Raw genomic sequence first — 56,494 nt, 5'->3', positions numbered from 1 at the left:
CCCCGGCGCACCTCCCGCGCCCCCGCCCGCGAGACGGCGGCCGCCTACGCGTTCCTCGCGCCGAACCTGCTGATGCTCGGACTGTTCGTGTTCGTCCCCCTGGGCGGCGCGTTCCTGATCGGCTTCCAGCGCACGAACGGCTTCGGCGACGGCGTCTTCGTCGGGCTCGACAACTACGCGCGGCTGCTCGGCGACGGCCTCTTCTGGCGCTCGACGCTGAACACGGCGCTGTTCACCCTGATCGTGACCCCGCTCTCGATGGCGCTGGGCCTCGGCGCGGCGGTGCTGATGAACTCGGTGCTGCCCGCGCGGCCGGTGTTCCGCAGCATCCTCATCCTGCCGATGGCGGTCTCCGGCGTGGCGACGGCGCTGATGGGCGTGCTGATCTTCGACGAGAACAGCGGCGTGCTCGACGGCATGCTCCAGACGATCGGCCTCCCCCGCATCGCCTGGCAGTCCGGCGGAGCGGCGGCCTTCGCCTCCGTGGTGCTCGTCACCCTGTGGTGGCGCACCGGCTTCAACATGCTGATCTACCTGGCGGGGCTGCAGGGGGTGAACCCGGCGCTCTACGAGGCGGCCCGGCTCGACGGAGCGAACGCGTGGCAGCAGTTCCGCCACGTGACGCTGCCGCTGGTCGGCCCGTCGTCGTTCTTCCTGCTCATCCTCAACGTCATCTACTCGTTCCAGGTGTTCGACATCGTCTTCGTGCTCACCGGCGGCGGACCGCAGAACGCGACCTCGGTGCTCGTGACCTACGCCTACGACACCGGATTCGTCACCCGCGACCAGGGCTACGCCGCGGCCATCGGCATCGTGCTGCTGATCCTGACCATGATCTTCACCGCCGTGCAGTGGCGCACCAACCGCTCGAGGGACCTCGTCGAATGATCCGCACGTCGCGCACCTCGCGCCTGCTCCGCCTCGCCCTCGCCCTCGGCGTCTCGGTGGTCATCGTCTTCCCGCTGTACTGGATGGTGGTCGTCGCGTTCTCCTCGCGGTCCGAGCTGCTCGGCGGCACCCTCCGCCTCTGGCCGCGCGAGCTGACACTGGTGAACTTCGAGCGCGTGTTCTCGTCGTTCCCCGTGGCGACCTGGTTCGGCAACTCCCTCGCGATCAGCCTGGTCACCGCTTTGATCACCGTGACGATCAACCTGCTCGGCGGCTACGCCTTCGCACAGCTGCGGTTCCGCGGATCCGGAGTGCTCTTCCTCCTGGCCCTGTCGACGCTCACCCTGCCCGTGCAGGTGATCATGGTGGCGCTGTTCCGGCTCGTCACCGACCTCGGCCTCTACGGGAGCTACTGGGCGGTGATCCTGCCGACGGCGGCCTCGGCGTTCGGGCTGTTCCTGGCGCGGCAGTTCATCCTCGCGATCCCGCGGGACCTGATCGAGGCGGCCCGGATCGACGGCGCCGGGCACTTCCGCGTGTTCACGGCCATCGTCCTCCCCCTCTCGAAGCCGCTCATCGCCGTGCTCTTCTTCATGTCGCTGCTCGGCTCCTGGAACGACTTCGCCTGGCCGCTCATCGCCCTGAAGGAGAACGCGCTGTTCACGCTCCCGATCGGGCTGCTCTTCCTCCAGGGGCAGTTCGGCAGCGACTACGGAGCGACCATGGCGTTCGCCCTGGTGAACGTCGTGCCGATGGTGGTGCTGTTCCTGGTGTTCCAGCGCTACTTCGTGCAGGGCTTCGCGCGCAGCGGCCTCCGCTGACCCCGCGGCGGGGGGTGCGGATCGGTGCGCTGAGCGGCCATTCGTCCCCCCGTCCGGGGCCGGGAGTGTCAATCCCCCCGTTCCGCCGACCCGGCCGGCGCCGCCCCGCGGTACCGTCGTCGCAGGCGCCCACCTCGTGCGCTCCGGAGCGCACCGTTCGAGCGGAAGGCGGGATCGCCATGAGTACCGTCGCCGCGAACGCCGCCCAGCAGAAGGTGGCCGGCCGCTACTACCTGATCGAGCGCATCGGCTCCGGCGGGATGGGCTCGGTCTACCGGGCCCGCGACGAGACCGTGCAGCGCGAGGTCGCCGTGAAGGTGTTCCGCGCGGAGGCCTCGAACCCCGAGGACGTGGCCCGCCAGGAGCGCGAGGTGCGGATGCTGAGCTCCTTCGCCCACCCCGGCATCGTCAATCTCTTCGACGCGGGGCTGCACAACTTCGGCGGCGAGGTCCGCCGCTACGTCGTGATGGAGCTCGTCGCCGACCCCACGATGGAGGCGCGGCTCGAGTCCGGCCCCCTCCCGGCGGCGGAGGTCGCGGCGATCGGCACGCAGCTCGCCGAGGCCCTGGCCTACCTGCACGAGCGCGGCGTCGTGCACCGCGACGTCAAGCCCGCGAACATCCTGGTCAGCGAGGTCGCCTCCAGCGGCTACGCCCGCACCGCCAAGCTCACCGACTTCGGCGTGGCCCACTTCATGGACGGCTCCCGCCTCACCAGCGACGGCGTCGTGATCGGCACCGCGAGCTTCGTCAGCCCGGAGCAGGTCGCGGGCGAGCCGATCAGCGGAGCGAGCGACGTCTTCTCCCTCGGCCTGGTCCTCCTCGAGGCGATCACCGGTCACCGCGAGTACTCGGGCACGGTCCTCGAGGCGGCGATCGCCCGCCTCCACCGCAGCCCCTCCGTGCCCGACACGCTGCCGGCGGAGTGGCGGGCGCTGCTGACCTCGATGACGCAGCGGGACCCGGAGAAGCGGCCGACCGCCGACGAGGTAGCGCACCGGCTCCGCGGCGGGATGACGACGGGCTCGGCTTCGGGCGCGCCGACCGCCTCGGACTCGCGCGCGGCACGGATCCGGCGCTCCGTGATCATCGGCTCGAGCGTGGTCGGCGTCGGCGCGATCGCGGCGCTGTCGTGGATGCTCGGAGCGCTCGCCGGTCGCTGACCGTTCGGGCGCGGGGCCCTAGGCCTCGCCGGGGAACGCGGGACGGAGCACGATCCTCGTCCAGGCGCCCACGTAGATCCGGTCGCCCTCCTCGACCTCGCGGCGCTGACCGGCGGCGATCGGCGACTGCGGGAGCGCAGCCCCGGCCGGGGCGAGGTACGTGCCGTTCGCCGACTGCAGATCCTCGACCCACCAGCGGTAGCCGTCGGTGCTCAGCTGGCAGTGGCGCCGCGAGACACCGGAGTCGGAGCCGCAGTCCACCTGCGGCGAGATGCCGCGGGAGACGGACGGGCGGCCGACGAGCAGGGTGCGCTCGCGGAGGACGACGGTCGCGGGCGGGCCGGGCGAGGGCATGGGGTCGTCGGCGCGCTGCTCGGCGTACCACTCCGGGTCGACCCAGAGCTCGGCGATCCACGGGCGGTCCGGGTCCGCGGAGGCGGCGGCGGGGTGGGCGGAGCCGGTGGCCGGCGCGGACGCGGACTCCTCCTCTGATGCTGAGGCCCCGGGTGCCGCGTCGGGGGCTGCGGCCTCGGGTGCAGGGGCCTCCGGGATCACCTCGGTCGGCGGAGCGGCGGGCGGCGCGGTCGCGACGGGGGTGTCGAAGCCGGCCTCCTGCTCCGGAACCAGCTCGGTGGGAGCCGCGGGATCGGCCTGCGGCGCGGGCGCCTCGCCCAGGTGCTGGGCCGGGTCCCCCGACGGCGTCGCGGAGCCGCCGACCTCGCCCGGAGCGCGGACGGCGCCGGAGGAGGTGAACGGATCGGCCTCGGGGAGGGAGCCGGTCGTGAAGTCGTAGCCGCAGTTCTCGCAGAACAGGGCGCCGGGCTCGTTCGGGAACGAGCAGTGCGGGCAGACCGAGGGGCCGGTCGGGATCGCGGTGGTCGGCGCGGCGGGGGCGGGCGACGGGGCCGCAGCGGCACCGATGGGCGCTCCGCAGACGTCGCAGTAGTCGCCGGACTGCGAGGTGTGCCCCTCGGGGCAGCGGAAGCTCACTTGCGCACCCGCGTGGTCTTGGTCGACGCGGTGTCCAGCGCCATCTCGTCGAGGCGGTCCACGCCGCGCTTGAGCCGCACGGTGCCCTCGTTCGGGTTGTCGATCTCGACGACCTTCCGCAGCTTCGCGGTCGCCTCGTCGTTCCCGGTGACGGAGGCGAGCTGCACCGCGCGCCCGAGCTTGACCGTGGCGGTCGCCTCGTCGCCCCGCGCCTTGGCTGCGAGCCCGTCCTGGATCGCCGAGGCGAGCTCGGTCTGGCCGGTGTAGTGGGCGACGGCGGGGTCGATGCGGGCGGTCAGGGCGGAGTCGTCCGTCCAGCGCGCCTTCACCAGGGCGGAGGCGACCACCTCGTCGCGCACGCTGAGCTGCACCCGCGCGGCGAGCTGCTCCGAGCCGACCGGCTTCGACGCGACCCGCACCGCCACGTGGTACTCCCGCGACTCGTCGCCCCAGGCGCCGGTCGGGTAGGCGCCGGTGAGCGGGTTCACGGCGTTCCGCCGGGAGCTGAGGTCCTCGAGGTTCGGCGCGACCTGGCGGACGAAGAGCAGCTGCGCGCCCTGCGGAGTCCAGACGCGGAGCTCGCCGTTGGCGACTCCCCGGCCCATCGACGCCCGCATCAGCGACTCGAAGTCGGCGGCCATGTCGGCCGGGTTCGCGATCAGGCCCACGGTGCCCAGCAGGGCGCTCGCGATGGTGCGCGCCTCCTCGACGATCCAGCGGGAGCCGACGCCGCGCACGTCGCACTGGAAGTCGCCCGACGCCGCGCGGATCGCCGCGTCCAGCTGCATCCGCGACTCGTGCTCGTTCTTGCCGTCGGTGAGGAGGATCGCGTGCCTCTGCGTCGCCTCCGGCACGGTCGCGAACAGCTGGCGGGCGAGGGTCAGCCAGGTGCCCATCGCGGTGCCGCCGTCGGCCTGGAGGTAGCCGATCGCCTCCTTCGCCGCGGCTCGCGCCCCCGGCTCCATCCGCACCATCGAGACGGTGGCGTTGGGGTACGGGAAGGCGCGGTCGGCGCGCTCGGACCCGGCCACGACGGCGAAGAAGGTGCCGTCCAGGATCTGGTCGACGGCCACGGCGGCGGCGCGCTTGGCGGCCGTCATGTTCTCGCCGGTCATCGATCCGGAGCAGTCCACGATGATGATCTCGGCCGCGGCCCCGTCGGACCCGGCGACCCCCGTGCGGGACGCGGTCACCGTGACGATGGCGTGCACGTCGGTGGCGCCGTCCGAGAGGAACTCGTTCTGGAAAACACTCGCGCTGAACTCCGCCATTCCGGCAGTTTACGGGGACGCCCGGCCCGAGCGGCCCTCCATCGCCGAGGATCGGCCGGGCATCGCGGCCCGACGCCTGCACGACAGCTGTCGGGGCGGGCGGAGGCGGGTCGAGCGCCGCCGGAGCGCCCCCGTCAAGCCCGCCGCGACCGGACGCCGCCGGTGCCAGGGTGGAGCCGTGCCTCCCTGGACCCTCGCCCTCGCCAGCGGCGCCATCGGCGGCGCCACCCTCCTGATCGGCGCCGCGCTCGCCTGGTTCGTGCGCGTGCCCCCGAAGCTCACCGCCGCGATCTCGGCGTTCGGAGCAGGGGTGCTGATCTCGGCGCTCGCCTACGAACTCGTGCAGGAAGCGGCGGACGACGGAGGACTGCTCCCGACGATCCTCGGCACGCTCGCGGGAGCCGTCGTCTTCGTCGGCGCGGACGCGCTGCTCACCCGCGCCGGCGCGGGGAACCGCAAGAGCGCGAAGGGCTCGGGCGGAGGAGGAGGCGCGGCCATCGCGGCCGGCGCCCTGATCGACGGGGTCCCCGAATCGATCGTGCTCGGCCTCTCGGTCGCCCAGGGCGGAGCGGGAGCGGCGATCAGCGTGCCCATCGTCGCCGCGGTCGCGATCTCGAACCTCCCCGAGGGCCTGTCCTCGACGGTCGGCATGAAAGCCGACGGCCGCTCCGCCCGCTACGTCTTCACCGTCTGGGGCGGGATCGCCGCGATCTCGGCCGCCGCAGCGCTGGTCGGCTTCCTGGTCTTCGCCACCGCACCGGGCGCGGTCGTGGCCTTCGTGACGACCGTCGCCGCCGGCGCGATCCTCGCCATGATCTCGAACACGATGATCCCCGAGGCGTTCGACCGCGACGACGTGCTCACCGGGCTGTACGCGGTCCTCGGGTTCGTGACGGCGTTCGCCTTGCACAGTGCTGGTTAGGACGCCGCTCCCCGCGCGGCGTCCCGCAGTCGGCTCGAGCGCGGGGCCGGGTCCCGAGGAGCGGGTCGCGTACGGCGACGCGGATCCGCTGGAACGCGGATCCCCGGATACGCCTCGCGAGGACGCCGCTGGTTAGGACGCCGCTCCCCGCGCGGCGTCCCGCAGTCGGCTCCAGCGCGGGGCCAGGTCCCGAGGAGCGGGATGCGCACGGCGACGCGGATCCGCTGGAACGCGGATCCCCGGATACGCCTCGCGAGGACGCCGCTGGTTAGGACGCCGCTCCCCGCGCGGCGTCCCGCAGTCGGCTCCAGCGCGGGGCCGGATCCCGAGGAGCGGGATGTGCACGGCGACGGGGATCCGCTGGAACGCGGATCCCCGGATACGCCTCGCGAGGGCGCCGCTGCCTTCGCGGCGTCCCGCAGTCGGCTCCAGCGCGGGGCCGGGTCCCGAGGAGCGGGACGCGCACGGCGACGCGGATCCGCTGGAACGCGGATCCCCGGATACGCCTCGCGACGGCGCCGCTGCCTTCGCGGCGTCCCGCAGTCGGCTCCAGCGCGCGGCCGGGTCCCGAGGAGCGGGACGCGCACGGCGACGCGGATCCGCTGCACCGCGGACACCCGGATACGCCTCGCGAGGACGCCGCCGCCTGCGGAACGGAGTGCGGTCAGCCGCTGAAGGCGGTGAGGGCGTCGTCGAGGATGCCGAGGCCGCGGGCGACCTCGGCGGGGGTGATGACGGCCGGCGGGACCACGTGGATCCGGTTGTCGGCGGTGAAGGGCAGGAGACCGCGGGACAGCAGGTCGGTCTTGAGGCGGGCGACGGAGGCCGCCGGCAGCGGGGTGCGCGCGGCCCGGTCGGTGACCAGCTCCAGGGCCCAGAACACTCCGGAGCCCCGGACCTCGCCGATCAGGTCGTGCTTCGCCTCGAGCGCCGCCAGGCCGGGGGCCAGGTGCTCCGAGCCGATGGTGCGCGCGTTGTCGACGATCCCCTCCTCCTCCATCGCCTCGAGCGTCGCGACGACGCTGGCCGCGGCGAGCGGGTGGCCCGAGTAGGTGAGGCCGCCGGGGAAGACGCGCTCGTCGAAGTGGTGGGCGATCGGATCCGAGATGACGACACCGCCGATCGGGACGTAGCCGGAGTTGACGCCCTTCGCGAAGGTGATCAGGTCGGGGCGCACGTCGAAGGCGTCGAAGGCGAACCACTCCCCCGTGCGCCCGAAGCCCGCCATGACCTCGTCGAGGATCAGCTGGATGCCGTACCGGTCGGCGATCTCGCGCACACCCGCGAGGTAGCCGGGCGGCGGGGTGAGCACGCCGGCGGTGCCGGGGATGGTCTCGAGGAGGAACGCGGCGATCGACTCCGGCCCCTCCGCCTGCACGACGCGCTCGAGGTGGTGGAGGGCGCGCTCGCACTCCTGCTCGAGGGTCTCGGCCCAGAACTCGCTGCGGTACAGGTAGGGCCCGAAGGCGTGCACGTGCCCGCGGGAGTACTCGTTCGGGATGCGGCGCCAGTCGCCGGTCGAGACGATCGCCGCTCCCGTGTTGCCGTGGTACGAGCGGTACAGCGAGACGACCTTGTCGCGGCCGGTGAACAGCCGCGCCATGCGGATCGCGTTCTCGTTCGCGTCCGCGCCGCCGTTGGTGAAGAAGACCTTCTCCATGCCCTCGGGCGCCCGCTCGGTGATCAGGCGGGCCGCCTCGGCGCGGGTCTCGTTCGCGTAGGCCGGGCCGACGGTGGTGAGGACGCCCGCCTGCTCCTGGATCGCGGCGACGACCTTCGGGTGCTGGTAGCCGATGGTGACGTTCACGAGCTGGCTCGAGAAGTCGAGGTAGCGGGTGCCGTCGACGTCCCAGACCTCGGCGCCGAGACCGCCCGCGATCGGCAGCGGATTCAGCGCGCCCTGCGCCGACCAGGAGTGGAACACGCGGGACCGGTCGGCGGCGGTGACCGAGGCGTTGTCGCGGACGGTGGGGGCGGTCGAGGACGTCATGCTCCCCATCGTGCCGCGCGCGCCTCAGAAGTGGGCGTGCGGATCCGTCGATCCGCGGACCCTACGATGGACGGAACGTCGAAGGGAGCTGCGCATGCCCGCGACCGTCCGCGATCTTCTGGCCGAACCGGCCTTCCGCCTCCGCGTGCTCGCCGGCGTCCACGACGAGGCCGACCTCGACGCCCCTCTGGTGTGGGCGCACTCCTCGGACCTCGTCGATCCGACGCCCTGGCTCGAGTCGGGGCAGCTGCTGCTGACCGACGGCGTCCACTTCACCGGGCACGACAGCGCCGAGTTCTCGGAGGAGTACGTCGCCCGGCTGCGCGGCCGCGGCATCCGCGCGCTCGGCTTCGCCACCCGCATCGTGCACGACGAGGTGCCCGCCGCTCTCGTCACGGCGTGCGAGCGTCAGGGCCTGCCGCTGCTGGAGGTGGCGGACCTGACTCCGTTCATGGGGATCATCCGCTTCGTCGCCGACGTGATCTCGCGGGAGCAGCGCGAGCGGCTGGAGTGGTCGCTCGAGGCGCAGCGGCGGGTCGCCCGCGCGGCGCTGCGGCCGGACGGGCTCGCGGCGATCCTCACCGAGCTGGAGCGGCAGCTGGACTGCTGGGTCGCCCTCTACGACGCGGCCGGGCAGAGGGTGCACCTGCCCACCCGGCTCGACGTGCCGGCGGAGGAGGCGGTCGCCGCGGCCGCGAGGCACGCGCTGACCCGCGGCAGCCGAGCGGGACTCCGGCTCGACGACGGCGGCGGAGTGACGCTGCAGACGATCGGGCGCCGCGACCACCTGCGCGGGGTGCTCGCCGTGGGCACGGGCACGCCGCTGGACCCGGCGGGCAGCGACCTGGTCGCGAGCGTCATCGCCCTGGCGAGCATCGCGCTGGAGCAGCGGCGCGCGCTGGACTCCTCCCGTCGGCAGCTGCGCTCCGGACTGCTCGAGCTGCTGGCCGCGGGAGCCTTCGACGTCGCCGAGAGCACCGCACGGCGCCTGGGGAGCCCGCTGCCCGCCGAGCCCGTGCGGGTGGTCGTGCTGAGCGCGCCCGTGCACGGCGACTCGCTCCTCGACGAGCTGGAGGTCGTGGCGGAGGAGGACGGCGCATGCCTGTTCTTCGCCGAGAGGGACGGCTCGCTCGTCGCCGTGGCCGCCGCCGACGGACTCGAGCCGCTGACCGCCGTGCTGGAGCGGCACGGCGCGAGCGCCGGCGCCTCCGCCCCGATCGGCTGGTCGGACCTGGACCGGGGCCTCGAGGAGGCGCGGCGCGCCGCCGAGCGGACGGGAGACGGGACGGTGGTCCGCTTCGAGGACGTCGCAGCAGAGGGGCTGATCGGGCTCCTCGCCGCCGCCGGAGCCGCACCGCTCGCCCGCCGGATGCTCGCACCGCTGCTGACCCCGGAGGGAGCCGTGCTGCTCGAGAGCGCCCGCGTCTGGCTCCGCCGCAACGGCGCCTGGGAGCCCGCCGCCCGCGACCTCGGCGTGCACCGTCACACCCTCCGCAACCGCATCACCGCCGTCGAGCGCGCCCTCGGCCTCGACCTCGACGACGTCTCCGCCCGCACCGAGCTCTGGACGGCGCTGCGGCTGCACTCATAGCCGATCTCCTCCTGCGTCGTCGATCGGCCGCGGTCGGCCGGGGAGGAGGGTCGCGCTGGGAAGAGCGGGTCGCGTACCGCGCACGACGATCCGCTCCCACGCGGATCGACGGTTGCGCGGTGCTCAAGAGCCTCTCTCCTCCTACGTCGTCGATCGGCCGCGGTCGGCCTCAGAACGCGGGAACGATGGGAAGAGCGGGTCGCGTACCGCGCACGACGATCCGCTCCCACGCGGATCGCCGGTTGCGCTCAGCCGTGCTCAGGAGTCTCTCCGGTCGACCGAGCGCTTCCCGCCGGCGCGGAGCGCAACCGGCGATCCGTGTTCCAGCGGATCGACGTGCGCGGAACGTTCGACGCCCTCGAGAACGGAACCACCCTCCCACGCCGACTGCGGGCGATCGACGACGAAGGAGGAGAGAGGCTCACCAGCGCCGCGACTGCGGGCGATCGACGACGCCAGGAGGAGAGAGCCTCACGAGCACCGCGGAGCGCAACCGGCGATCCGCGTTCCAGCGGATCGACGTGCGCGGAACGCAGGACGCTCTGCGAGACGCGACCACCCTCCCAGGCCGACTGCGGGCGATCGACGACGAAGGAGGAGAGAGCCTATGAATTCTGCGGGAACCCGAGGTTGATGCCGCCGTGGGAGGGGTCGAGCCAGCGGCTGGTGATGGCCTTCTGCTGGGTGAAGAAGCGGACGCCTTCTGCTCCATGGGCCTTGGTGTCGCCGAAGAGGGACGCCTTCCATCCGCCGAAGGAGAACGTGGCGACGGGGACGGGGATGGGGACGTTGATGCCGATCATGCCGACCTCGACCTCGTTCTGGAAGCGGCGGGCCGCTCCTCCGTCGTTGGTGAAGATGGCCGTGCCGTTGCCGAACGCGCCGTTGTTGATCAGTGCGACGCCCTCCTCGTAGGAGGCGACGCGGACGATGGAGAGCACCGGTCCGAAGATCTCCTCCGCGTACGCGCGGGAGGTCGTGGGGACCTTGTCGAGCAGGGTCGGGCCGAGCCAGAACCCGTTCGCGTCGCCGTCCACCTCGATCCCGCGCCCGTCGATGACGACCTCCGCGCCGTCCTCCTCCGCGATCGCGATGTAGGAGGCGACCTTGTCACGGTGCGCCTCGGTGATGAGCGGGCCCATGTCGCAGCCGCGGCGTCCGTCGCCGGTGCGCAGGGTCGCGGCCCGCTCCTGGATCCTGGTGATGAGCTCGTCGGCGACGGGCTCGACCGCGACGACGACCGAGATCGCCATGCACCGCTCGCCCGCCGAGCCGAAGCCGGCGTTGATGGCGGAATCGGCGACGAGGTCCAGGTCCGCGTCGGGGAGCACCAGCATGTGGTTCTTCGCCCCACCCAACGCCTGCACCCGCTTGCCGTGCTTCGTGCCCGTCTCGTAGACGTACTGCGCGATCGGGGTCGAGCCGACGAACGAGATCGAGCGGACGTCGGGGTGCTCGAGCAGCCCGTCGACGGCCTGCTTGTCGCCGTTGAGCACCGTGTAGACGCCGTCGGGGAGGCCGGCCTCCTTCCAGAGGGCGCCGAGCCAGATCGCCGGGGACGGGTCCTTCTCGGAGGGCTTCACCACGACGGTGTTGCCGGCGGCGATGGCGATGGGGAAGAACCACATCGGCACCATCGCCGGGAAGTTGAAGGGAGAGATGATCCCGACCACGCCGAGCGGCTGCTTGGTCGAGTAGACGTCGACGCCCGTGGAGACCTGCTCCGAGTACTCGCCCTTGAGGTGGTGCGCGAGGCCCGTCGCGAACTCCACGACCTCCTGGCCTCGGGTGATCTCGCCGAGCGCGTCCGAGACGACCTTGCCGTGCTCCGACGTGATCAGCTCGGCGAGCTCCTGCTTCTTCGCCTCGAGGAGCTCGCGGAAGCGAAAGACGATCTGCTGCCGCTTCGCGAGCGACGTGTCGCGCCAAGCGGGGAAGGCGGCCTTCGCGGAGGCGACGGCGGCGTCCACCTCGGCGGAGTCGGCGAGCGCGACCTCCTTGGTCGCGACTCCCAGCGCCGGGTCGTAGACGGGAGCGGTGCGGCCGGACGAGGAGTCGGAGGGAGCCCCGTCGATCCAGTGGCCGACGACGGACAGGGCGGTGGCGGGCTCGGCGATGCTCATGGCGACGACTGTAGGGGCGTGACCACGGCCGCGGGGGTGCCGATCCGTCCAGCGGTGGAGGGGTGGTCTGGACGGATCGGCGCGCTCAGTCGGTGGGACGGGAGGCGTCGGGCGAGGGCGTCGCCGAATCGGGGCTCGAGGCGGCGGGGTCGGCCGCGCTCGGGTCCGCAGCATCGGGTTCGGCCGCGCTCGGGCCCGCAGCGCCGAGGTCGGCGGCGCCGGCGCCGGCAGCGTCCGGCTCCGCGGCGTCCGGCTCCGCACCGTCGGGATCGGCACCGGAGTCGGCGGCATCCTGCTCGGCTGTACCGGTCTCCTCACCGTTCACCTCGGCAGCGGACGCTTCAGCCGCAGTCTCCGCCGCACCCGCCGGGTCGAACCGCGCCAGCGCGGCCGTGATGTTGTCGTGCCCGCCGCGCTCGTTCGCCCAGGCGACCAGCGCCTCCGCGAGCGTGACCGGATCCGCGCCCACCCTCTCCTGCGCCTCGCGCAGCACGCGCGCGAGGTCCTCGGCGGCGGACGCGTAGTTCCAGAGCCCGTCGGAGCAGACCAGCACCCAGCCCGGCTCGGTCAGCTCCTCGGAGGCGACCCGCGGCTCCTCGTCGTGCGCGTCGGCGCCGAGCCAGCGGGTGATGGCGTGAGCGTCGGGCGCCGTCTCGGCCTGCTCCCGCGGCACTCCCGAGGCGATCTGCTCCTGCGCCCACGAATCGTCGACCGTGAGCTGCCGCGGCTCGCCCGCGTCCGGCATCCAGTAGCTGCGGCTGTCGCCCACGTTGCCCGTGACGAGCAGCGCGCCGTCCAGCACCGCCGCGGTGAAGGTGCACGAGGGCGGATTCGACCGCTTCTCGGGCACGGCCGCGTCGATCGCTCCGGAGGCGCGCGCGGTGGCCATCTGCAGCAGCGCGCGCCAGCGGTCCGCTCCCGCGCTCTCCCCGCCGACCTCGGCCTGCAGCGCGCTGAGTGCCGCACGGGCCGCGGCGAGCGACGCCTTGTCGGAGTCGGGGGTCGAGGAGACCCCGTCGCAGACCACGAGCAGCGCCGTCCTCAGAGAGCCGTCGGCGCCGGTGGTCGCCCCGAGCGCCATCGCGTCCTCGTTGGCCGGGTGCCGGAGCCCGCGGTCGCAGACGCCGCCGACCAGCGGGTGCGGCGCTTCGGCCCAGTGCTCGCGCTCGGTCGGAGCGGGGCGTCCGCACTGCTCGCAGTAGCCGTCCTCGGCGACCGCTCCCCCGCAGTAGACGCAGGCGGCGGATCCTCCGACGGCGACGGGCGGAGCGGAGGGGGTGGCCGCGACGATCAGCGGCGTCCCGCAGGCCTCGCAGAACGCGTCGCCCGTCGTGACCGGCTCGCCGCAGTTCGGGCAGGGAGTCGACAGCGCGCCGCTCATGTCAGCGTCCAGCGTCGGACCTCGTTGGCCCGGTCGACGAGGCGCAGGCGCTCGTCGCGCTCGCGAGTGGAGGCGGCGAGCGCGCGGTAGGAGGCCTCGAGGCCGTCGCGGATGGCGGCCTCGTTCGCCTCGACCCCGCCGAGGGTCGCTCCCTCGGCCGGGCCGTCGCGCCGCACCAGCTCGAGGGCGGAGGCGAGGACCTGGGTCGTGAGCTCGAGGCGGGTCCGCTGATCGATCGACACGGAGTCGACGCTCGCGAGGGCGGCCGAGAGCGCGGGCAGCCCGCGGCCCGACTCCGCCAGCAGCTCCGCCCGGCGGCGGCGCGCGTCGGAGTAGGAGGAGCGCGTGGGCGCGACGATGTCGAGCGCGTCGAGCGCCCCGTCGAGGTCGGAGCGCAGCTGCCGCACCCGCGCGAGACCGAAGGCGGCGGGTGCCGTGTAGTTCGCGTCGGCGCGGGCGCAGATCACGTAGAGGGACTCGGCGACCTCGGGCTCACCGCTCGCCTCGCACGCCGCGGCGAGCGCGAGCTTCGGGGCGAGCTCGCCGGGGACCTGCCCGTAGACGGTGTTGAAGGAGGCGCGGGCCCCGATGTCGTCGCCGCGCGCGAGCTGCGCGAGACCGCTCATCCAGACCGCCCGCCACTCCCACGGGTCCTCCGTGAGGATCTCGCCCGTCGCGCGGGCCGCCTCCTCCCAGCGCTGCGCCTCGATCGCCGCCCGGGCGCGGGCGAGCCGCACCTCGACCGTCACGGTGGGCGCGAGCGCGAGAGCGCGCAGGCGCACGATCGGGTCGGCGACGTTCACGCCCGCGAGCCACGACCGGGCGGGATCGGACTCGTCGCGGCGGAGCGCCGGCAGCGCGTCCCACGGCGGGACGCGGTCGACCACGTCGGCCACGGGCGCCTCGAACAGGGCCGACTCCGTCGAGTGCAGCGCGGGGTGTCCGGGACCGCGGTCGGTCGCGACGACCTCGCGCAGCACCCCGAGCAGCTGGCCGCGCATCTCGTCCACCGTGGCGAAGCGGTCCTGCGGGTCGGGAGCGCACGCCTTCGCGATCAGGCGGTAGAAGGAGTCGTAGCGCTGGAACAGCGGCGTCTCCGACACCGGCGGCAGCGAGGCGACGAAGGTCGTCTGGTTGCCGCGGAAGTCGAGCACCAGCGAGGCCAGCGTGCGGCCGATCGTGTAGACGTCGGAGGCGACCGAGGGACCGAGGTCGGCGACCTCCGGAGCCTGGTAGCCGACGGTGCCGTAGATGGCGGAGTCCTCGTCGTCGATCCGGCGCACTCCGCCGAGGTCGATCAGCTTGACCTGGTCGCCCACCTGGATCATGTTGTCCGGCTTGAAGTCGCAGTAGAGCAGGCCGTGGTCGTGCAGGTAGGCGAAGGCGGGCATGACCTCGAGCACGAAGGCGAGCGCCTGGTCCACCGGCAGCGGATCCGCGGCGCCGCCGTTGGCGTCCAGCCGCTCCTTCAGGATCTGCTTGAGGCTCGGCCCGCCGACGTACTCCATCACGATGTAGCCGGCGCCGTCGTGCAGGACGAAGTTGTAGATCTCGACGATCAGCGGGTGCTCGACCTCGGCCAGGAACCGGCGCTCGGTGACGGCCGCGGCGTACGCGTCGGGGTCGCCGGAGTTGAGCAGGCCCTTGAGCACCACCCAGCGCCCCGAGACGTTCCGGTCGCGCGCGAGGTAGATCCAGCCGAGGCCGCCGTAGGCCAGGCAGCCGACGACCTCGTACTGGCCGCCGACGACATCGCCCTTCACCAGCTGCGGGGTGAACGAGAACGGCGTGCGGCAGTTGGGGCAGAACCCCTCGGTGCGGCCGGGCCGACCGTCGCGCCCGCGGCCGACGGCGGTGCCGCAGTGCGAGCAGAAGCGCTTGCGCTCGGGGAGGACCGCCTCGGTCATCAGAGCGGCCATCGGGTCGGCGGCCGGGCGGGACGGGACGGTGGTGAGCCCGGCGCCGAGCCTCGGGCCGCGCAGTCGGGTCGAGGTGGTGCCGACGCGGCGGGTGACCTTCGAGCCGGTCTGCGCCGTGCGGGCGGAGCCGAGGGCGGCTGTGGCGAGGCGGGCGGAGGAGGTGCGCGTGCTGCGCGCGGTGGCCGACTCCTCCGCGGGGCCGGGTGCCGTGGCGCCGGGGGTGCCCTCGACGAAACCGGTGCCGAAGGCGGCGGAGGCGGTGGCCGGCGGGGAGGCCGGAGCGGCGCGGCGCGCGGTCGGCGCGGAGGCGGCGGCGCCCTCCTCGGGCGGGAGGCCGCAGACGTTGCAGTAGCCGTCCTCGATCGTCCCGGTGCAGCCGGGAGTCGCGGTGCAGGGGGCGCCGTTCATGGGGTGGCCTTCCGGTGGTGCGCGGGGTCGGGGTGCGGGAGGTCGCGGGTGACGACGTCGTACTGCTCGACCAGGTGGCGGGCGAGCGGGACGGAGCAGGGCACCGCGTCGAGGGCGGCGCGCACCTCCTCCTCGGCCGCGACGCCGACGGCGGTGGCAGCGCGGCCGTTACCCTCGGCCCGCTCCCGCAGCGCCCGGAGGCGGAAGCCGAGGGCGGCCCGTTCGCGCAGCGGCGAGGTGTAGGCGGCTTCGACCGCGTCGAACGCGCGGCCGACGGCGGTGAACCGGGCGAGGTGCGCGTCGAGCGCCTCGCGGTCGGACGGAGGATCGCCCAGCCGGGAGACGTCGGGCACGGCCAGCCGCGGCGGGTCGGCGATCTCGCGGCGGCAACGGGCCACGAGCTCGCGCAGCGGCGCTTCGCGTCGCTCGGCCGCCTCCGCCAGCTCGCGCGCCCGACGGCGGTCGCGCTCGAGTCCGCGCCGCTCGGACGCGGCGATGATCAGGTCGCGCTCGAGCCGGGCGGAGTCGCTCTCGAGCTGGCCGAGCGGCCCCGACACGTCGGCTCCCCGACCCGCCCGCTCGGCGAGCGCGTCGAGGCGGGAGCGCAGCACGGCGACCCGCTCCGCCCGCTCGCGGTCGACCGTGCCGCCGCCGTCACGGGTGAGGTCGCGGCAGCGCTCGATCTCGGCGCGCACCCCCACGATCCGCCCGGCGACGTCGGTGCCGCTGGGGTCGAGCTCGAGCCGGGAGCGCAGCTGGCCGACGACCGCGTCGCAGAGGCGCACCGCCTCCACCAGCGAGACCGCGCCGCTCCCGGAGGCGTCGAGACGGCCCCAGATCAGCTGCGACATCCGCTCGCGCGCCACGACGTCGACGCGACCGGAGTCCCAGACCGCCTCGAGCTCGGCGAGGCGCCTGGTGACGGACTCGCGGAGCGACTGGGCGAGCACCACGTCGGCTGTGTAGTTCTCGGCCTGCGGCGACGCCAGCGCGGCGGCGTCCAGCCGCGAGAGCTCGCGCGTGGTCCGCTGGAGCCAGCGGGTGAGAGCGGCGAGGTACTCGAAGAGCTCGCGCTGCGGCGCGGCCTCCCCCAGCCGGCCCGGAGCGACGGGGGTCCCCTCCGCGAGACCGGTGCTCATCGGCCGTACACCGGGGCCGGCGGCGAGGCCTCGCCGAGGACCCCGAGCCAGCGCTCGTAGATGCTCTGCCAGCGGCCGTCGCTGCGGATGCTCTCGAGCGAGGCGTTGACGAAGCGCACGAAGTCGGGGTCGTCGGCGGGCAGGCCGAGGCCGTAGGGCTCCGAGCTCAGGGCGTCGCCGACGACCTTCGCGTACGGGTCCTGCGCCACGAAGCCCGCGAGGATCGTGTCGTCGCCCGCGATGGCGTCGACCTCTCCTGCCTGGAAGAGGGCGAGGCACTGCGAGTGCGTGGCGGCCTCGACGGCCTCGACCTCCGGGTAGTCGTTCTGCAGGCGGCTGAGCGTCGTGGTGCCGCTGGGCGCGCAGACCCTCTCGCCGTCGAGGTCGCCGATGCCCGTGATCGGGACGCCGTCGGGGTCGTCGGAGACGAGCACCTTGAGGCCGGCGTCGTAGTACTCGGACGAGAAGGCGATCGAGCTCCAGCGATCGCAGGTCATCGTGAGGGTGCGGGCCACCATGTCGACCTGCGGGGCGCCGTCGCCGCCGGTGAGCGCGGGGAGGCGCTGAGCGGAGGTGATCACGACGTAGTCGATGGAGTCGCTGCCGAGGATCGCCCGGGCGACCTCGCGGGCGATGTCGACGTCGAAGCCCTCGATCGCCCCCGTGATCGGGTTGCGGGCGCTCATCAGGAGGGTGTCGGCCGAGACCCCGACGCGCAGGGTCCCGCGCCCGCGGATCTCCGCGAGCCTGGTGCTGTCGGTCACACCGGTCGGCGCGTAGGAGGTGACCGCCGAGGGCGAGCAGTCCGCCGCGGCCGGAGCAGCGGAAGCGGACGCGCTCGCCGTCGGAGTCGGGGTCGCCGCGGCGAGGGGCGTGCCGAGGTCGTCCGCCCCCGCCGTGCAGCCGGTGAGGGCGAGTGCCGCGGCGGTGGCCAGGGCGAGGGCGGCGGCGCGCAGGCGGTTCATCGGTACTCCTCCAGTCGCTGGGCGATGCCGCGCCAGGCGAACACGGCTCCGGCGAGACCGGCCGCCAGCAGGATCCACGAGACGAGGGTCGCGAACTCCGCGCCTCGGTCGAGCGTGGTGGCGGCGGCCAGTGCCTTCTCCTGCACCACGTCGCGGGCGTCGTCGGAGAAGGTGGTGAAGAGGTCGTTCGGCGTGCCGTTCCCGGTGATCGTGGCGACGCGGACGGCCTGGTCCCAGTTCCCGGCGTCGTCCGCGGCGCGGATCTCCTCGTGGAACGACTGCCACTGCCCGAACTCGTCGACGAGCCGCGTCCTCGCCAGCTCGTCCTGCAGGTCGCCCGAGAGCTTCTCCCGGGCGGAGTCGACGGCCTGGGTGTAGCGCTCCTCGAGGGCGGCGCCGGAGCCGCGCTTGATCAGCGTGAAGCTCTCGAGCGACTTGGCGTCGCTCGCGGCGATGAGCGCGTTCGACACGGTGAGCGCCTCGCGGTAGGACTCGACCCGTGCCGTCCCCGCGTCCGCCGCGACCGATCCGTAGGCGAGCGCCCCGCCGACGCCGACGACCAGCAGGAGGGCGGTCCCCGTGGCGAGCGGGCGGTTGAGGTAGCGGTGCGTGCGGCGGGCGAGCCAGAGCTGCGCCGCCAGGAGGAGGACCAGCATCACGAGCGAGCCGATCATGAGCAGGACGCTCCAGCGGACGGCGTCGTAGGCGGCCGCGACCCGGTCGGCGCCGGAGTCGACGAGCCCGTCGAGGTCCTCGAGGATGCCGCCGTCTCCCGAGAGGGCCGTCGACGCCTGGTCGAGATACGCCGAGGCGACGGGGAAGCCCTGCCGGTTGTTGGCTCGCGCCTGCTCGATCAGCCCGCTGTAGGTCGTGATGCTGCTGGCGACCCGGGCGAGGGCCCGGGTGTCCGCCGAGTCGGCGGCCGAGAGCCCGGCGATCGCGGAGGCGGCGCCGGTGAGGCTCGAGACGTACGACGCCCGCAGCTCGGTCGGCTCCAGTCCGCCGACGAGGAAGGTGTTGGCCGCGATCGCGTTGGCGTCCACCAGCAGCGTGCGGACGTTCTGCACGCCGAGGAGCTGCGCCGACTGCTCCCGGGCCGTCGTCGCGGCGCGCGCCTGCATCGCTCCGGCCTGCTGCGCGAACACGCCGAACAGCACGGCGGCCAGCGCCGTCAGGGCGAGCAGGAGGCGCAGGGTGGCCGGAGTGGTCGCGGTCGCGCGGGCCAGCAGCGACGGCTTCCGCTGCGCCGGCCGGTTGGCGACCTGGACGAGGGGCGGCTCGGGGATCCTCTGCGCGGGCGGCGCGGCGGGTGCGGTGCTCAACGGCTCTCCTCCTCGGGGTCGTCGGTGACGGGGACGGCCGCGCCGCTCGGGGCGGCGTCCGCCTGCCCGAAGGCCTCCTCAGAGCCGTCGACCGCGCCCTCGTCGTCGTCGCCGGCTCCGTCCGGGCTGCTCGAAGCTTCGGGGCTCTCCACCACGTCCTCGGGGAGCAGGATGCGCAGCTCGTCGAGCGTCGGCTCCTCCACGTCGCGGAGGCGCCAGGCGTGCCGGGCGATCGCCGCGTCGAGGACGTTGCGGACCCAGCGCCCGTTGCCGAACGCCTCCGTGCGCTGCTGCGCCGAGGCGAGGCCCGCGAACGCGGCGAGCGCCTCCTCCGTCGGCTCGAAGTCCGCGGAGGCGGCGAGGCGGCCGAAGATCGCCGAGAGCTCGTCGTCGGAGTAGTCGGCGAAGTCGATCGTGGTCGAGAAGCGGCTGGCGAGACCCGGGTTCGTGTCGAGGAAGCCCTGCATCGGCCCGGAGTAGCCGGCGACGATCACGACGAGGTCGCCGCGGTGGTCCTCCATGTCCTTCACGAGGGTGGTGACCGCCTCCGCGCCGTACTGGTCGAGCGCGAGCGCGTAGGCCTCGTCGATGAAGAGGACGCCGCCGCGCGCGGAGGCGATGACCTCCGCGGTCTTCGTCGCGGTCTGCCCGAGGTAGCCGGCCACCAGCTCCGATCGGTCGACCTCGACGAGCACGCCCTTCGAGAGGATGCCGAGCGAGCGGTAGATCCGCGAGACCAGCCGCGCCACCGTCGTCTTGCCCGTGCCGGGGTTCCCCGTGAAGACGAGGTGGCGGGTGAGCGTGGGCGTGCTGAGTCCGGCGGCCTGGCGCAGGGTGTCGATCCGGAGCAGCTGCGTCTGCCGCTTGATCTCGCTCTTCACCCGGTCGAGGCCGATCAGCGCGTCGAGCTCGGCGAGCAGGTCGTCGATGGACTCCGGCGGGTCGAGCGGCTCCGGCTCGGAGGCGGGCTCCGCGGCGGGAGCGGCGGCGGGCGCCGGCTCGTCCTGCGGACCGTCGTGCTCGGTCCGGCGGAGGCGCTCGAGGATCTCGTCGACCCCGGGCACGCCGGCGGGCAGACCGGTCGGCAGGTGGGCGCTCGCGGCACCGTCCGGCGTCCGGCCGGTCGTGTGCGGTACTCCTCCGCTCGTCGTCGGAGCGGCGCCCCGGGCGCCCGGGACGGCGGAGAGCTGGGCCGTGGCGGTCGCGGAGGCGGAGGCGATGCCGCCGATGCCCGGGTCGCCGAGAGCGCTGGCCGCCGAGACGACCTCGGTCAGGGCGCGGGCGTAGGCGGAGGAGTGGTGAGAGCCCGCGCCGACCAGGGCGGCCAGCTGATCGGTCGGCCCCGACCGCCAGCGCCGGCCGCTCGAGGCGGCGGTGAAGAACGCCTCCAGACCGCCCGTCGCGCCGGTCGCGGCGAGCCAGTCCTGTCCGGCGCCGCGGATCGACTCGGCGACGGCGGCGGCCAGCCGCGCACCCTCGTCGCGGACGGCCGCGGCGTCGAGGCCGGCGGCCGTCCCCGCGAGCACGAGGGCGTCCAGCGCCGGGGTGAGCGCGGTCACGAGGCGCTCGGCGGGGTCAGCGAGCCGGATCCGGACGGCCCTCCCGGCTGCGGAGGCGCGTCGAGACCGCTCGGGGAGAGCGAGGACTCCGTGAACTTCTCGGCCAGGAACTGCCCGTGCGCGATCAGCGCCGAGGCGTCCTGCCGCGAGACGGCGTCCGAGATGCGGTCGAGCGTGCCTCCGAGGAGGTCGAGCTGGTCGCAGAGGATCATCAGCGAGGTCTTCCCCCTGTGCACGGCGCGGCGGTCGGCGAAGTCCCTCGGCAGGCGGAGGTAGCCCTCGACCGCCTCGGGGAGGTAGCTGGTCGCGGTCGCGACGACGGTGTGGCCCTGACGGCTCATCCCGCCGAGGCGGTCGAGACGGGGCACCATCTCGCGGACCGTCTCGTCGATCCGCTGGATGCGTGCCGCGACGATGCCGGGAACCCGGCCCTCCGTCCGCGTGCCGACCCTGTCGAGCGCCGCGAGGATGTCGTCGCTCGTCGGGACGCTCGGCAGAGCGGGCGCGGTCTCCTCCGGCGCCGCGGGGGCACCCGTGAACAGTCGGGAGAACCAGCCCATCGGCTAGCGGCCGAGATCGAGCGAGGACGTCGCGTCGATGTCCGAGTTGCTGCGGCGGGCCCGCTCGACGTACTCGCCGGCCTTCGCCGTCTCGGTCTGGAGGACTCCGACGGTCTGGGCCATGCTGTCGAGCGCCTTGATCTTGAAGTCCGAGATCGAGTCCATCGTCTGGTAGATGTTCGCGAACGCGGCCTGCAGCTGCGGCAGCCCGACCGTGGCCGAGGCGGCCTGCGACTGGATCGAGGCCGACTGGTCGGCGAGCATGCGCGAGGTGGCCTCGATCATGTTGGACGTCGTGGTGTTCAGCGCCGTGATCTGATCGAGCACGAGGCGCTGGTTGGCGAGCGCCTGCGCCACGATGACCGCCGTGCGCAGCGCCGAGACGGTCGTGGTCGTCGCGCGGTCGACGCCCTTGATCAGCTCGACGTTGTTCTTGATGACGACGTCGATCGCGAGGTAGCCCTGGATCGACACGGCCAGCTGGGTCAGCAGGTCCTGGTGCTTCTGGCGCGCGTAGAAGAGGACGTCCTCGCGCAGCGCCTTCGCCCGCTCCGGATCGGTCGCGTCGAGCTCGGCGATCTTCGCCGAGAGCTTCACATCGAGCCGCTCGGCGACGTAGATGTACTCGTTGAGACGGGTCATCGTCTCCCAGAGGTTCTGCTTCTCGAGATTCAGGGCCGCGTTGTCCTTCCGCAGCTCGTCCTGCCCGTCGTACAGGGCCTGGATGATCGCGTTCAGGTGCGACTGGGCGCTCTCGTAGCGGCGGAAGTAGTCGGTGATCTTGTTGCCGAACGGGATGAAGCCCAGGATCTTCTTCTGCAGGTTGTCCTCGGACGGGTCCAGATCCTCCACCGTGCGGCGCAGCTCGAGCAGCGTCTTGCCGATGGTCGACCCCTCGGAGAGCCCGCCCTCCTGGAGGGCGCGCACCGGCGTGCTCAGCAGCCGGTTCGACGAGTCGGCGGCCGAGCGGATGTCGGCGTCGCCCATCGTGCGGATGTCGTTGGCCCGCGTCGCGAACTCGGGGCTGCGGGACTCCGTCGCCAGGAGCGTGTCGAGGTAGCCGTCGACCTTCGCCTCGAGGCCGGGCAGGGCGGCTTCCGGCACCTTCGGCGCGATCGACGGCGCCGAGGTGGTCGGCACCGCTGCCACCGGCTCCGGAGGCGTGAGCGAGAGGGCGTTCTGGACGGGCGGCTGCAGGGCCTCGGTCATCGGGATCCTCACCGTTCCTGGCGCTCGGCGCCGACTGGGATGAACGTCCGCCCAGCATATCCCGGGCCCTCCCGCGGGATCCCCGCGAGCCGCCTCGTCCGAGGACTCGACGCGATCGGGCGGCTGTGGAGGAGCGTCCGCCGCCGGTCAGACCGCCTTCGGGCGCCTCCGCAGCGTCGCCACCGCGACTCCGGCCAGGGCGAGCGCGCCTCCGAGCAGCGCGGCGAGCGGCGGGGTCTCGGCCAGGACGAGCCAGGACAGCAGCACCACCACCGCGGGCACCGCGTAGGTGGACGCCGCGGTGCGACCCGCGCTGGAGCGCGCGAGGACGTACCCCCACGTCGTGAAGGCGACGGCCGTCGGGAAGATCCCGAGGTAGACCACGGCCAGGATCGAGGAGAGCGGAGCGGCGGCGAGCGCCTCGACGAGCTCCGGTGCGAAGGGCAGGCACGCGACCGTGCCGGCGAGGCAGCCGAGCCAGGTCATCGTCGGCGCGTCGATCCGGCCCAGCAGGCGCTTCTGGAGGGTCGCCGCGCTGCCGTAGACGACGGCGGCCACCAGGCCGAGGGCGACGCCGATCACGTCGAACTGCCCGGTGGAGGTGGAGAACGCGATCACCGCGACGCCGGTCAGCGCCACGAGCATCCCGGCGAGGAGACGGCGGGGGAATCCCTCCCCCAGCAGCAGCCCGGCGAGCACGGCGGTGATCATCGGCGCGATGTTCACCAGCAGCGCCGCCGTCCCCGCGTCGACATGCCGCTCCGCAGCGTTCAACGCGAGGTTGTAGACCCCGAACCAGGCGACCCCCCAGCCCAGCACGAGCAGGAGGAGGCGCCCGCGCGGGACCGCCGTGCGCGGATCCGGAGCCGCCTCCGAGCGGCGCCTCCGGGCAGTGAGGACGACGCGCACCACCGTGAGCGCGAGCGACCCCACCACGATGCGGCCGAGGGTCAGCGCGCCCGGGCCGAAGTCCTCCGTCGTGGCGCGGATGCCGACGAAGGCCGACGCCCAGAGCAGGACGGTGACCGCGATCGCGCCCCACAGCAGGAGGGCGTCCCTCGTGGAGGGCGGGGCGGAGGAGGAGACGTCGGTCATGAGGCCATCGTGGCGCTGCCGGGGATTCAGCACCAGTTCCGTTCACTGACGGATCGTTCAGCCGGACTGTACGGTCGTCTCATGCTCGACGTGCACCGGCTCCGCATCCTCCGCTCCGTCGTCGCCTCCGGCTCGATCGCGGGAGCCGCCTCCGGCCTCGGCTACACGCCCTCCGCCGTCAGCCAGCACCTCACCGCTCTGCAGCGCGAGACCGGACTGACCCTGCTGGAGCGGGTGGGCCGCGGCGTCCGCCCGACCCCCGCCGGACGCGCCCTCGCCGCCCAGGCGGACCGCGTCCTCGAGCGCCTCGCCGAAGCGGAGGCCGTGGTGGAGGAGCTGCGCGAGGGCCGCTCCGGCCGCCTCTCCGTGACGTACTTCGCCTCCGTCGGCAGCGCCTGGATGCCGGAGGTCGCCCGCCGGCTGACCGCCGCGTTCCCCGGCCTCACCCTCGATCTGCGCCTGGGAGAGGAGCTCGACGACGACCTCGGCGCGCGCCCCGACGTGCAGCTCCTCGTCGCCTCCTCCGAGCCGACCGCCCCCGGATTCACGGCGCACCACCTCCTCGACGACCCCTACCTCGTCGTCCTGCCCGACGGTCATCCGCTCGCCTCCCGGAGCGAGATCGACCTCGCCGAGCTCGCGAACGAGCGCTGGGTCGACAACGACCTGCCCACCGGCTGGTGCCGCCGGAACGTCGTGGAGGCCTGCGCCGCCGCCGGGTTCGCGCCGCCCTTCCACGTCCAGGCGAACGACCACATCACCGCCGCCGCGTTCGTCGCCGCGGGCATGGGCGTGACCGTCCTGCCGGAGCTCGCGGCCCACCGCCTGCCGGACGGCGTCCGCGCCGTGCCCGTCGTCCGTCCCCGGCCCGTCCGCTCCCTCGAGGCCGTCGTGCGCAACTCCGCCGCCTCCTCCGCACCGGTGGCCCTGGTGCTGGAGACACTGAAGGCACTCGTCGCACGCCGTTGAGCGCGCCTGCACGGGCGAGCTCGCAGCACACCGGAGCACGATGGGCGCGTGAGATCCGTCGAACCCGTCACCCGTTCCGCGCCCGCGCTCGGCGGACCGCGCATCCTGAAGCAGCGCTGGACCGAGGCGACGTTCCTGCACTGGCGGGTCGACCCCGCCCTGGTGGCGCCCCACCTCCCGGCCGGGACGAGGCCCGACGAGCACGACGGCTCCTCCTGGGTGGGCCTGATCCCGTTCCGGCTCTCGCGGACGGCCTTCCTCGGCGGCCCGCGGGTGCCCTGGCTCGGCACCTTCCCCGAGGTGAACGTCCGGCTCTACTCCGTCGACGAGCAGGGACGACGCGGAGTCGTGTTCGTCTCGCTCGACGCCTCCCACCTCCTTCCCGTGCTCACCGCGCAGGCGGTGTTCGGGCTCCCCTACCGCTGGGCCCGGATGAGCATCGAGCACCGCCACGGCGCGGTGATCTACGACACGATCCGGCACTCGGACTCGGCCGCCCGCTCCCGGATCGTCGTCCGCCCGGGCGACCCGGTCGGCGAGGACCCGCTCGCCTCGTTCCTCACCGCACGCTGGGCCTACCACGAGCGCCACCTGGGCTCCACCTGGTACGGCCGCAACCTGCACCGGCCGTGGCCGCTGCGCCGCGCGGAGCTGCTGGCGCTCGACGACGGGCTGCTCGACGCCGCGGGCTTCCCCGGGCTGGCGACGCGCGCGCCGGACTCGGTGCTGTACTCGGCGGGAGTGGAGACCGTGTTCACGGTGCCGCGGAAGGTGTGAGGGGGGCGACGCTCCTCCACAGACGGTTCTTCGCGATGCTGTCCGATGAAACGGCGCTCCCGAGGCCCACGGCGAGACTTCGTCCGGTGAGATCAGGGCATGAAGGAATCGGCGACAGTAGACGACGCGCTCACGGAGGCGCTCGCGCTCGCCGGCTCACGGCACGCTGAGCGGTCCGCCGTCGAGGCATCCCGGTACCGGGCGATCGAGGAGGCACGCCGCCTCGCGATGGCGGCACCGGCGGCTCTCGTCGGCGAGCACGTCCAGGTGCAGGTGGATCGGGCGGAGGCGGCGCACCGGGCGCTGATCGCGGAGCTCGCGACGGGACTCCGGGTCTCGGAGGCGCACGCCTCTGCACTGGTCGACGAGGCACGCCTGCTGGTGAACGACCTCCCGGCGACGTTGCGCGCACTCGCGGACGGAGCGCTCTCCCCCGAGCACGCGCGACTCGTGGTGCGAGGAGCGCTCGACGTCCCCGCCGAGGTCCGTGGGCGCTTCGACGAGGAGGCCGCCACGATCGCGGTAGCCTGCACGCCGCCCCAGCTGCGACGCGCCCTCCGGTCGCTCCGGGAACGGCTGCACCCGCAGACGCTCAGCGAACGTCATCGGGACTGCGCCCGTCGTCGCGCGCTCTGGGTGGAGGGCCTCGACGACGGGATGGCGATCCTGCACCTCTACACCGCAGCTCCCGATGTGCTCGGCGCGATGGACAGGATCGACCGGGCCGCCCGCTCCCTCGCGGATCTGCCGGACGAGGAGCGGACGCTGGGCCAGCTCCGCGCGGACATCGCCGCTGCGCTGCTGGTCGACGGGGAGACATCGGCCGAGGGAGACGGCACGTCGATGCCTGCGGGAGTGCGCGCCGAAGTCGCGGTGACCGTGCCTGCACTGACCCTCCTCGGGCGCTCCGACCAGCCCGCCGTCCTCGACGGATACGGACCCGTCGATCCGGAGACCGCGCGGCGTCTCGCAGCAGGTGCTCCCTCGTTCACGCGGCTGCTCACCCATCCGGAGAGCGGAGCGGTCCTCTCCGTCGGACGCGACTCCTACCGAGTGCCGGCGGACCTGCGTCGCCACCTCCAGCACCGCGACGGGACCTGCCGGTTCCCGGGATGCACCCGCAGCACCCGCCACGCGGACGTCGACCACACGAACGACTGGCAGCACGGAGGCACCACGTCGGCCGACAACCTCGCGCACGTCTGCCGACACCACCACCGGCTCCGCCACAGCACGGGGTGGACGCACCGGCAGGAGCCGGACGGCACGCTGCGCTGGACGAGCCCGACGGGACGGCAGCATGTCACCCGGCCCGGGGAGCCGGGGAACGGGACGGAGGGCGGACACGATCCGACCGGGACCGGCGGGCCGTGACAAGGGGCAGGTCGGGTGGCGTGGACCGGCAGGTCAAGGGGCGGGCCCGCTTCGGCGCGCCCGCGTAGCGTGGACGGCACGGGCCGATCGGCGCGGAAGCGACAAAAGGGGCAGCGACATGGCAGGAACGAAGGCCAGGAAAGACGCGACGACGGGGACCTCGGCGGTGCTCTTCGACATCGACGGGACCCTCGCCGACACGAACTTCCTCCACGCCGAGGCGTGGTCGCGCGCCTTCTGGCAGGCGGACCTCGTCGTCCCCGCCTGGCGCATCCAACGAGCGATCGGCGCAGACTCGTCGGAGCTGCTCGACATGCTCCTCGAGGACGACGTGAAGGAGGAGCAGCGCGCACTGGTGAAGTCGCTGCACACCAAGAACTACGCCGAGACGACAGCACGCATCGTTCCACTCCCGGGAGCTCGCGAGCTCGTCGCGACGCTCGTCGGTCGAGGCGTCCACGTCGTCCTCGCCACCTCGGCACCGCAGAACGAGCTGGACGTGCTTCTCGACGTCCTCGACTTCGGCGGCTCCGTCCACGCTGTCACCAGCGGCGCAGACGTCTCGACCGCCAAGCCAGCACCCGACCTGATCTCGATCGCGCTCGACCGCGCGGGCGTCTCCGTCGACCGCGCCGTCATGGTCGGCGACGCGACCTGGGACGTCCTGGCCGCCGAGCGCGCGGGCCTGGCAACGGTCGGAGTCCTCTCCGGCGGTACCTCGGAGCACGAACTCCGCGAGGCTGGGGCCGTCGCCGTCTACGAGGACGCGGCGGCCGTCCTGACCGGTCTCGGTGAAGGGCCCCTCGCGAGCCTCCTGAACTGACCGGCCGTCGTCACAGGAGGGTCACGAGCCTCAGTCGCGGGGTCGCCGTCGCAGCACGAGGAGCGTCACTCCGATGGCGGCGGCGACCGCGGCGAGAGCGCCGCCGATCCACAGGACGTCCCCGAGGAGTGCCGGGTCCGATCCGGACGTCGCCTGCGCCTCGTCGGCTGACTCGGCCTGTCCTCCTGAGACCGCGACGGTGCCGTTGCAGTCCGGGACCGAGTCCGACCCGTCGGCGAGCGCGGTCCCGTCGACCGGCGCCCAGTCGAACGCGTACTGGCCCGACACGGGGTGCCCGTCGGTCGACACGACCTGCCAGGTCACCTCGTACTCCCCCGCCGCGCCGAGCTCGAGCGGCATCGACGCTTCCGGCCCGACGACGCTGACGCAGCCGTCGCCGTAGTAGAGCCCGTCCGGCCCGACGACGCGCAGAGCCGCCGCCGTTCCGTCTGTCCCGAGGACGAGCAGGTCGTCGTTCGTCGTCAGCACCAGCGTTCCCGGCTGCTCCGTCACGGTCGAGTCCGCAGCGGGAGTCGTCGAGACGAGGTAGTTGTGCGCGCTCGCGGGCGCCGCCACCGCGATCGAACCGAGCAGCCCGATCGCGGTAGCGGCGACGAGGGCCTTCCGACGGGTCACGCCGACGCCCGGGGTCCGCGGCGGCGGGAGGCGAGCCCGACGGCCACGCCGACCGCGCCGACGACGAGCCCGCCGACTCCGAGGATGCGGGCGAGCACGTCGTCGCCGCTCGTGGCCGTCGTCGCCGAGGCGGTGGTCGCGACCGCGTCGTCACCGTCGCCGTCGTCGTCGTGTCCGCCCCCGTGGCCGGACCCCGCTTCCGCCGCGGTCACCGCGACGGTGGGAGCGGGCAGCTCGGGCTCGTCCTGGCCGTCGACGGTCGGCTGGTCCCAGGCGGTGCTGCCGGTCTCGCACGTCTGCAGCACGGGGAACTCCAGCGTGGAGCCGGCTGCGTCCTCGGGGAGCTGAAGCTGGAGGGCGACGGTGTCGCGGTAGCCGTCGGCGAGGGGCGTCTTCGCCGTGTAGACCACGTCCGAGACCCGCTTGGTCGCGGTGTTCCCGTGGGAGTCGGTGACCGGGTCGGCGATTGCGACCTCGTTCTTCACGACGTCCCAGTTCGGGTTGATCGTCGGGCTGACCGAGTTGATGCCGTCGGGCATCGTGATCGTGAGTCCCGTCGTCGGCGAGCCCTCGCAGCCGTGGGCCAGCGAGAACGTCACCACCGTGTACGAGCCGGCGGCGGTGCTGCTCGCCGCCGCGGTCACGTGGGCGCTGGCCGCCGTGGGCGCGGCGACAGCGAGCGCGATCGATCCGGCGGCGACGAGTGCGCCGCTGCCGACGAGGCGGAGCCGCGAGAAGGAAGAAGAAGAAGAAGAACGGGTCATGACGGTCGTGTCCTCGGGGGAGATCCGGCGCGGGGCCGGGAGTTCTGGACGCAGCGCGGGTCCGCGGTGCGTGCGGAGGCGCCGACCGGAGCCGCTCCCGCACGGGAGGGGCGTCAGGCGGCGCGGAGGACCCGCAGCGGCGGCCCGCGGTGCCGGAGGATCGAGAGGACCGCGTCGAGGGAACGGGGCGCCCGCGGCTCGGGGGTGCCCGTCATCGAGACGCCGGGTGCCGACGGGAGCGCGACCGCGGACGCGCGGGCGACGATCCGTACGACGACGCGCTGGAGGCCTGCTCCCAGCGTCCAGAAGAGGCGCTCGCCGTACCGGAACGCCGCGATCGTGAAGGCAGCCGCAGCGAGGTGGGCGACGAGCATCACCGGCGCGTGAGCCGCGTGTCCGCCTCCGCCGGCGATCAGCTCGATGGTCGACCCGTCGTGGAAGTGCGCGCCGGTGCCCGTCGTCCCGACCACGCTCACCTCCCCACCACTGCCCGTGATGAGGAAGAGGCCGTGGTACGCGATCTGGCTGAGGAGCACGGAGAGCGTCAGCCGGGGAAGGGACAGACGGCGCCCCGAGAGGAGGACGCAGACGACGACGGCGAACGCCGCGGCGAGGGCGAGCACGGCAGGAGCGGGGGTCTCGGCGCCCGCGAGCGTGTGGGAGGCGGCGGCCGTGGCGGTCGCTGCGAGAGCGGCGGCGACGCCGCGAGCCACTCGTGCGCCTCGGGTCTGCACTCGCCCGTCCTCTCGTCGTCGCGTCGACGCATGCGCGCGACGTCTCCAGGGTAATCGACGCGGCGGAGCAGCCCCCCGCCGTCCCGGTTCCCTGCCGTTACGAAGCCGTTACCTAGATCACCGAAAGAAATCCAAACCCCCGCAGGGAGGGCTCCGAACACATGTCAACGGCCGCGAAACGGTCCACACAGAACAGGTCCTCCGCATCACGTGGGGGCCGTCTCACGAAGGAGTAATCCCATGCGATCCACCAAGCGTTCCGCCCTCGCCGCATTCGCCCTGCTGGGCACCGCCGCCCTCGGCCTCACCGCCTGCTCGAGCGGAAGCGGCTCGACCACCGCCGCCAGCGACGCGGCGACCGAGATGTCGACCCCGATGGCCACCTCGTCGGCTTCCGCCTCCTCGACCCCCATGGCGACCATGGACCCGGCCGCGAACCTCGTCGGTCCCGGCTGTGCCGCCTACGCCGAGCAGGTCCCGGACGGCGCCGGCTCGGTCGAGGGCATGTCGCTCGACCCCGTCGCGACCGCCGCGTCGAACAACCCGCTGCTCACCACCCTGACCGCTGCGGTCTCCGGTGGCCTCAACCCCGACGTCAACCTCGTCGACACGCTGAACAGCGGCGAGTTCACCGTCTTCGCCCCGGTCGACGACGCGTTCGCCAAGCTCGACGCCGCGACCGTCGACTCCCTCAAGACCCCCGAGGGCGCCGCCACGCTGTCCTCGATCCTGACCTACCACGTCGTCCCCGGCCAGATCGCCCCTGACGCGATCGCTGGCGACCACGCCACCGTCCAGGGTGGCAACCTCACCGTCACCGGTTCCGGCGACGACCTGAAGGTCAACGACGCGTCCGTCATCTGCGGTGGCGTCCAGACCGCCAACGCGACCGTCTACCTCATCGACACCGTGCTGACCCCCCCGGCCAGCTAATTCCCCTCACCGGCTCCGGCCGGTGAACACGCCGAAGGGCGGGCACCTCGCGGTGTCCGCCCTTCGGCGTTCGTGCGTGCGGAAGCCCTCCGCGAAGCCGGGCACTGCAGAGCCGTCCAGCACAGAGTCGCGCAACGCAGCGCCGCCCCACGGGAAGCCGCACAGCGAGGAGCCCTGCGCAGCGCGGAGTCGGAGGGTCACCATGACCCGGCACTCGCCGTCACTCCGCACCACAGCACCCACCACGAACGACACGAGGCGCGGACCCCGATGCAGGGGTCCGCGCCTCGTCGTCGTGCGGTCGGCGGCTACTCGGCCGGGGCGCTGATCTCGCGCAGGACGCGGTCGCCGGGGCGGGCCTCGATCATCTCGGCCTCGATCTCGGCCCGGTCGAGCAGCTCCTCCATGCGGCGGCGGCGGTTGCGCGTGATGAGCGTCACGACCGTGCCCGTCTTGCCCGCGCGGCCGGTGCGGCCGGAGCGGTGGAGGTAGGTCTTGTACTCGTCGGGAGCGTCGGCCTGGATCACCAGGTCGATGTCGTCGACGTGGATGCCGCGCGCGGCCACATCGGTCGCGACCAGCACGTCCACGCGTCCGCTGGTGAGCAGCGCGAGGTTGCGGGTGCGGCGCGACTGGTTGAGGTCGCCGTGGAGGCTCGTCGCGGGGATGTCCGCGTGGTCGAGCTGCTCCGCGAGCTGCTCCGCGAACGCGCGGGTCCGGGCGAAGATCAGCGTCTTGCCCTGGCGGGCGGCGAGCTGCTCGATGATCTCGGCCTTGTCGCGGTGCTCGATCAGGAGCACGCGGTGGTCGATGGTCGAGGACGCCTGGTCCTCGCCGGCGACCTCGTGGACGCTCGGCTCGACCAGGAACTCGTCGACGAGCGTCGCGACGCCCTTGTCGAGCGTGGCCGAGAACAGCAGCCGCTGGCCGCCGTCGGCGGTCTGGCGGAGGATGCGCTGCACGGGCTCGAGGAAGCCGAGGTCGCACATGTGGTCGGCCTCGTCGAGCACCGTGATGGTGATGTTCGAGAGGTCGAGGCGGCCCTGCTCGACGAGGTCCTCGAGGCGGCCCGGCGTCGCGATGACGATGTCGACTCCGCGCTGGAGGGCTCCGACCTGCTTGTACTGGGGGACGCCGCCGTAGATGGTCGTCGTGAACAGGCCGACGGAGCGGGCGATCGGCTGGATGGTCCGGTCGATCTGCATGGCGAGCTCGCGGGTCGGCGCGAGGATGAGCGCGCGCGGAGCGCGGCCCGGCTTGCGGCCCTTCGCTCCGTTGTTCTCCATCAGGCGCTCGACGACGGGGGCGCCGAAGGCGATGGTCTTGCCGGAGCCGGTCTTGCCGCGTCCGAGGACGTCCTTGCCGGCGAGCACCTCGGGGATGGTCGCGGCCTGGATCGGGAACGGCGCGGCCGCTCCGAGCTCGGTCAGCATCCGGACGATGTTCCCGCCCAGGCCGAGGTCGCCGAAGGTGACGCCCTCGACGTCGACGGCGAGCGTGGCGGTCGCCTCGAGGCGCTCGAGCACGACGTCGTCGGCCTGGTGCGGCGCACGGGCGTCGCGGCTGGGGTAGAAGTCCGAGCCGGAGTCGCGGCGCGAGGGCCGGGAGTCGCGGTCGAACGAGCGGGTCGGGCGGTCGCCGCGGTCGTGGCCGCGCGAGGGGCGCGCGTCCCGGTCGAAGGAGCGGGCCGGGCGGTCGCTGCGGTCGAACGCGCGGGCGGGACGCTCGGTGCGGTCGTAGCCGCGCGAGGGGCGCTCGTCGCGGTCGCCGGCGCGGGCCGGACGGTCGTCGCGTCCGTAGGAGCGGGCCGGACGGTCGTCGCGGTCGTTCGAGCGGGCCGGACGCGCATCGCGGTCGAAGGAACGGGCCGGGCGGTCGCTCCGGTCGAAGGAACGCGTCGGACGGTCGTCGCGTCCGTAGGAGCGGGCCGGACGATCGTCGCGGTCGTTCGATCGGGCCGGACGCGCATCGCGGTCGAAGGAACGGGCCGGGCGGTCGCTCCGGTCGAAGGAACGCGTCGGACGCTCATCGCGCCCGTAGGAACGCGCCGGACGATCGTCGCGATCGTTCGAGCGCGCCGGACGCGCATCGCGGTCGAAGGAACGGGCCGGACGGTCGCTCCGGTCGAAGGAACGCGCCGGACGCTCATCGCGCCCGTAGGAACGCGCCGGACGATCGTCACGGTCGTTCGAGCGCGCCGGACGCGCGTCGCGGTCGTAGCCGCGCGAGGGCCGCTCGTCGCGGTCGTTCCCGCGGGCGGGCCGATCGGCGCGGTCGGTGGCCCGCTCGGCGCGCTCATCGGCGTTCCAGCGCGCCTTCTTGGGGGCGTTCTCGTCGACGGCGCGGAAGCCGCGGTGGCCCTCGCTGCGCGAGCCCGGCTTGGCGCCGGGGAAGCGCGAGCGGCCGCCGAGCTGGGACTTGCCGCTCGAGGCGCCGAAGCGGTTGGGCTCGAAGTTCTTGGCCGGACGTCCGCCGGCGGGCTTCTTGTTCTTGGGCATGGCAGTTCTTCCTGGGTTCAGGTCGTGCGCGAGGAGGCGACGCCGGAGGAGCCCCGTCGTGAGGGGCGTCCGTGCGCTGGACTGCTGCAGGGCAGCAGGGGGAGAACCCGGGCGAGTCATTGACCGGGGCCGATTCACACATGTGATTCGTCTCACGACGACTGTCGGAGACTCGGCCCACTTGACTAACAAACCCATCCGCACGAGAACGCACGGTGTCAAGAGCCGACCGAGTGAGTCTACACGCGGCCCCGGAGCCTGGCTAGGGCGGGGAGACGTGCGGCCAGGAGCCGCTCAGGTCGGGGGCCGCGAAGGCCGGGAGCCGCTCAGGTCCGGAGCCGCCCAGGTCCGGACCCGCGAAGCCCGGGAGCCGCGCACCTCCGCAACCGGTCCCCCGCGGAGTCGCCCCGCATACAGCCCCCCGGCCCCGAGCCGCAGCACGATCGACGCGCGCCCGCGCGCAACGACCGCCCGTCCGCTACTGCGACGCCCGCCGAGCGCGGTACGCGGCCACGTTCGCGCGATTGCCGCAGTTGCCCGTGTCGCAGTAGCGCTTCGAGCGGTTGCGGGAGAAGTCCACGAGCACCGCCTCGCAGTCCTCCGCCGCGCAGACGCGGATCCGCTCGCGCTCGTCGCCGCGGATCACGTCGACGAACGCCATGGCGGCCTCGACCAGGATGCGAGTGGCGAGCGGGCTCTCGTCGCGCGTCGCGTGGAGGTGCCAGCCGTAGGGTCCGTGCCGGACCAGCTGCGGGAGCGCGCGGCCGGAGTCGAGCATCCCGTTGACGACGGGGACGAGGTCCTCCTCGGCGCGCGTGAGCCAGAGGGTGCGGAGGGAGGAGCGGATCGCCTGCACGGCCTCCAGCTCCTCGGCCGATCCGTCGCGGCTGCCCGTGTAGCGGTTCTCGAGGAGGAAGTCGTCCAGCTGCTCGATCGTCGCCATCTCGTCCTCGCCGGACGGCGACAGCTCGGGGAGCGTGTTGACGAGGGTGGCGGTGGAGGTCAGCGACGCCTCTACGTCATAGGCGAACACCATGTTGACTCCTGACAGTGCGTCTCAGTAGTGTGCGATCAGCTCGCTGTCACGAGTGTAATCCTTTTGACTCCTGAAGGAGCCGGCCATGACCGCCGAGAGCACCGCCGCCGTCACCCTCCCCGCCGCGAGCGCGCCCGCGCCTGCACGGCGCCTCGGCTCCGGCCTCGTCGCGGCGCTGGCCGCGTCGGCGGCGTTCGGTCTGGGCGGGCCGTTCGTGAAGCCGCTCCTCGAGGCGGGCTGGACGCCGGCGTCCGCGGTCCTCTGGCGGGCGGGCGGCGCGGCCCTGATCCTCGCGATCCCGGCGCTCCTGTCCCTCCGCGGCCGCTGGCCCGTGCTCCGCCGCAACCTCGGCACGATCGCCCTCTACGGAGTCTTCGCCGTGATCGCCGCGCAGCTCTGCTTCTACAGCGCGATCGAGCACATGTCGGTCGGCGTCGCCCTGCTGATCGAGTACCTCGCGCCGGTGTTCCTCGTCCTCTTCGCCTGGGCGCGCACGCGCCGGCACCCCGGCCGCTTCACCCTCGCCGGCTCCGCGCTCGCGCTCGGCGGCCTGGTGCTCGTGCTCGACCTGTCCGGCGAGTCGACCCCCGAGCTGGTCGGGATCGCCTGGGCGCTGACCGCCTCGCTCGGCCTGTGCGTCTACTACGTCATCGCCGGCCGGGTGGATCCGGAGCTGCCGCCGATCGCGCTCACGGCGGGGGCGATGACGGTCGGCGCCGCGATCCTGCTGGCACTCGGGGCGCTCGGCGTCACACCGCTGCGCGCGACGTTCGGAGAGGTAGTGTTCGTCGGAGCGGAGGTCAGCTGGCTCCTCCCTGCGGGCGTGATCCTCGGCATGTCGACGGTGCTGGCGTATCTGCTCGGGATCGAGGGCGGACGCCGTCTCGGCACGCGGATCGCCTCCTTCGTCGGGCTGACGGAGGTGCTGTTCTCGATCGCGGCCGCGTGGCTGATCCTCGGCGAGCTGCCCGCGCCGATCCAGTTCGGCGGCGGCGCGCTGATCCTCGCGGGGGTCGTCCTGGTCCGTCTGCAGCGCGAGCCCGGCACCCCCTGATCGCGGGGGTGCCGCATCCGGGGCGCCGGGCACCCCGTACGCTGATCGCACTCATGCGCGAGCCCACCCGATCCCCGCGACGCGTCGCCGCGGTCCTGGCCGCCCTCGCACTGCTCCTCTCGGGCTGCGCGAGCACCACTCCCGTCTCGGAGCCGGTGGCGCAGGCGCTCGGAGCGGCACCCGCACCCGACTGGTCCGGCGTGAGCGTGACGGCCGACGTCGTCTACGACGCGAGCACTGGGCAGAGCGTCGACGTCTGCTCCTCCCCTGCCCCGTCGGCGGAGCCGCGGCCCGCCGTCCTCGTCGTGCACGGCGGGAGCTGGGCCCGTGGAGGCAAGGCCGACGCGAACTGGCGTCCGATCTGCCAGTGGCTCGGATCGGAGGGGTTCGTCGCCGTCTCGGTCGACTACCGCCTCGCGCCCGCCGCCGTGTTCCCCGCGCAGCTCGACGACGTGACGGCCGCCCTCGACTGGCTGCTCGAGCCGGAGCAGACCGCGCGCTTCGGCATCGATCCGGAGCGGGTGGCGGCCTTCGGAGGCTCGGCCGGCGGCAACCTCGCCTCTCTGCTCGGCACGCTGCCGGCGACCTCGTCGCGCCTGGCCGCCGTGGTCGACCTGAGCGGCCCCTCCGATCTCAGCGCCGCCGGCCTCGCCGACGACGACCCGGTGGTCGGAGTCGCGGCCGCCGTGCGCAGCTACCTCGACTGCGCGGACCTCGCCTCCTGCCCCGCTGCGACCGCCGCCTCGCCCCTCGCGCAGGTGGACGGCTCCGAGCCGCCGTTCCTCATCGCGCACGCGGCGCACGAACGGGTCGCGCTCAGCCAGTCGACCCGCTTCGCCGAGGCGCTGCGCGGAGCGGGGTCGAGCGTCGACCTCCTCGTCCTCCCCGGCTCGCTGCACTCGATCGCGCTGCTCGACGACGCTCTGCGTGCTCGGGTCGTCGAGTTCCTCCGCGCCCACATGGGCTCGTGAGCGGAGTCGTCGTCCGCCTCGAGGACGCAGCCGGAGCGGAGGGCCTCCTCGCCGCGGTCCCGCCCCCGCACGCCCGCGTCCTGATCGCCCGGATCGACGGGGCGGCGTCCGGCGTGCTGGTGCTCGCTCCCGGCCCGGACGACTTCGCCGAGGTGCTGGAGCTCGTGGTCGCCTCCGTCCACCGGCGCACGGGAGTCGCCCGACGGCTCGTCGCGGCGGCGGAGTCGTGGGCGCGGGTGCAGCGGATCCGCACGCTGCGCCTGGCCGCCGCGCCGGAGCTCGCCGCAGCGGCCGAGGCGCTCGGCTTCACGGCGATCGACGGCTTCGGAGCCCACGTCGGCGACGACGCGGTGCTCTGCTTCGCGCGTCCGGTCTGAGCAGCGCCCGATCCGAGGCGAACCGGGTCCGAGGAGCCCGGCCCGAGGGCCCGCCCGGTCGGAGGCCGACACGGCAGGACGCCCGGCGCCATCCGCGTGCCGCTCCCGAGAGGCGGCCCCGCCTCGTCCGGCGCGCACCCCCGCCGTCAGTCGATCGAGCAGCCCGGCTCGTCCGACAGCGCCCGCTCGATCCGGGCGCGGTGCTCGTCCGACATCGGCGGCAGCGCGTCGGGCGCGAACCAGCCGACCTCGGTCGACTCGTCGTCCGCGACGTGGGCCTCCCCGGAGATCCAGTGGCAGCGCACCACGTGGTCGAGGTACTGCGAGCGGTCCCCGTTGGGGTACTGCATCGGCGGGAGGGTGTGCACCTGCACGAGGCGCTCGACCTCGATCTCGACGCCCGCCTCCTCCTGCGCCTCGCGGCGGGCGGTGCCGGCGACGGTCTCGCCCGGGTCGATGATCCCGGTGACGGCCGTCCAGGCTCCGGTGTCGGCGCGCCGGACGAGCAGGACCTCGAGCGCCGGCTCCTCGCGGAGGATCACCGCGGTCACGCCGGTGAGCCAGAGCAGCTCGGTCCCGATCCGCTCGCGCAGCCGCAGCACGAAGTCGGGAGTCGCCATCAGTGCTCTTCGGGTCGGAAGTCGAACGCGACGATGCCGGCCGTGTCGACGAACGGCCCGACGAACTCCTTGAACGCGTCGTGGGCCGGATCCCAGTGCGCGGGGTCCTCGACGGCCGGCCGGCCCAGGTAGTAGTGCAGGTCGCCCTCGGAGGAGAAGGTCAGCAGGAACGCGCGGTCGAAGCCCTCGCCCGCACCCTCGATGCTCAGCTGCGGCCCGGTCTCGATCGACTCGATGTAGGGACGTCCGTCGCGGACGCACTCGTCGGCCAGGGCGAGGAAGCGGCGGGTGACCTCGTCCGCCTCGGCGACCAGCGCCGTCGGGCGGAAGCGGATCAGGACGAGGTGCCGGATCGTGCCCGGGCGGAAGTCGCGGGCGACGAAGCGCTCCGGACCGATCTCGTCGAGGACCGCGGTGGCGCGCTCCGGGCCGCTGCGCCAGCGCGAGCCGACCGTCTCGGCCGCATCCCTGATGTCCGTCATGCCGACGCCTTCCCGGCGCGGGCGGCACGCCGCCGCTCACGATACCCCTCGACCAGGTTGTAGACGACGGGCAGGACCACGAGGGTCAGCACCGTCGAGGACACCAGGCCGCCGATCACGACGATCGCCAGCGGCTGCGAGATGAAGCCGCCGTGGCCCGTGATCCCCAGCGCCATCGGCAGCAGGGCGAAGATCGTCGCGAGGGCGGTCATCAGGATGGGCCGGAGCCGCCGCTCGGTGCCGTGCAGCAGCGCCTCCCGCACCGGCATCCCGCGATCGCGGTACTGGTTCACCAGGTCCACGAGCACGATCGCGTTCGTGACGACGATGCCGATCAGCATCAGCACGCCGATCAGGGACGGCACGCCCAGCGGCACACCGGTGATCACCTGCAGGAGGATCGCGCCGGTCGCCGCGAACGGCACGGACACGAGCAGGAGCAGCGGCTGCAGGAGCGAGCGGAACGTCGCCACCATCACGACGTAGACGATCAGGATCGCGACCAGCAGCGCGATGCCCAGCTGCGAGAACGCGTCGGCCTGGTCGGCGGTCACTCCGCCGAGGGAGGCGTCGACACCGGCCGGAAGCGCCGTCGCGTCGATCGCGTTCTGCACGGCGACATTGGCCAAGGCGAGGTCGTCGCCCTCCGGGGTGACGGTGATGGTCGCGGTGCGCTGCCCGCGCTCGGTGGTGATGCTCGCCGGACCGTCCGTCTGCTCGACCGCCGCGAGGGTGGAGAGCGCGACGGTGCCGGTCAGGGTCGGCACCTCGAGGTTCCGCAGCTCGTCCACGGTGGCCGGCGGCTGCCCGTCGGCCAGGTAGATCGAGAGGGTGCGGTCGTCGATCACGACGCTGCCGACCTGGCTGGGCTGGAGCGCCTGGCTGACGATCGTGCCCACGGCGACCTCGCTGAGACCCGCCCGGGCCGCGGCGTCGCGGTCGACCCGCACCGCGATGTAGGGCAGCGAGGAGGAGAGGTTGCTCTCGGCCTGGCTGATCCCGTCGGTCCCGCGCAGGGCCTCGAGGAGCTGGTCGCTCGCGCTCTGGAGATCGCTCTGCGAGGCGGTCGAGAGGTCGACCTCGATGTCCGAGGAGGCGCCGAAGCCGGAGGAGGCGGCGACGCTGATGTCCTCGGCCGAGGCGACGCCCGACAGCGCGTCGCGGACGTCCGCCTGCACGGCCTCCTGGTCGGCCGACTCATCGGTGGTGACGGAGTAGCGGATCGAGGTGCCGGCGCCTCCTCCCCCGCCGAAAGCGCTCTGCAGACCGCCGGAGGAGCCGACGGTGAGCTGGACGGTCTCGACGCCGCCGACGCCGAGGATCGCCGTGCTCGCCTGCTGCGCCGTCGCGTCCTGCGCGTCGAGGCTCTGGCCGACGGGGACCGTCTGGGTGACGGTGAAGGTGTCCTGCCCGCTGGAGCCGAGGAAGTTCGTCTTCATCAGCGGGTACAGCGCACCGGTCCCGACGAGCACGAGCAGCGCGAGGAGGACGGTGACGACCGAGTGCTTCAGCGTCCAGTGGATGATCGGGCCGTACACCGACTGCAGCCCGCGCGCCCGCCGGGGAGCGGCGTGGGCGCCGTGGTGCGGGGCCTCCTCGACCGGCGCGGCGGTGTCGGCCGGGACCCCCGAGGCGGGTGCCCCTCCGGCCGCCGCGCGCTCCTCCGCGAGCGCCGCCTGCGCAGCCTGGCGCACCGCCGGCCGCTTCGAGGGGCGGAGGAACCAGTAGGCCAGCACCGGCACGATCGTCAGCGCCACCACGAGGGAGGCGAGCAGGGCGATCGACACGGTCAGCGCGAAGGGCCGGAACAGCTCGCCCGTGGTGCCGCCGACGAACGAGATCGGCAGGAACACCGCGACCGTGGTGATCGTGGAGGCGGTGATCGCGCCGGCGACCTCGCGGACGGCGACCGCGATGGTCCGGGCCCGGTCCTCGCCCGCGTCGAGGTGCCGCTTGATGTTCTCGATCACGACGATGGAGTCGTCGACCACACGCCCGATCGCGATGGTGAGCGCGCCGAGGGTCAGGATGTTGAGGGTGTAGCCGGCCGTCTGCAGGCCGATGAACGTGATCAGCACCGACGTCGGGATCGAGATGGCCGTGACCAGGGTCGAGCGCACCGACAGCAGGAACAGCAGGATCACCAGCACGGCGAAGACGAGGCCGAGCGCCCCCTCCTGCGCGAGCGACGCGATCGACTCCTGGATGTAGGGCGCCTGGTCGAAGACCGGGGTGAAGGCGGCGTTGTCGCCTATCGACTCCTCGAGGTCCGGGAGCAGCGCGGCCACGCCGGTCGACACGTCGACGGTGTTCGCGGCCGGGAGCTTCGTGATCGAGAGGGTCAGGGCGGGCTGGCCGTTGACGCGCGAGATCGAGGTGACGGGGGCGTCGGTGACGGCGACGGTCGCGACGGAGCCGAGGGTGGTGACCGTCGGCTCTGCGGTCACGGCCGCGCCTCCCGCCGCCGCTCCGACGTCGGAGCCGCCGACCGAAGCGCCGGAGCCCGCGGAGGCACCCGCGCCCGCTGACGCACCGGCGCCGCCCGCACCCGCGGAGGCACCTGCGGACGGCAGCAGCGGCAGCGCCGCGATCGCGTCGGTCGAGTCGAGCTTGACGCCCGACTGCACCGAGAAGGTCGACCCGTCCTGGGTGATCTGTCCGCCCGCGACGAGCACGCCGTTCTGCTGCAGGGCCGAGCGGATGTCGCCGGTCGAGAGGCCGGCCGCGGCGAGCGCCGCGTCGTCCGGAGTGATCGTGACGCGCTGGGCGGTCTCGCCGACGAGCGCCGCCTCGCGCACGCCCTCGACCTTCTCCAGGTCCGGGATGACCGTGGTGCGCAGGCGCTCGGCCAGCGCGTCCGCGTCGCCGTCGCTCGACACGGCGAGCTGCAGCACCGGCAGGTCGTCGAGGGAGCCGGTGACCACCTGCGGGTCGACGCCGTCCGGGAGCGTGCTCTTGATCCGGTTGATCGCCTGCAGGATCTTCTGCTCGGCGGTGGCGAGGTCGGTGCCGTAGGTGAAGGACGCCGAGATGAGGGAGGAGTCCGTGGAGGACGTCGCGCTGGTCGTCTCGAGCCCCGGCACCCCCTGGATGGCGGTCTCGATCGGCGTCGAGACGTCGTCGTTGACCACCTCTGGAGCGGCGCCCGGGTAGGACGTGACGACGGCGAGCTGCGGGAAGGAGATCGACGGCGCGAGCTCCTGCTTGAGCCCGGTCAGGGCGACTCCGCCGAAGACGGCGATGACGACGGTGACGAGCGCGATGAGCGCCCGGTTCTTCATGCTGAGGACCGCGAGGAGATGCACCCTCCGAGTCTTCCATCAGCCGACTGAGTGTTGGGAGGGACGCGGCGTTCCGGGGCGCGCGACGGGGCGACCCGCGCCACCGGCCGGCCCGGACGCCCTCAGCCCAGGCGGACCTCCGCCGTCGACGACCCGACAGGGAGGCTCACTGCAGCGCCCGCCCCCGCGCTCGAGAGCGCGAAGTCCCCGGCGAAGGCCCGGACGCCGATGCGCCCCTCGGCGTCCGTCCGGAGCACCGTCGGCTCGAGCCACCAGTCCCCGCGGATCCGCGAGCGCAGCGCCTCGTAGGCCGGCTTCGGGCTCCCGTCGCGGCGGAGGAACCCGCCCGGCGCTCCGAGCCAGGCTCCGGCGTCGTCGAAGCCCCAGTAGGTGATCGCCTCGACCGCCGGATGCGCGACCAGCGTCTCGTAGTGCCGCACCATCTCGTCCGCCTGCCGCGCCTCTCCCTCCGGAGTGGTCGGCCAGTGCTCGACCACGTGGTCGTTGAGGTCCTCGATCTCGGCGGGCATCAGCTCGCCCGAGACGAGGGTGGTCTCGGTCCAGTGCAGCGGCAGGCCGAAGCGCGCGAACCTGTCGCAGATCGCCGTGATCTGCTCCTCCCCGCGGAACCCCTGGTGCATGTGCGACTGCAGGCCGATCGCATCGGGCCGGATCCCGGCCTCGAGCACGTCCTCGATCAGCCGCTCGTACTCGGGCCCGAGGTCGAAGTCGTTCAGCACGAGCACCGGTCCGGTGCCGACGCTGCGTGCCTCCGAGAAGGCCAGCTCGACCATGCCGACGCGTCCCTTCTCGCGGGCGAGGCGGGTGACGGCGTTCGTCACGCCGTCCGGCTCGTTGGCGAAGCGCGGCATGATGACGACCTCGTTGATCGCGTCCCAGGTGTCGATCAGCCCGGCGAAGGCGCCCACCTCCCGGCGGATGCGCGCGCGGAGGAGCTGCTCGGCCTCGTCCAGCGGCAGCGCGTCGAGCCACTCCGGCTTCACGTAGTGCCAGACGAGCGGGTGCCCCTTCAGGCGGACGCCGTCCGCGGCGAGCGCGCGCGCCTCGGCGAGCACCTCCTCCGTCGCGGTGCGGCCGCGCTCCGGCTCGAAGCGGCCCCAGTAGACGGGGAGCGTCGCCGTGTCGAACAGGTCGAGCCAGAGCCGGCGCTCCTCGGCGCGCGCGGGGTCGGTGCTCGGAGGGGTGCAGCCGAAGGCGAAGGCGTGGCGTCGCTGCTCGACCGTCACGTCGGCGTGGGCGAGCGGAGCGCCGTCGGCACCGAGGACGGTGACGAGGGCGTCGGCGAGACGGGGGCTGAAGTCGGTCATGCGGGGCCTCTCAGGCGGGGTGGCGCTCGTCGAGCGCCGTGTACTCGGATCGGGTGAGCGGGAGGACCGCTCCGTGCTTGGTGTCCTCGGGCAGGTCGAACTCCTCCGCGAGCTCCCAGCGGCCCGAGGCCGGGTCGGTGCTCGTGTAGGCGCGGTAGCCGTAGGGGCGGAGGGCGTACTGGTCGACCCAGAGCGACCAGCGCTCCTCGCGGTGGTGCCGGAAGACCAGCGGCCCCTCGATGCTCGGGCCGAGCTCCTGCCCGATCCCCCGGGCGACGGTGGCGAAGTCGTCCGCGAGGAGGGAGGAGCCGACCTGCTGGAACACCTGCATCGTGTCGGGGGCCTCGTCGTGCTGCTTGGCGAAGCGGTGGACGGCCGTGCCCTCGATCAGCAGCATCATGTCGATCACTCCACCGGGCAGCCGCAGGTAGGTCTCGGGCTCGGTGAACGTGCGGAAGTCGCGCGTGCGGGACATCAGGATGCGGCTGCCGCCCGTCTCGCCGGTGGCGGGGTCGCCGTCCTCGGCCAGGCCGGAGGACCAGTGCACGAGGAAGTCGCCCGAGACCGGGTCGTAGACCGACTCCGGCGCCCAGGCCATGCCCGCGCCCTCGGGAGCGACGGCGACCGCGCGCGGCTCGGACCACTCGAGGAGGTCCGGGGAGTCCCAGACCACGAGGTCGCGGCTCCCCCGGTGCCGGTAGAGGTCCCAGTCCGGGCCCTCGGGCCGCCAGACGCGGAGATCGGTGGCGACGAGGTGGAAGCCCCGCGGCCCGCGGACGATGTGGGGGTCGCGGACGCCGCCCGTGCCGCCGGTCCACTCCAGCACCGGCCCGAGCGCCCGCCAGCGCAGCGGATCGTCGCCCCGGCTGAGCGAGAGGAAGATCTTCTCGCTGTGGCCGGTCCGGTCCTCCACGAAGTGGACCAGCAGGTAGCCGTACCCGTCGCTCATGAGAGAACGATCTCACACGCCCGGCGGGCACTCCACCTCAGACCACGTCGGCGAGGTACCCCGGGTCGGCCGCCGGGTGCCGGGCGACCTGCGCCCACGCCGTCGCGAGCGCCTCCACGGCCCGGTCGGTCGCCTCGGGCGAGTAGCCGATCGGGATGCGGAGGAAGCGCTCGAAGGCGCCGTCGATCCCGAAGCGCGGGCCCGCGGTGATCAGCAGGCCCGCCGTCCGGGCGGCGAGCGCGAGCTGCGAGCTCGCCGGCCGGCCCAGGCCCACCCAGGTGGAGAGGCCGCCCGAGACCCGCGGCACGCTCCACTCCGGGATCGCGCGCGCCAGGGCCGCCTCGAGGTGGTCGCGGCCGGCGCGCAGCTGCGAGCGCCGCAGCTCCAGCACGCCGTCCATCCGGCCGAGCATGTCCGCGACCAGGAGCTGCTCCAGGATCGGCGTGCCGAGGTCGCTCGCCGAGCGCGCCAGCGCCAGCTTGCGGATCACCGCCCGCTCGGCGCGGATCCAGCCGATCCGGATGCCGCCCCACAGCGTCTTGCCGACGGAGCCGATCGAGAGCACCGTCCCCTCGGGCCCGTAGGCGGCGAACGGCAGCGGCGACATCCGCCGGTCGATGTCGAGCTCGGCCGTCGTCTCGTCGGCGATGATCAGGGTCCCCTGCCGGGCCGCGGCGGCGATCGCCCGCTCCCGCAGCTCGGGGGCCATGGAGCGGCCGGTCGGGTTGTGGAAGTCGGGCATCAGGTAGGCCAGGCTCGGGCTCGTGCCGCGCAGCGCGGCGATCAGGCCCTCTCCGTCCCAGCCGTCCGCCCCGTCGACGTTCACCGGCACGAGCCGCGCGCCGGCCAGCCGGAGGGCCTCGTAGGCGTGCGGGTAGGTCGGGGCCTCGATCAGCGCCCGGTCACCCCGCGCGAGCAGGGTGCGGGCGACGAGCGCGATCGCGTGCTGCGCGCCGATGGTCACCATGATCTGGCCGGGCTCGGTGCGCAGACCCCGCGCGGTGTAGCGCTCGGCGATCGCGCGGCGCAGCACCGGCAGGCCGACGGTGTCGTAGGAACCGGAGTCGAAGTGCTCGGGGGCCGCCTGCGCCGCGCGGGTGTACGCCTCGGCCAGCTCGGGGACGGCGGGCAGGGCCGCCTTGGTGAAGTCGAGGAAGTCCGGCGCGAGCGAGGGCACCGCGTGCACGGCCGCTCCCGGCAGGCGGGTGACGCTGCCGGAGCCGCGCACGCTGACGAGGTAGCCGCTGTCGCGCAGCTCGCGGTACGCGGCGGCCACTGTCGTGCGGCTGACGCCGAGGCGGGCCGAGAGCTCGCGCTCGGCGGGCAGGCGGCTACCCGCGGGAATGCGGCCGTCGATCCCGAGGAGGCGGATCCGATCGGCCAGCGCGAGGTAGGCGGGCCGGGTGCCGCGCTGCTCGCGCCAGTCGCCGAGGAGGGTCTGCAGGGCGCGCGCGCCGAAGTGGACATCAGCCATGCGTCCAAGGTAGCCGGATTGGACCGCGCGAAGAAGGCCAATGTCGCGCTGTGATGAGTCCATGACCCTCACCGCTCCCGTTGCCGCCGCCGCTCCCCCAGCAGGCCAGTGGCGCCTCCGACCCGTGCCGCGCCTGCTGGTGGGCCTGATCCTCTACGGATTCGCCGACGCGATGATGATCCGAGCGGCGATCGGCGTGGACCCGTGGACCGTCTTCGCCCAGGGGGTCGCGCACCAGACCGGGCTCGGGATCGGACTGCTCACGAACGTGATCGGCCTGCTCGTCCTGCTGCTGTGGATCCCCCTCCGACAGCGGCCCGGTCTCGGCACCGTGCTGAACGTGCTCGTGGTCGGCACGATGATCGACGTCGGGCTGCGCGTGCTGGCGACGCCGGACGAGTGGTGGGCCCGCGGCCTGCTCTTCGCCGGAGGCCTCGTGCTTCTGGCGGTCGCGAGCGGGATCTACATCGGCGCCCACCTCGGTCCGGGGCCCCGCGACGGACTGATGCTGGGCCTGCACACCCGCACGGGCCTGCCGATCTGGGTGGCGCGCTCGGGCGTCGAGCTCACGGTGCTGCTCATCGGCTGGGCCCTCGGCGGCGACGCCGGCCTCGGCACCCTCCTCTTCGCGGTGCTGATCGGGCCGCTCTGCTCGGTGACCCTGCCTCTGCTCGGGGTGCGGAGGCACTGACCCGCGCACGACGGAGGCCCCGCCTCCCGGATCGGTTCCGGGAGGCGGGGCCGTCGCGATCGGATCGGCTAGCGCTTGGCCGCGATCTCCGCACGCATCCGCGACGCCTCGTCGGAGTCCTGGATCGAGGCGATCCCCTCGGTGATCGAGGTGCCCGACGCGGGGGCCTCGTGGTCGTCCGCTCCGAGCGTGGTCTCGTCGAAGGGCGAGCGCCCGCCGAGGACCTCGCGGACCTGCACCATGTCGATCTGCTTGGTCCAGGTGCCCACGAGAAGGGTGGCGACCGCGTTGCCGGTGAAGTTGGTGACCGCGCGGGCCTCGGACATGAAGCGGTCGATGCCGACGATCACGCCGACGCCGTTGACCAGGTCGGGACGGAAGGACTGGAGGCCGCCGGCCAGCGTGGCCAGGCCCGCTCCGGTGACGCCCGCGGCGCCCTTCGAGGCGATCATCATGAAGAGGAGGAGGCCGATCTGCTCCGGGATCGACATCGGCGCTCCGGTGGCCGAGGCGATGAACAGCGACGCCATCGTGAGGTAGATCGCCGTGCCGTCGAGGTTGAAGGAGTAGCCGGTGGGCACGGTGATGCCGACGACGGGCTTGGAGACGCCGAGGTGCTCCATCTTCGCGATCAGGCGGGGCAGCGCCGCCTCCGAGGAGGAGGTGCCGACGATGAGCAGGTACTCGCGGGCCAGGTACTTCATCAGCGAGAAGATGCTGACGCCGGTCACCAGGCGCAGCAGCAGGCCGAGGACGACGACCACGAAGATCGCGCAGGTGATGTAGAAGCCGATCATCAGGGTGGCGAGAGCGACGACCGCTCCCCAGCCGGTCTTGCCGACGACCGCGGCGATGGCGCCGAACGCGCCGATCGGGGCGACCCAGAGCACCATCGAGAGGATGCGGAAGACCAGGACCTGGAGCTGCTTGATCGCTCCGAGGATCGGCTGTCCCTTGGCGCCCATCTTCTGCAGCGCGAAGCCGACGAGCAGCGCGACGAAGAGGGTCTGCAGGATGCTGCCGTCCACGAGCGAGGAGAACAGCGAGACGGGGATGATCCCGAGGACGAAGTCGCTGGTGCTCTCGGCCTTGAGGTCGCTGGTGTCGTAGGTGGCGCTCGAGATGTCGAGGCCCTCGCCCGGGTGCAGGATGTTGCCGACGACGAGGCCGATCGCCAGGGCGAAGGTCGACATCACGATGAAGTAGCCCAGCGCGAGTCCGCCGACCTTGCCGACCGTGGCGGCCTTCGCGATGGAGCCGATGCCGATGACGATGGTGCAGAAGATGATCGGCGCGATCATCATCTTGATCAGTCCGACGAAGGCCTTGCCGACGGGCTCGAGCGTCGCCGCGAAGGCGGGAGCGACGAGTCCGACCACGACGCCGGCGACCACGGCGATGATGACGGCGATGTAGAGCCAGTGGTTCCGGTCGATGCGCCGCCGGGTCTTCGGAGGGGTGACCGCGGGGATCAGCCGGTCGGACGGCGTCTGAGGCGTCTTCGCCATGGGGGTGTCCTTCTCTTCGTCGAGGTGAGGGGGTAGGACGATGGTGGCCCCGCCTCCGGAGCCCGGCACGGTTGCGTTCATACTGTTCACGGCGGGGCGCCCCGAGCGCTCGCTCACGAGGGAGTGGCATGGTCAGGACGCCGAGCGCACGCGGACCGCGCGGCAGCATCGCCGCGCGCCTGTTCGCCGTGCAGCTGCTGAGCATCCTGCTGATCGCCGCGGCGGCCGTCGCGGTGCTGGCCCTCGACGCGCGGAGCCGAGCGGGCGACGAGGCGGCCCAGCGGAGCCTCGTCGTGGCGCGGACGGTGGCCGACAATCCGTTCGTCCTGGAGTCGACGGCCGGTGCGGATCCCTCCGCGAGCCTGCAGCCGTACGCCGAGGAGGTCATGCGGGACACCGGCGTCGACTTCCTCACGATCATGGCCCCCGACCGCACCCGGTACACCCACCGCGACCGCGACCGGATCGGCCTGCCGTTCCAGGGCACGATCGAGCCCGCGCTGGAGGGGCGGACCTTCACCGAGACGTACACCGGCACGCTCGGGCCCTCCGTCCGCGCCGTCGCACCGATCGAGGACGCCGACGGCGCGGTCGTCGCGCTCGTGTCGGCGGGCGTCACGCTCTCGGCCGTGGACGCCTCCTTCGCCGCCCGCGTGCAGGTCGTCGCGTGGGGCGCGCTCGGTGCGGTCGCGCTCGGCGCACTCGGCTCGTGGCTCCTCGCCCGCTACCTGCGGCGGGTCACGGGCGGGCGGGGCCCGGAGCAGATGAGCCAGGTCTTCGCCTACTACGAGTCCGTCCTGCACTCGGTGCGGGAGGGGCTGCTGCTGGTCGACGACCGCGGCCGACTGGTGCTCGCCAACGACCACGCGCTGGAGCTGCTCGGGCTCGAGGGCGTGCGGACGCCGGTGCCGGTCGCCGAGCTCGACCTCCCCGTCGCCCTGCGCGAGCTGCTGCAGGACGACGAGCCCGTCTCGGACCGCCTGGTCGTGGCCCGCGAGCGGATCCTCGTGGTGAACGAGCGGCCCGCCGCCTCCCCCGGAGCCCGCCCCCTCGGCACGGTCGTCACGCTCCGGGACCGCACCGAGCTGCAGCGGGTGAGCGGCGAGCTGGAGTCGCTGCGCACCCTCTCGGACGCGCTGCGCTCGCAGACCCACGAGTTCTCGAACCGCCTGCACACCATCGCGTCGCTGATCGAGCTCGGCCGCCCCGACGAGGCGCTCGCGTTCGCCGCCGGCGAGCTGAACCTCAGCCAGCGCCTGGCCGACCGGGTCCTCGGCTCCGTGCAGGAGCCGGTGATCGCCGCCCTGCTGCTGGGCAAGGCCGCACAGGCCCGCGAGCGCGGCGTCGAGCTGCACTTCGAGACGCACCTCGAGCCCGGCACGCAGGGGCTGGAGCCCGGGGACCTCGTGACGGTGCTCGGCAATCTGATCGACAACGCCCTCGACGCGGCCGCCTCCTCCGCTCCGGACCGCGAGCCGTGGGTGGAGGTCTACCTCGGCCTCGCGGAGGGCGAGCTGGTTGTGCAGGTGTCGGACAGCGGCCCCGGAGTCGCGAGCGCCGCCGACGTCTTCGCGCGCGGCTACTCGACGAAGGAGTCGGACGGCTTCGGCCGCGGCATCGGCCTGGCGCTGGTGCAGCAGGTGGTGGAGCGGCTCGGCGGCTCGATCGAGGTCTCGCGCCACGTCGGCGCGGTGTTCACGGTGCAGCTGCCGCTGCCCGCGCGGGTGGCGTCGTGATCCGGGTGCTCGTCGTCGAGGACGAGCCGCTGACCGCGAGCGCCCACGCCGACTACGTCCGACGGGTCGACGGCTTCGAGGTGGCCGCGATGGCCGGCAGCGGGGCGGAGGCGATCCGGGCGCTGCGCGCGGACCCGGGCATCGCGCTGATCCTGCTCGACATGAACCTGCCGGACATGGGCGGCCTCGACCTCTGCCGGGCCGTCCGGGCGGCGGGCCTGGACGTCGACGTCATCGCGATCACCGCCGTCCGCGACGCCGCGAACGTGCGCGCCTCCGTCGCCGCCGGCATCGTGCAGTACCTGATCAAGCCGTTCGTCTTCAGCGCGTTCGCCGCCAAGCTCGCCAGCTACCGGTCGTACCGCGAGCGGATGCACGGCGCCGACGTCGCCAGCCAGCACGAGGTGGACGGGGCCTTCGCGGCGCTCCGCACCTCCAACGCCCCGGGTCTGGCCAAGGGGCTCTCGGCCCAGACCCTCGAGGCCGTCACCGCACTCCTGGGCCCCGTCGGCCTCTCGGCGGCCGAGCTCGCCACCCGCCTCGACATCTCGCGGGTGACGGCCCGCCGCTACCTCGAGCATCTCGCCGACTCCGGAGTGGCGGACCGCGCGCCCCGCTACGGCTCCCCCGGCCGCCCGGAGCTGGAGTACCGCCGCCGCTGAGCGCGCGTCAGGCGGCCCGCAGTGCGGCGGCGATCTCCTCCTCGATCAGGTCGTGGTTGATCGCCGCGCCCACGCGCAGCCCGTCGGCGGACGAGGCGACGACCTGCGCCATCGGCTCGACCAGCGAGCCCGCGGCGAAGACCCCGGCGACGCCGGTCCGGCCCATCGGATCGACGGCGAGGTGCCGCGCGACTCCCGACGGGTGGTCGGCGAGCTCGAGGCCGAGCCCCTCGGGGAGCCGCCCCTCGACCCGCGGGCCGACGACGAGCGCGTCGAGCTCGTGCCGCCGACCGTCGATCACCACGCCGACCAGGCGGTCGTCCTCGACGAGGACCTTCTCGACGCGACCCGGCACGAGAGCGATCCCGCGGGCGGCCAGCGCCGCCGCCTCGTCGCCGGCGGGCGCGGGTGCGCCGTGGAGCAGGATCGACGTCCGGTCGCTGAGCTGTCGGAACATCTGCGCCTGGTGCCCGGCGAACGAGCTGCCGAGCACGCCGATCCGCCGGCCGCGCACCTCGAAGCCGTGGCAGTAGGGGCAGTGCAGGACGTCCCGTCCCCAGCGGGCGCCGAGCCCGGGGATCTCCGGCAGCAGGTCGCGGACGCCGGTCGCGAGCAGGAGGCGGCGCGCGCGGAGGACCGTGCCGTCGGCGAGGGTCGCGGTCACACCCTCGGGCCCCGCGGACGCGCGGACCGCCTCGCCCTCGACCACCCGTGCTCCGTAGCCCTCGGCCTCGGCGCGCGCCAGGCGCACCAGCTCCGTGGGCGGGACGCCGTCGCGGGTCAGCACGTTGTGGGCACCGGGCGAGGGTGCGTTGCGCGGAGGTCCGCCGTCGACGACGAGGACGTCGCGGAGACTGCGGCCGAGGGCGGTGGCGGCGGCGAGGCCGGCGAAGGAGGCGCCGAGGATCAGGACGTCGGCGGGGGCGGGGACGGACGGGCCGGTGGGGGCGTCGGTGGAGGTCATGGGTCGATGCTCCGCCGCCCCGGGCTGGGCCGCGAGGATCCGTGCCGTTCCGGCATGCGGCGCGACCGCCCGTGCCAGGATGGCGTCGTGCCCGAGACCCCGCCCGCCCCGTCCGACGACGAGATCGTCGCCGCCGTCGGGCCACGGCTCCGGCGCCTGCGCACCCGCCGCGACCGCACGCTCGCGTCCCTCGCGGCCGAGACCGGCATCTCGGCGAGCACCCTCTCGCGCCTCGAGAGCGGAGGCCGTCGCGCGACGCTGGAGCTGCTCCTCCCGATCGCCCGCGCCCTCGGGGCGCCGCTCGACGAGCTCGTCGGCGCCGCGCCGGAGGATCCCCGCGTGCACGGGCGGCCGGTGCGCCGGAACGGCATGCTCATCCAGCCGCTCAGCCGCGACGCGGGCGCGCTCCAGGCGTTCAAGCACACGCTCCCGGCCGGGCCGGTGACGGAGCCGGCGGAGCAGCGCGCGCACGAGGGCTTCGAGTGGCTCTACGTGCTGAGCGGGCGGCTCCGCCTGCGGCTCGGCGAACACGATCTGGCGCTGCCGGCCGGCGAGGCCGCCGAGTTCGACACCCGGGTGCCGCACTGGTTCGGCCGCGCCGACGAGCAGCAGGTCGAGTTCCTCAGCCTCTTCGGCCGCCAGGGCGAGCGGATGCACGTGCGCGCGTCCACGCGCCGCTGAGCGCGGTCACGCCTCGCCGAGCACCTCGCGCGCGAAGCCCTCGGTGCGCGCCCGCAGAGTGGCGATCCGCTGCGCCCGCGCCGCCTCGAGGTCGAAGCCGATGTAGGCCACCGACGGGCGCCGCCGCACGTTCACCGAGCACTCGAAGCGGGAGCAGACGAGCGTGCCGAGCGAGTCCCCCGCCCGCCCGGCCGCTCCGGCCTTCCGCGCCCCGAAGAAGACGACGTCGTTCGGGAGCTGCACGTCGCGGCACCACGAGCACTGCGCCCGCGAGCGCGGCAGGGCGTCGGCCTGGGTGAGCAGGACCCCGACGAGGCGCTCCTCCAGCGGCACGACGACATAGGCGCGGCGGCCCATCCTCCGGTCGCGCCAGCCGAGATGGTCGATGACCGACCAGTCCAGCGCGTCGAAGTCCTTCGGCAGCGCGAGGTCGGCGACCTCCTTGCGGGAGGCGTTGACGAAGGACTCGCGGATCTCGGTCTCGGTCAGTGGCTGCATGGCGCTTCCGAGCCTAGGCCGGGATCAGCCCAGGTGGGCGACGGCCTCCTTCGGAGCCTGGGCGAGGAACTCCTCCTTCTTCACCCGGATCATCGCGACGGCGACGACGGAGGCGACGACCAGCCCGATCGCGGCCGCGACGAAGACCGCGGAGTAGCCGTCGACGAAGGCGACCGGCGACTGCTGCTCGCCCGCGACTCCCGCGTAGAGGGTCGTGAAGATCGACAGCCCGATCGAGCCGCCGATCTGCATGGCGGCGTTCGCGGTCGCTCCGGCGGCACCGGCGTCGTGGGCCGCGACTCCGGTGAGCGCGAGGTTCTGCAGCGGCACGAAGACCATCGCCATGCCGACGCCCAGGAGGATCAGCGCGGGCAGCACCTCGAGGAGGTAGCCGCCGTCGGGGGTGATGCGGCTCAGGTAGAGGAGCCCGGCCGCCGCGATCAGCGGGCCGACGATCATCAGCACGCGCGGGCCGATGCGCGGCAGCAGCTTGGCGGCGACTCCGGCGACGATCATGATCGTCACCGTCATCGGCAGATTGGCCAGGCCCGCCTCGAGCGGCGGCAGGCCCAGGACCAGCTGCAGGTGCAGGGTCAGGTAGAGGGTGGAGCCGATCATCACGCTGCCGACGATCGCCTGGACCAGGAAGGCTCCGCCGCGGACGCGGTCGGCGACGATGCGCAGCGGCAGCGACGGGTGGTCGGAGCGGGCCTGGATCCGCACGAAGAGGGCCAGCAGCAGCACGCCGACGAGGAGGAAGCCGAGGGTGTCGACGCGGAGCCAGCCCTGCTCGGCGAGGGTGAAGCCGTAGACGACGCTCGCGAGCCCGAGCGCGACGGTGATCGTCCCGGCGACGTCGAAGCGGTTGCGCCCCTCCGCGCGGCTCTCGGTGACGAGCAGCTGGCCGGCGATCGCGCCGACCACGACGACGGGGACGTTGACGAGGAGGCACCAGCGCCAGTCGGCGAACTCGGTGAGCAGCCCGCCCAGCACGAGGCCGACGGCGGCGCCCGCTCCGGCGACCGCTCCGAAGACGGCGAAGGCCGTGCCCCGCTCGCGGCCGGAGGGGAAGGAGACGGTGAGGAGGGCCAGAGCGGCCGGGGCGAGCAGCGCGGCGAAGGCGCCCTGCAGCCCGCGGGCGGCGATCAGCTCGGTGCCGGAGGTGGCGAGGCCGCCCCAGGCGGAGGCGGCGCCGAAGCCGATCATCCCGATCAGGTAGGTGCGCTTGCGGCCGGTGTAGTCGGCGATGCGGCCGCCCAGGAGCAGGAGCGCGCCGAACGCGAGGGCGTAGGCGGTGACGACCCACTGGCGCTCGACGTCGGTGAGGCCGAGGTCGGCCTGTGCGGCGGGGAGCGCGATCGTGACGATGGTGCCGTCGAGCACGACGACGAGCTGCGTGAGCGCGAGGATCACGAGCACCCACCAGCGGCGGGCGGAGGAGGGAGCGGACGGGGAGGGCATGGCGGCCTTTCACACGGAGCGGAGCGGGACCGGCGGGTCCGGATCCGAGCCGCGTCGTCGGGGCCGAACCACCCCAACCAGTTGGTTGGGCGAAGAAGAGTGTATCGTTCGAGCGCCCGGAGGTGAACCATGGAGCCGACATCCGATGCGGCGCTGCCCGCGCGCGAGCGGATCCTCCGCGCGGCCTCCGTCGAGTTCGCCGCCCACGGCTTCGCGGGCGCCCGGGTCGACCGTGTGGCCGCGGCGGCGGGTCTGAACAAGGAGCGGCTCTACGCCTACTACGGCGGCAAGCGCGGCCTGTTCGTCGCGACCGTCGTCGAGGCGCTCGGCGCTCTCGACGAGACGCTCCTCGCCGAGGCGGCGGACCTCCCCGACCTCGCGGGCCGCATGTTCGACCATGTGTGGGAGCACCCGGAGTTCCTGCGCCTGCTCACGTGGGCGCGCCTGGAGGGAGCCGGCGTCTGGGAGGAGGCCGGCGAGCAGCTCGGCGGGGTCCCCGCCCCCGAGGCCCGGGTCCTCGAGTGGCAGCGCACCGGCGTCGTCGACGCGAGCTGGTCCGCCGACGACCTCTTCATCGCCCTCCTCGGCCTCTGCGAGATCTGGCACCTCACCCCCTTCGCCTCCCGGGGCGGGGAGGAGACGCGCGACCGCCGCCGCGCCTTCGTCGTGCACGTCGCGCAGCTGGTGGGCGCACCGCGCTGAGGCCGACCCCTCCCCCGGCAACGGAAGCGACGTCGGCATCTCCGATCCGGACGCGGTGGACGGGGCGGCTCATCCCTCCGAGCCGGAACCCGACGGATCGGACTGGAGTGGGAGGTCCCACGGATCCGGCTTCGGGACGACCCCTTCATCACCCGGAAGGACCGCGCCCGCCGCGCGCTGAGCCTCGTCCTCGAGGAGGAGTGATTCGAAATCGCCGGGCGCGCACGGCATCTCCGCCCCGATCATGTACATCTCCTCGACAGCGCCGGTGACGAAGCTCGCCCGCAGCACCGGTCCGCCCTGCCCGTAGACCGTCGGGCGCGGAGTCGAATCGGTCACTCTCACCGTCATCCCCAGCGACTCCCAGTAGTCCGCGACCTTCCGCGCATCCCCCTCGACATCGGTGCCCGCCGGAGCCCACCAGTCGTAGCTGTAGCTCGCACCGCTCACCCGGTCGCCGGGCCCGCACACATCGGGCCTGGCCGCGCCGCTCCGCGGCCACCACCCCTCCACATCGAGCCGCCCCGCGGAGTCCTGCACGAACTCCACCACCCGGTCCCGACCCTCCCGAGGACTCATCGTGCTCACCGGTCTCGTCTCCTTCTCTGTTGCACAAGCGGTCATCGACATCACCAGCAGAGCGGCGACGGTCAGCGCGACGCCCCTCCGCTGAGGAGAGCCTCTACCCGCCATGGGAGGCTCCCACGACCGCCTTCTGGAAGGCGGTCGGTCCGAGCGGCCGGTTCTCGGTCAGCAGGTCGAGTCGCCGGGAGACGGCCCACGCCGCGTTCTGCAGGGACTCGGTGTTCTTGTCGAGATACCCCGCGAGATCGCCGTCGTCGCTCTTCAGTGCAGCGTGATCCGTCACGATCCTCCCGGCGTCGCCTCCGGTCTCCACACCGAAGACGCGCGCGCCGAAGTCCTCGTCTGCGGGATCCGTGTGGTGGTTCCAGCTGAAGGCGCGGCCCATCCACGCGGCCTCGTCGCCGCTCTCGGTCTCGCCGAGGTACTTGTCCCGCGCCTGCCCCGCGAAGACGGATTCCGCGTGCAGGTCGCTCGCCTCGTCGACGCTGTCCGGGAGGCCGGCCGAGCCCAGCGTCACGACGACCCCGAGCTCGACGTCCGAGCGCGAGGCGGCGACGGCCATGACGGTGCTGCCGTAGGAGTGGGCGACGACGTTCGGCTTCGGCAGGTCGTCGCCCCGGACCGCGGAGAGCCCCTGGACAGCCGAGGCGAGTGCGGCGCCGCCGGCGACCGCCTGGTTCGAGGTGAGGACGTCCATGCCGTTCCCGCCGAGCCGCGCCATCGGCGGGGTCTCGTAGCCGATCCAGGAGACGACGGCGCTGCCGGGCGGGAGGAGCGACTGCAGATTCTGCGACGCCTTCGTCCATCGGGTCATGCTCTCCGTCGTCTGTCCCATCCCTGGGACGGCGTAGGTGACGTTCCTGGCGGTGTCGGGATCGCCGATCGAGACGGCGGCGAGCGGAGGCTCGTCGGCGGTCAGGGAGATGAGGAAGCGCGGGTCCTGACCGAGACCGCGCCGGAGCGATGCCCGCACGTCCCTCAGCGCCACCAGCTGCGACTCCACCGCCGCGAGTCGCTCCCCGTCGCCCGCCTTCCCGCGCAGGCCCGCCGCCTCGCTCCTCAGCGCCACGATCCGCGCCCTCAGCGCCCTCTCGTTCGCCCTCACCCGGGCGCGGTAGGGAACACCCTCCAGATTCCCGATCACCCCGGGCAGACCGGCGACCAGCGCCTCCTGCTGCGGCGAGAAGCGCGCGCCGTCCGTGGAGTCGAGGCTCCGCCACCAGTCGTTCACGAGGGTCGGAGCCAGTCGCCCGAGGCGCGCCGCGAGGTCGGGCGACGCCGCCAGGAGTGTCGCGAGATCGTCGGACGAGAGCGCCGCGAGGGAGTCGAGCAGGCTCCGGCCGCCCCGGGGCCGCGCCAGGGTGCCGACGGCGTCGAGGACCGGAACGGAGAGCGCCGCTCCCCCCGCGGCGGTGAAGGCCAGGGAGATCTGCTCGACCCAGGTCGCGTCGGCCGCACCGATCGACAGCAGCTCGCGGAAGCCCCGGAGCACCGAGAAGGACTCGACCGGCGCCCACGAGCAGCGGTTGCCGAAGGCTCCCCAGGCGGCCATCAGATCCTGGAGCCGGGAGCGCATCGCCGCGTCCGCCTGCCGGGTCTGCGAGACGAAGACGTCGAGGCGCTCGGGGTCGGCGGAGGTCGTGCCTCCCGCGGCGGGGCCGCCCGGGGACGTGCGGGGCACCGACCGGGGGGAGAACAGCGCACGGATCGGCGGAGGCACGACCGGCCGATCGGACGGCGGCCGGTCGACGACCTCCTCGACTCCCGCCGCGAGGGCCGCGACCGGATCGAGGCGGCGCTGCTGCTCGCGCTCGTCCGCCCGCCGCTCCCAGGCCGCGTACTCCTCCCGGCGCCGACGCTCCTCCTCGGCCTTCCGTGCCACGAGCCGAACCGTGTCGGCGAGCTCGTGCAGCTCGGCGCTCAGCCGACCGCGGTTCTCCCTGTCGCAGACGCAGACCCGGCGGAACAGCTCGGCGTACGCGCCGCGGAACTCGCCCAGCGCGTACTCGGCAGCGACGGACCTCAGCAGCCCCTGGGAGGCGAGCGCCTCCGCCGCCTCGTCCGAGGCGCGGACCAGCTCCGCCGCTGCTGCGTGGTCGAAAGAGAACAGGGTCATCGCCTCCTGAGTGAGAACATCTCAGGAAATGTAGAACGGCCACGACGCCGTCGGCACCGGGTGGCGCGAGACGGCACGCGGTCAGCGCGCCCGCGCCGCGTCCGGCGGCCCGCACGCAGAAGTGGCGCGGACCCCGTCGGTCCGCGCCACTCGTCCAGATCATGCGGGTCACTCCGCCGCGGTCAGCCGCTCCAGGTATCCCGCGAACGCACGCAGGTCCTCCTCGGGCCAGGCGCTCAGCGCCTCCTGCATCCGCTGCCGCTGACGGCCGCCGAGGTCGCGCATCCGCTCGCATCCGGCCGCGCTGAGCGAGAGGAACCGCGCTCGGCCGTCGGCGGGATCGGAGGTCATCTCGACCAGGCCCAGCTCGGCGAGCTGGCGGGCCTGGCGGCTGATCGCGCTGCGGTCGACCCCGAGCCGCTCCGCCGCGGCGCCGGAGTGGACCGGACCGCAGCGCTCGAGGATCCGCAGCAGCCGCAGTCCGAAGGGCGGCA

Annotated in this window: 49 protein-coding genes (2 of these 49 only partly in view); 18 read left to right on the top strand and 31 right to left on the bottom strand. The window is 73.5% G+C overall.

Annotation, left to right across the window (positions count from 1 at the left end):
- The 3 genes from GTU71_RS16125 to GTU71_RS16115 form a co-directional block, all read left to right on the top strand.
- Window positions 1-888, top strand: the 3' portion of a protein-coding gene (locus tag GTU71_RS16125; protein WP_244229482.1) for a sugar ABC transporter permease. 12 nt of this gene lie to the left of the window's left edge; 888 of the gene's 900 nt are visible here — the last part of the coding sequence; the start codon falls outside the window, past its left edge; it ends in the stop codon at window positions 886-888.
- Complete coding sequence (locus GTU71_RS16120) at window positions 885-1,709, top strand: carbohydrate ABC transporter permease (protein WP_104223846.1); 825 nt, start codon at window positions 885-887, stop codon at window positions 1,707-1,709. The genes GTU71_RS16125 and GTU71_RS16120 overlap by 4 nt, the downstream gene beginning before the upstream one ends.
- Before the next feature lie 179 nt (window positions 1,710-1,888).
- Window positions 1,889-2,872, top strand: coding sequence for a serine/threonine-protein kinase (locus GTU71_RS16115; RefSeq protein ID WP_104223845.1), 984 nt, complete (start codon window positions 1,889-1,891; stop codon window positions 2,870-2,872).
- Between the two features lie 18 nt (window positions 2,873-2,890).
- Here GTU71_RS16115 and GTU71_RS16110 read toward each other — a convergent pair whose 3' ends face one another.
- Together GTU71_RS16110 and GTU71_RS16105 are read right to left on the bottom strand one after the other, a co-directional pair.
- Window positions 2,891-3,862 (bottom strand): FHA domain-containing protein, encoded by a 972-nt coding sequence (locus tag GTU71_RS16110; protein ID WP_159941041.1) that lies wholly within the window; start codon window positions 3,860-3,862, stop codon window positions 2,891-2,893.
- A complete protein-coding gene (locus GTU71_RS16105; protein WP_104329392.1) occupies window positions 3,859-5,133 on the bottom strand; it encodes a VWA domain-containing protein in 1,275 nt (424 codons plus the stop codon). The genes GTU71_RS16110 and GTU71_RS16105 overlap by 4 nt, the downstream gene beginning before the upstream one ends.
- 178 nt (window positions 5,134-5,311) lie before the next feature.
- Here GTU71_RS16105 and GTU71_RS16100 point away from each other — a divergent pair, with 178 nt between their 5' ends.
- A complete protein-coding gene (locus GTU71_RS16100; protein ID WP_104223842.1) occupies window positions 5,312-6,055 on the top strand; it encodes a ZIP family zinc transporter in 744 nt (247 codons plus the stop codon).
- A 664-nt stretch (window positions 6,056-6,719) separates the two neighbouring features.
- Here GTU71_RS16100 and GTU71_RS16095 read toward each other — a convergent pair.
- Complete coding sequence (locus GTU71_RS16095; protein ID WP_104246876.1) at window positions 6,720-8,045, bottom strand: aspartate aminotransferase family protein; 1,326 nt, start codon at window positions 8,043-8,045, stop codon at window positions 6,720-6,722.
- A gap of 94 nt (window positions 8,046-8,139) precedes the next feature.
- Between GTU71_RS16095 and GTU71_RS16090 the strand changes: the two genes are divergently transcribed.
- Complete coding sequence (locus GTU71_RS16090; protein ID WP_159941039.1) at window positions 8,140-9,636, top strand: PucR family transcriptional regulator; 1,497 nt, start codon at window positions 8,140-8,142, stop codon at window positions 9,634-9,636.
- Window positions 9,637-10,241: 605 nt separating this feature from the next.
- On the opposite strand, the gene GTU71_RS16085 is transcribed toward GTU71_RS16090, so the two are convergent.
- The 10 genes from GTU71_RS16085 to GTU71_RS16040 all read right to left on the bottom strand — a co-directional run bounded on the left by GTU71_RS16085 (window position 10,242) and on the right by GTU71_RS16040 (window position 23,316).
- Complete coding sequence (locus GTU71_RS16085; RefSeq protein ID WP_159941037.1) at window positions 10,242-11,759, bottom strand: CoA-acylating methylmalonate-semialdehyde dehydrogenase; 1,518 nt, start codon at window positions 11,757-11,759, stop codon at window positions 10,242-10,244.
- A gap of 85 nt (window positions 11,760-11,844) precedes the next feature.
- Entirely contained in the window at window positions 11,845-13,140 is a 1,296-nt protein-coding gene (locus GTU71_RS16080) for a PP2C family serine/threonine-protein phosphatase (RefSeq protein ID WP_159941035.1), read from the bottom strand.
- Window positions 13,137-15,467 (bottom strand): serine/threonine-protein kinase, encoded by a 2,331-nt coding sequence (locus GTU71_RS16075; RefSeq protein ID WP_104349237.1) that lies wholly within the window; start codon window positions 15,465-15,467, stop codon window positions 13,137-13,139. Before GTU71_RS16075 ends, GTU71_RS16080 begins: the two co-directional genes overlap by 4 nt.
- Window positions 15,464-16,606, bottom strand: a complete 1,143-nt coding sequence (locus GTU71_RS16070) for a hypothetical protein (protein WP_159941033.1) — start codon at window positions 16,604-16,606, stop codon at window positions 15,464-15,466. The genes GTU71_RS16075 and GTU71_RS16070 overlap by 4 nt, the downstream gene beginning before the upstream one ends.
- Entirely contained in the window at window positions 16,603-17,571 is a 969-nt protein-coding gene (locus tag GTU71_RS16065) for a glutamate ABC transporter substrate-binding protein (RefSeq protein WP_159941031.1), read from the bottom strand. Before GTU71_RS16065 ends, GTU71_RS16070 begins: the two co-directional genes overlap by 4 nt.
- Window positions 17,568-18,893: a hypothetical protein gene (locus tag GTU71_RS16060; protein WP_104223835.1), complete on the bottom strand. Its 1,326-nt coding sequence runs from the start codon at window positions 18,891-18,893 to the stop codon at window positions 17,568-17,570. Before GTU71_RS16060 ends, GTU71_RS16065 begins: the two co-directional genes overlap by 4 nt.
- Window positions 18,890-20,452, bottom strand: coding sequence for an AAA family ATPase (locus GTU71_RS16055; RefSeq protein WP_159941029.1), 1,563 nt, complete (start codon window positions 20,450-20,452; stop codon window positions 18,890-18,892). The genes GTU71_RS16060 and GTU71_RS16055 overlap by 4 nt, the downstream gene beginning before the upstream one ends.
- Window positions 20,449-21,012 (bottom strand): hypothetical protein, encoded by a 564-nt coding sequence (locus tag GTU71_RS16050; protein ID WP_244230590.1) that lies wholly within the window; start codon window positions 21,010-21,012, stop codon window positions 20,449-20,451. The genes GTU71_RS16055 and GTU71_RS16050 overlap by 4 nt, the downstream gene beginning before the upstream one ends.
- Before the next feature lie 3 nt (window positions 21,013-21,015).
- Window positions 21,016-22,221 carry a toxic anion resistance protein gene (locus tag GTU71_RS16045; RefSeq protein ID WP_104223833.1) on the bottom strand — a complete coding sequence of 402 codons (1,206 nt, stop codon included), beginning with the start codon at window positions 22,219-22,221 and terminating at the stop codon, window positions 21,016-21,018.
- Between the two features lie 147 nt (window positions 22,222-22,368).
- Entirely contained in the window at window positions 22,369-23,316 is a 948-nt protein-coding gene (locus GTU71_RS16040) for a DMT family transporter (RefSeq protein WP_159941027.1), read from the bottom strand.
- A gap of 81 nt (window positions 23,317-23,397) precedes the next feature.
- On the opposite strand from GTU71_RS16040, the gene GTU71_RS16035 reads away from it, so the two are divergent.
- From GTU71_RS16035 to GTU71_RS16020, 4 genes are all read left to right on the top strand, one after another.
- Entirely contained in the window at window positions 23,398-24,285 is an 888-nt protein-coding gene (locus GTU71_RS16035; protein ID WP_159941025.1) for a LysR family transcriptional regulator, read from the top strand.
- A 48-nt stretch (window positions 24,286-24,333) separates the two neighbouring features.
- Window positions 24,334-25,062, top strand: a complete 729-nt coding sequence (locus GTU71_RS16030) for a DUF2071 domain-containing protein (RefSeq protein ID WP_104226183.1) — start codon at window positions 24,334-24,336, stop codon at window positions 25,060-25,062.
- 99 nt (window positions 25,063-25,161) lie between these two features.
- Window positions 25,162-26,436: an HNH endonuclease signature motif containing protein gene (locus GTU71_RS16025; RefSeq protein WP_159941023.1), complete on the top strand. Its 1,275-nt coding sequence runs from the start codon at window positions 25,162-25,164 to the stop codon at window positions 26,434-26,436.
- Window positions 26,437-26,554: 118 nt separating this feature from the next.
- A complete protein-coding gene (locus GTU71_RS16020) occupies window positions 26,555-27,259 on the top strand; it encodes an HAD family hydrolase (protein ID WP_159941021.1) in 705 nt (234 codons plus the stop codon).
- A 30-nt stretch (window positions 27,260-27,289) separates the two neighbouring features.
- Here GTU71_RS16020 and GTU71_RS16015 read toward each other — a convergent pair whose 3' ends face one another.
- The 3 genes from GTU71_RS16015 to GTU71_RS16005 all read right to left on the bottom strand — a co-directional run bounded on the left by GTU71_RS16015 (window position 27,290) and on the right by GTU71_RS16005 (window position 29,372).
- A complete protein-coding gene (locus GTU71_RS16015; RefSeq protein ID WP_159941019.1) occupies window positions 27,290-27,895 on the bottom strand; it encodes a copper resistance CopC family protein in 606 nt (201 codons plus the stop codon).
- Window positions 27,892-28,659 (bottom strand): YcnI family protein, encoded by a 768-nt coding sequence (locus tag GTU71_RS16010; protein ID WP_104267143.1) that lies wholly within the window; start codon window positions 28,657-28,659, stop codon window positions 27,892-27,894. The genes GTU71_RS16015 and GTU71_RS16010 overlap by 4 nt, the downstream gene beginning before the upstream one ends.
- Window positions 28,660-28,772: 113 nt before the next feature.
- Window positions 28,773-29,372: a hypothetical protein gene (locus GTU71_RS16005; protein ID WP_159941017.1), complete on the bottom strand. Its 600-nt coding sequence runs from the start codon at window positions 29,370-29,372 to the stop codon at window positions 28,773-28,775.
- A gap of 261 nt (window positions 29,373-29,633) precedes the next feature.
- On the opposite strand from GTU71_RS16005, the gene GTU71_RS16000 reads away from it, so the two are divergent.
- Window positions 29,634-30,326 carry a fasciclin domain-containing protein gene (locus tag GTU71_RS16000; protein WP_104223824.1) on the top strand — a complete coding sequence of 231 codons (693 nt, stop codon included), beginning with the start codon at window positions 29,634-29,636 and terminating at the stop codon, window positions 30,324-30,326.
- Between the two features lie 308 nt (window positions 30,327-30,634).
- On the opposite strand, the gene GTU71_RS15995 is transcribed toward GTU71_RS16000, so the two are convergent.
- Entirely contained in the window at window positions 30,635-32,824 is a 2,190-nt protein-coding gene (locus tag GTU71_RS15995) for a DEAD/DEAH box helicase (RefSeq protein ID WP_159941015.1), read from the bottom strand.
- A gap of 478 nt (window positions 32,825-33,302) precedes the next feature.
- A complete protein-coding gene (locus GTU71_RS15990; protein WP_159941013.1) occupies window positions 33,303-33,860 on the bottom strand; it encodes a CGNR zinc finger domain-containing protein in 558 nt (185 codons plus the stop codon).
- 85 nt (window positions 33,861-33,945) lie between these two features.
- Between GTU71_RS15990 and GTU71_RS15985 the strand changes: the two genes are divergently transcribed.
- The 3 genes from GTU71_RS15985 to GTU71_RS15975 are packed head-to-tail and all read left to right on the top strand — an operon-like array spanning window position 33,946 to window position 36,262.
- Complete coding sequence (locus tag GTU71_RS15985; RefSeq protein ID WP_159941011.1) at window positions 33,946-34,914, top strand: DMT family transporter; 969 nt, start codon at window positions 33,946-33,948, stop codon at window positions 34,912-34,914.
- A gap of 53 nt (window positions 34,915-34,967) precedes the next feature.
- Window positions 34,968-35,885 (top strand): alpha/beta hydrolase, encoded by a 918-nt coding sequence (locus GTU71_RS15980; RefSeq protein WP_159941009.1) that lies wholly within the window; start codon window positions 34,968-34,970, stop codon window positions 35,883-35,885.
- A complete protein-coding gene (locus GTU71_RS15975) occupies window positions 35,882-36,262 on the top strand; it encodes a GNAT family N-acetyltransferase (protein WP_159941007.1) in 381 nt (126 codons plus the stop codon). The genes GTU71_RS15980 and GTU71_RS15975 overlap by 4 nt, the downstream gene beginning before the upstream one ends.
- A 146-nt stretch (window positions 36,263-36,408) precedes the next feature.
- On the opposite strand, the gene GTU71_RS15970 is transcribed toward GTU71_RS15975, so the two are convergent.
- The 6 genes from GTU71_RS15970 to GTU71_RS15945 form a co-directional block, all read right to left on the bottom strand.
- Window positions 36,409-36,882 (bottom strand): NUDIX domain-containing protein, encoded by a 474-nt coding sequence (locus GTU71_RS15970; protein ID WP_159941005.1) that lies wholly within the window; start codon window positions 36,880-36,882, stop codon window positions 36,409-36,411.
- Window positions 36,882-37,364, bottom strand: a complete 483-nt coding sequence (locus GTU71_RS15965; protein WP_104267150.1) for a Dabb family protein — start codon at window positions 37,362-37,364, stop codon at window positions 36,882-36,884. Before GTU71_RS15965 ends, GTU71_RS15970 begins: the two co-directional genes overlap by 1 nt.
- Window positions 37,361-40,669 carry an efflux RND transporter permease subunit gene (locus GTU71_RS15960; protein WP_159941003.1) on the bottom strand — a complete coding sequence of 1,103 codons (3,309 nt, stop codon included), beginning with the start codon at window positions 40,667-40,669 and terminating at the stop codon, window positions 37,361-37,363. Before GTU71_RS15960 ends, GTU71_RS15965 begins: the two co-directional genes overlap by 4 nt.
- A 98-nt stretch (window positions 40,670-40,767) precedes the next feature.
- Window positions 40,768-41,973, bottom strand: a complete 1,206-nt coding sequence (locus GTU71_RS15955) for an endo-1,4-beta-xylanase (RefSeq protein WP_159941001.1) — start codon at window positions 41,971-41,973, stop codon at window positions 40,768-40,770.
- A 10-nt stretch (window positions 41,974-41,983) separates the two neighbouring features.
- Window positions 41,984-42,922, bottom strand: a complete 939-nt coding sequence (locus GTU71_RS15950) for a glycoside hydrolase family 43 protein (RefSeq protein ID WP_159940999.1) — start codon at window positions 42,920-42,922, stop codon at window positions 41,984-41,986.
- Window positions 42,923-42,959: 37 nt separating this feature from the next.
- Window positions 42,960-44,396: a PLP-dependent aminotransferase family protein gene (locus tag GTU71_RS15945; RefSeq protein WP_104237649.1), complete on the bottom strand. Its 1,437-nt coding sequence runs from the start codon at window positions 44,394-44,396 to the stop codon at window positions 42,960-42,962.
- A gap of 172 nt (window positions 44,397-44,568) precedes the next feature.
- Here GTU71_RS15945 and GTU71_RS15940 point away from each other — a divergent pair, with 172 nt between their 5' ends.
- On the top strand, window positions 44,569-45,087 hold the full coding sequence (locus GTU71_RS15940; protein ID WP_104223867.1) for a hypothetical protein: 519 nt from the start codon (window positions 44,569-44,571) through the stop codon (window positions 45,085-45,087).
- A gap of 68 nt (window positions 45,088-45,155) precedes the next feature.
- On the opposite strand, the gene GTU71_RS15935 is transcribed toward GTU71_RS15940, so the two are convergent.
- Complete coding sequence (locus GTU71_RS15935) at window positions 45,156-46,595, bottom strand: cation:dicarboxylase symporter family transporter (protein WP_159940997.1); 1,440 nt, start codon at window positions 46,593-46,595, stop codon at window positions 45,156-45,158.
- Between the two features lie 128 nt (window positions 46,596-46,723).
- Here GTU71_RS15935 and GTU71_RS15930 point away from each other — a divergent pair, with 128 nt between their 5' ends.
- Both GTU71_RS15930 and GTU71_RS15925 read left to right on the top strand, forming a co-directional pair.
- Window positions 46,724-48,331, top strand: a complete 1,608-nt coding sequence (locus tag GTU71_RS15930) for a sensor histidine kinase (RefSeq protein ID WP_104260395.1) — start codon at window positions 46,724-46,726, stop codon at window positions 48,329-48,331.
- Complete coding sequence (locus GTU71_RS15925) at window positions 48,328-48,993, top strand: response regulator (RefSeq protein ID WP_159940995.1); 666 nt, start codon at window positions 48,328-48,330, stop codon at window positions 48,991-48,993. The genes GTU71_RS15930 and GTU71_RS15925 overlap by 4 nt, the downstream gene beginning before the upstream one ends.
- 7 nt (window positions 48,994-49,000) lie before the next feature.
- Here GTU71_RS15925 and GTU71_RS15920 read toward each other — a convergent pair whose 3' ends face one another.
- A complete protein-coding gene (locus GTU71_RS15920) occupies window positions 49,001-49,957 on the bottom strand; it encodes an NAD(P)/FAD-dependent oxidoreductase (RefSeq protein WP_159940993.1) in 957 nt (318 codons plus the stop codon).
- An 87-nt stretch (window positions 49,958-50,044) separates the two neighbouring features.
- On the opposite strand from GTU71_RS15920, the gene GTU71_RS15915 reads away from it, so the two are divergent.
- Window positions 50,045-50,638, top strand: a complete 594-nt coding sequence (locus tag GTU71_RS15915) for an XRE family transcriptional regulator (RefSeq protein WP_244230589.1) — start codon at window positions 50,045-50,047, stop codon at window positions 50,636-50,638.
- Between the two features lie 6 nt (window positions 50,639-50,644).
- Here GTU71_RS15915 and GTU71_RS15910 read toward each other — a convergent pair whose 3' ends face one another.
- Both GTU71_RS15910 and GTU71_RS15905 read right to left on the bottom strand, forming a co-directional pair.
- Entirely contained in the window at window positions 50,645-51,136 is a 492-nt protein-coding gene (locus tag GTU71_RS15910; RefSeq protein ID WP_104222848.1) for an FBP domain-containing protein, read from the bottom strand.
- Between the two features lie 24 nt (window positions 51,137-51,160).
- Entirely contained in the window at window positions 51,161-52,597 is a 1,437-nt protein-coding gene (locus GTU71_RS15905) for an MFS transporter (RefSeq protein WP_104222849.1), read from the bottom strand.
- Window positions 52,598-52,726: 129 nt separating this feature from the next.
- Between GTU71_RS15905 and GTU71_RS15900 the strand changes: the two genes are divergently transcribed.
- The gene (locus GTU71_RS15900) at window positions 52,727-53,299 is read left to right on the top strand and encodes a TetR family transcriptional regulator (RefSeq protein ID WP_104222850.1); all 573 of its coding nucleotides are present in this window, start codon (window positions 52,727-52,729) and stop codon (window positions 53,297-53,299) included.
- Between the two features lie 69 nt (window positions 53,300-53,368).
- On the opposite strand, the gene GTU71_RS15895 is transcribed toward GTU71_RS15900, so the two are convergent.
- From GTU71_RS15895 to GTU71_RS15885, 3 genes are all read right to left on the bottom strand, one after another.
- Complete coding sequence (locus GTU71_RS15895) at window positions 53,369-53,992, bottom strand: hypothetical protein (protein ID WP_159940989.1); 624 nt, start codon at window positions 53,990-53,992, stop codon at window positions 53,369-53,371.
- Window positions 53,982-56,000: an alpha/beta hydrolase gene (locus GTU71_RS15890; protein ID WP_159940987.1), complete on the bottom strand. Its 2,019-nt coding sequence runs from the start codon at window positions 55,998-56,000 to the stop codon at window positions 53,982-53,984. The genes GTU71_RS15895 and GTU71_RS15890 overlap by 11 nt, the downstream gene beginning before the upstream one ends.
- A 168-nt stretch (window positions 56,001-56,168) precedes the next feature.
- Window positions 56,169-56,494 carry the 3' portion of a MarR family winged helix-turn-helix transcriptional regulator gene (locus GTU71_RS15885; RefSeq protein ID WP_104222853.1) on the bottom strand. Its footprint extends 118 nt past the window's final position, so only the last 326 of its 444 coding nucleotides appear in the window; its start codon lies beyond the right edge, outside the window; the stop codon is at window positions 56,169-56,171.

It is taken from the genome of Rathayibacter sp. VKM Ac-2762 (assembly GCF_009866585.1).
Classification (GTDB): domain Bacteria; phylum Actinomycetota; class Actinomycetes; order Actinomycetales; family Microbacteriaceae; genus Rathayibacter.
The sequence above is the reverse complement of the archived record's forward strand: the minus strand, read 5'-3'. Positions and strand labels throughout refer to the sequence as shown.

Coding starts and splice junctions, on each gene's coding strand:
- GTU71_RS15940 (WP_104223867.1), top strand. CDS start 44,569: ATGATGATCCGAGCGGCGATCGGCGTGGACCCGTGGACCGTCTTCGCC.
- GTU71_RS15900 (WP_104222850.1), top strand. CDS start 52,727: ATGGAGCCGACATCCGATGCGGCGCTGCCCGCGCGCGAGCGGATCCTC.
- GTU71_RS16115 (WP_104223845.1), top strand. CDS start 1,889: ATGAGTACCGTCGCCGCGAACGCCGCCCAGCAGAAGGTGGCCGGCCGC.
- GTU71_RS16120 (WP_104223846.1), top strand. CDS start 885: ATGATCCGCACGTCGCGCACCTCGCGCCTGCTCCGCCTCGCCCTCGCC.
- GTU71_RS15910 (WP_104222848.1), bottom strand. CDS start 51,136: ATGCAGCCACTGACCGAGACCGAGATCCGCGAGTCCTTCGTCAACGCC.
- GTU71_RS15990 (WP_159941013.1), bottom strand. CDS start 33,860: ATGGTGTTCGCCTATGACGTAGAGGCGTCGCTGACCTCCACCGCCACC.
- GTU71_RS16010 (WP_104267143.1), bottom strand. CDS start 28,659: ATGACCCGTTCTTCTTCTTCTTCTTCCTTCTCGCGGCTCCGCCTCGTC.
- GTU71_RS16080 (WP_159941035.1), bottom strand. CDS start 13,140: ATGAGCGGCGCGCTGTCGACTCCCTGCCCGAACTGCGGCGAGCCGGTC.
- GTU71_RS15890 (WP_159940987.1), bottom strand. CDS start 56,000: ATGACCCTGTTCTCTTTCGACCACGCAGCAGCGGCGGAGCTGGTCCGC.
- GTU71_RS16000 (WP_104223824.1), top strand. CDS start 29,634: ATGCGATCCACCAAGCGTTCCGCCCTCGCCGCATTCGCCCTGCTGGGC.
- GTU71_RS16045 (WP_104223833.1), bottom strand. CDS start 22,221: ATGACCGAGGCCCTGCAGCCGCCCGTCCAGAACGCCCTCTCGCTCACG.
- GTU71_RS15895 (WP_159940989.1), bottom strand. CDS start 53,992: ATGGCGGGTAGAGGCTCTCCTCAGCGGAGGGGCGTCGCGCTGACCGTC.
- GTU71_RS16075 (WP_104349237.1), bottom strand. CDS start 15,467: ATGAACGGCGCCCCCTGCACCGCGACTCCCGGCTGCACCGGGACGATC.
- GTU71_RS15955 (WP_159941001.1), bottom strand. CDS start 41,973: ATGACCGACTTCAGCCCCCGTCTCGCCGACGCCCTCGTCACCGTCCTC.
- GTU71_RS16105 (WP_104329392.1), bottom strand. CDS start 5,133: ATGGCGGAGTTCAGCGCGAGTGTTTTCCAGAACGAGTTCCTCTCGGAC.
- GTU71_RS16035 (WP_159941025.1), top strand. CDS start 23,398: ATGCTCGACGTGCACCGGCTCCGCATCCTCCGCTCCGTCGTCGCCTCC.
- GTU71_RS15980 (WP_159941009.1), top strand. CDS start 34,968: ATGCGCGAGCCCACCCGATCCCCGCGACGCGTCGCCGCGGTCCTGGCC.
- GTU71_RS16040 (WP_159941027.1), bottom strand. CDS start 23,316: ATGACCGACGTCTCCTCCTCCGCCCCGCCCTCCACGAGGGACGCCCTC.
- GTU71_RS15920 (WP_159940993.1), bottom strand. CDS start 49,957: ATGACCTCCACCGACGCCCCCACCGGCCCGTCCGTCCCCGCCCCCGCC.
- GTU71_RS16065 (WP_159941031.1), bottom strand. CDS start 17,571: ATGAACCGCCTGCGCGCCGCCGCCCTCGCCCTGGCCACCGCCGCGGCA.
- GTU71_RS16095 (WP_104246876.1), bottom strand. CDS start 8,045: ATGACGTCCTCGACCGCCCCCACCGTCCGCGACAACGCCTCGGTCACC.
- GTU71_RS15930 (WP_104260395.1), top strand. CDS start 46,724: ATGGTCAGGACGCCGAGCGCACGCGGACCGCGCGGCAGCATCGCCGCG.
- GTU71_RS16050 (WP_244230590.1), bottom strand. CDS start 21,012: ATGGGCTGGTTCTCCCGACTGTTCACGGGTGCCCCCGCGGCGCCGGAG.
- GTU71_RS15995 (WP_159941015.1), bottom strand. CDS start 32,824: ATGCCCAAGAACAAGAAGCCCGCCGGCGGACGTCCGGCCAAGAACTTC.
- GTU71_RS15945 (WP_104237649.1), bottom strand. CDS start 44,396: ATGGCTGATGTCCACTTCGGCGCGCGCGCCCTGCAGACCCTCCTCGGC.
- GTU71_RS16025 (WP_159941023.1), top strand. CDS start 25,162: ATGAAGGAATCGGCGACAGTAGACGACGCGCTCACGGAGGCGCTCGCG.
- GTU71_RS15965 (WP_104267150.1), bottom strand. CDS start 37,364: ATGACGGACATCAGGGATGCGGCCGAGACGGTCGGCTCGCGCTGGCGC.
- GTU71_RS15905 (WP_104222849.1), bottom strand. CDS start 52,597: ATGCCCTCCCCGTCCGCTCCCTCCTCCGCCCGCCGCTGGTGGGTGCTC.
- GTU71_RS15985 (WP_159941011.1), top strand. CDS start 33,946: ATGACCGCCGAGAGCACCGCCGCCGTCACCCTCCCCGCCGCGAGCGCG.
- GTU71_RS15970 (WP_159941005.1), bottom strand. CDS start 36,882: ATGGCGACTCCCGACTTCGTGCTGCGGCTGCGCGAGCGGATCGGGACC.
- GTU71_RS16020 (WP_159941021.1), top strand. CDS start 26,555: ATGGCAGGAACGAAGGCCAGGAAAGACGCGACGACGGGGACCTCGGCG.
- GTU71_RS16070 (WP_159941033.1), bottom strand. CDS start 16,606: ATGAGCACCGGTCTCGCGGAGGGGACCCCCGTCGCTCCGGGCCGGCTG.
- GTU71_RS16090 (WP_159941039.1), top strand. CDS start 8,140: ATGCCCGCGACCGTCCGCGATCTTCTGGCCGAACCGGCCTTCCGCCTC.
- GTU71_RS16085 (WP_159941037.1), bottom strand. CDS start 11,759: ATGAGCATCGCCGAGCCCGCCACCGCCCTGTCCGTCGTCGGCCACTGG.
- GTU71_RS15935 (WP_159940997.1), bottom strand. CDS start 46,595: ATGGCGAAGACGCCTCAGACGCCGTCCGACCGGCTGATCCCCGCGGTC.
- GTU71_RS15950 (WP_159940999.1), bottom strand. CDS start 42,922: ATGAGCGACGGGTACGGCTACCTGCTGGTCCACTTCGTGGAGGACCGG.